This is a genomic window from Diplocloster hominis, from assembly GCF_032380655.1.
GTDB lineage: Bacteria > Bacillota > Clostridia > Lachnospirales > Lachnospiraceae > Diplocloster > Diplocloster hominis.
In genome coordinates, this window is sequence record NZ_JAWDIY010000005.1 from 1 (window position 1) to 57,671 (window position 57,671).

The following is a 57,671-nucleotide window of genomic DNA, read 5'->3' on the forward strand; positions in this document are numbered from 1 at the left end:
AATAGGTTCCTTAAAAAAGGAGCCCCTTTTGAAAGTTTTTTTCTCCATGCAGTATCTGAAATAGAGGAAATCTGAAGTCCATGTGCTGCTGCTGCGAGCATACGGAAAGAAATCCCGGATACCGCATAAAGAAAGAATACCTTTAAAATGTCCGGGGTGGAAGTAATGCCTCTTTTTCGATATAACAAACCTGTTTCTTTAGCAATCTCTTCCAAATTTTCCGGAAGGTAAGGAGTAATTTCTTTTGTCCAGGTGTTCGAAACTTCTTGCAATTTTCTTTGTAATTTTATAAAATTAATTCGTAAATTCATCCTAATCCTCATTTTGTATGTATTTGTTTCGCAAAACTATTTTACAACAAAATGAGGAGGCAGGGTGAATTTATTTTTTATTTTATTTTTCCTAGACTTTTTGCTTAAGTTCGCGCCTATGGGGCCTGTCCCCGGATGTTGGCCGGAATAATCCCACATCCGTGGTAGCAGTAGAAAAAGCAGTATAAAAACAGTAGGAAAAAGCAGTATAAAAAAGTATAGACATTTGAAAAATCTTATGATATAGTGTATACATAGTTAGCATATACTAACTTTTTCCATTCCATACTCTTCCAAGACATACTACGCAGTTCAAAGTTCAAATCATCCGGCTGCAAATCCATTTTACTGCAGCCGTACATTTCCAGCATTAGTTAGTCATTACTAACTACAATTTATCAGGAGGTGCTTTTCATGAGTGTTGTTATTATCGGTGGAAATGAACGGATGGCCTGTCAATATAAGGATATTTGTAAGCAATATCACTGTAAGGCCAAAGTATTTACCAAATTAAAATCCGGTCTCCGGGAACAGATCGGCAACCCGGATCTGGTGATTCTATTCACTTCCACAGTCTCTCACAAAATGGTTCGCTGCGCTCTCGCGGAGGCAGATAAATGCAATTCCGCGGTGGAACGCTCCCATACCAGCAGCGCTACCGCTCTCAAGGGGATTCTGAGCAATTACTGTGATCCCTCCTAAAATAAGATCAGCTTTAGTTATAAAGCTGCGTATTCAGCTGGCGCTTCCCCCTCCTATTCATTCTGCGCATCTATCCTCTCAGCCAGGTCATTCAAATACACCCATCTCTCCATTTTTTCTTCCAGCAGTGCTTCAGCCTGCTCCTTTTCTTCCATTACAGAGGATAGTTTCACGGAATTCGTGGCATTTGCCATCATTTCCCGCTCCAGCTCCCCGATCCGTTTCTCTAACCCCTCTATGGTTTCATCGATCGTTTCGTATTCTTTCTGCTCTTTGTAGGAGAACTTGAGTTTACCCGGAGCATTCTGTTTCCATTCTTTTTTCTTCGCTTTCTTCTTATCTTCCTGCCCCTTCGTCCCGTTCTTCTGTGGCTCAATGGCGGCATTCTTCGCCTGTCTGGCCCCGAGATAGTCCGTATAGCCCCCTTCATACTGTGTCAGCTGTCCTTCCCCTTCAAAAGCAAAGATCCGGTCCACCACATTATCCAGGAAATACCGGTCATGTGATACAGTGATCACAATTCCGGAAAAGGAGTCCAGGAAATCTTCCAGTATAGTAAGGGTTGGGATGTCCAGGTCATTTCCCGGTTCGTCCAGACAGAGTATATTACAACCCTGGCAGATGACCTTTAGGAGATAGAGGCGTTTCTTCTCCCCGCCGGACAGCTTTCTGACCGGTGCATACTGCATATCCGGAGTAAATAAAAAGCGCTCCAGCATCTGGGATGCGGAAATCCTGCCTTCCTTCGTTGGAATATACTCCGCCACCTCTTTGATGTAGTCGATGACCCGCTGTTCCGTATCCATATCCGGAACCTCCTGGGCAAAGTAACCGATCCGTATGGTTTCCCCCAACTGCACTTCTCCTGAATCCGGCTCGATCATACCCGCCATGATTTTTAACAGGGTGGATTTGCCGCATCCATTGGGACCGATAATGCCAAGGCGCTGGTTTTTCAATACGATATAGTCAAAGTCATCCACAATGATCCTGCCGTCATAGCTTTTGCTGACATGATGCAGTTCCATCGTCTTTTTTCCCATCCGTGTGCCGACGGAATCCATCTCTACGGTTGGGTCCTGCATAGGGGCAGAGCCGTTTTTCAGATCCTCTAATCGCTGTAGCCTGGCTCTTTGTTTCGTGCTTCTGGCACGGCAGCCTCTCTTTGCCCACTCCAGCTCCATTCTGAGTACGCTCTGCCGCTTTCGCTCCGAAGCCATCTCCATATCCTCTCTGATCGCTTTGAGCTCCAGGAACTTGGAATAATTGGCATCGTAGCTGTAGACTTTTCCATGGTCAATCTCCAGTATCTTATTGGTCACCTGATCCAAAAAGTATCTGTCGTGGGTAACCATAATCACAACCCCTTTATAGCGGTTCAGATACTCTTCCAGCCAGCTTATCATCTCACTGTCCAGATGGTTGGTAGGCTCATCAAGCAGCAATACATCAAAAGAGGATGCCAGGACTTTTGCAAGAGCGACTTTCTTTTTCTGTCCGCCGGACAATGGTTCTATACGTCCGCCATGGTCTGTAATTCCCAGACGGTTTAATATACTTTTCGCTTCGCTGTCTGAATTCCAATCGCTCCTGTTGTTCCCCTGCGTCACATAGGACAGCACTGTGGACCCGGTTGGAAAGGCCGGGTTTTGTACCAGATAAGCCACCCTTAATCCGTTTTGTGTGATGATCTGGCCCTCATCTGGCTTCTCCAAACCTGCCAGCATGTTCAAAAGTGTCGTTTTTCCTGTCCCATTGATTCCTATAATTCCGATCTTCTCTCCCTCATGGATTCCACAGGAAACATCATCAAAGATCGTTTTTTCTCCATATATTTTACTGACGTGCTCTATATTCAATATATTCATCGGTAAACTCCCTTGCTTTCTATTCAATACCAATTATCATAAGGGATTTTCACGGGATCGTCAACCTGACATCCCGCAAAGAGTTCTTTATCTCATAGGAGACTTTCTTATGCAGTAAAAAAAATAAACCCTGACATATTAATCAAGGTTTATCCAGTGGAGCTGAGGGGAATCGAACCCCTGTCCGAAAGCCCATTCACTTAAGCTTCTCCCATTACAGTCATCTCTTTAGATTTCCCTCGTCCAGGCGCCTGATGACTGGCTCAGGGACTCGGTAGCTTCATAAGTTCTTCCATTTCCGCAAAGCTTAGGAAACGAAGTGCCCCGTGAACGTTGATGCCGGGGTCTTAAGCCACGGGAACTTAAGTCCGACAGCTGCAACTAGGCAGCGATTGCTAAATTATTGTCTTCAGCGTTTATATTTAGTTTCCGGATTTTAACGCAGCTCCGGACTGCGAATGGCTTCTTAAGCTTCAAAACCCCCGTCGAAACCAGTACAACCCCTGGTTCAAAGCTGAAGTTCCAAAGAGTATGCTTATTATATAGCACACTCTCTCACTTGTCAACGGATTATTTTTCCACGGATTTTTTTTTATTATCTACGGATTATGTTTCCACTGCCGGACGCCGCCGGATTTCGGAAACGTTGGAAAGATCCGGTACTCTTCCGATATTCCTACATATATTATATTGTATCATTAATGAAAGGATACCAAAAATATGCCTGAACATTCATTTGTACAATATCGTCCGGCATGGCCCGGCTGTATTTTATGCCCTCCCGGCAACAGCCGTCCCCCTGTTGGACCGCCCCCCAGGCCACCTGTTGGGCCGCCTCCCTGGGGACCCCCTCCCAGGCCCCCGGTTGGACCGCCTCCCAGACCTCCCTGGGGACCCCCTCCCAGACCCCCGGTCGGACCGCCTCCCAGACCTCCGGTCGGACCACCTCCCAGACCTCCGGTCGGACCGCCTCCCAGACCTCCGGTCGGACCACCCCACTGGGGACCGCCCCCCAGGCCGCCTGTCGGACCACCCCCAAGGCCTCCGGTCGGACCGCCTCCCTGGGGACCCCCTCCCAGGCCCCCGGTTGGACCGCCTCCGCGGCCTCCTCATGGTCCAGGGCCCGTTAGGCCTCCGTTCGGTTCCATATCAGATATCGTGGATGAACCTTTCCCCTTCAGCATATCCGGCAACTAAACATCTATAAACGGGTTTGTTGAATATATCAAAACGGAGCATTGCCCCGCCGCTGATCACTCAGCTGCGCAGCAATGCTCCTTCTATTTTTCTACATCCATCGCCCGGGGCGGCACCTGACAGGTCGATCAGATGACTCTGCATGCGTCCCTGATCCTCCAGTACATCGGAAGCCAGATTAATCCAGCTTTTGCAGTGATTCAGGATGATCGCGTCGCTGGTGGCCACCAGTTCTTCCTTTTCCAATATAACATCGGCGTTCGGAACCAGTTTCACCTCGGTCGCAAAACTCCGTTCTTCCAGCAGTTCCAGAATCCGCGCCCGCAGCCGGCCTGAGTTTGACACCGGTGCATCCAGATAAAATACGGCCCTGCCCGCATTCCGTTTTTCCAACTGCCTGCCCACAAGCCTGATGGCCTCATCTGTTTTATCGATCAACCGGTAAGTTCCCCGTAAGCCTGCCAGGTCCCTCACCGTTCCATCCATACAACGGATAAGTGTGGAATCTGAAAGTGCGGTTTCCAACGTAATGATCAGATTGAATCCGTCTATACGAACCGTACGGCCATCCAGCATTTCGTCTCTATCCACCAGTTTCTTTGCGCGCCGCTCAACAGATACCGACGGCGACGTGGCCCGCACCAATGCCAGCCTCTGCCGCTCGGACAGCAGGTGGTGGTTTCCCACGAATACGGACGCGGGCTTAATCGGATAGCCTCTCTCTAACAGCCAGAATACCTCCTCCTGTGCTCTTTTCAGCAGGCTGATGCTGGCGTCCTGATAGAATTCTCTCTCGTCTTCCGGTACATACCCACGTCTTGTCTCTTTTTCCATAATCGCCTTACAGTTTCTTCCTTTTACTGATTCTTCCCTTTACTGATTCTTTCCCTTACTTATTCTTCCTCTTACTGGTTGATTTCCTTACAGATTCTTCACCTTGAAATCCCGCTCAGCCTCCCGGCGCTGATCTTTTTTCGCAATGTCCTGCCGCTTGTCATAGAGTTTTTTACCCCGTGCCAGACCGATCTCCACCTTCACCAGGCTGCCTTTAAAGTACACCTGGAGGGGGACCATGGTATAGCCTTTCTCCGTGATCTTTCCCAGTATTTTATTAATCTCATAGCGGTGCAGCAGCAGCTTTCTCGTCCGAAGCGGATCTTTGTTGAAAATATTACCTTTTTCGTAAGGGCTGATATGCATTCCGTAAATGAGTACCTCCCCTTTATCCACGCGGATAAAGGCCTCCTTGATACTGCATTTACCCATTCTCAATGATTTGACTTCCGTTCCCGCCAGGGATATCCCGGCTTCATATTTATCTTCTATAAAATAATCATGGTATGCCTTTTTGTTATTGGCGATCAGCTTCACGCTCTCCTTGCCCATCTTCATTCTCCCCTTCCACAAGCTCAAAGTCGATCGTGCGCAGAATCCGGTCTGCGCCGGTTACTTCTATTTTCACCTTCTGACCCAGCTTGTATCGTTTATTGGTCCGCTCACCGACCAGCTCATAGGTTTCTTCCGTATAATAGTAATAATCGTCTTTCAGGGCTGTAATGTGGACCATCCCTTCTACCGTGTTCGGCAGTTCCACATAAAGTCCCCACGCTGTGACACCGGAGATTACCCCCTCGTATACTTCCCCGATACGCTGTTCCATATATTCCACTTTCTTGAGTTTATCGGTCTCCCGTTCAGCCTCATCTGCCCGACGCTCCGTTTCACAGGAATGTGTGGCGACCTGGTTTAAAATACTTTCATAGTGGTGAATCCTGCTTTCCGTCAATTTCCCTCTTAAGTTCTCCTTGATAATCCGATGGATCTGAAGATCCGGATAACGTCTGATCGGAGATGTAAAATGGCAGTAGCACTGGGCAGCCAAACCGAAATGTCCGGTATTCTCCGTAGTATAACGGGCCTGGCGCATGGAACGAAGCGTCAGCCTGCTGATCAGATTTTTCTCCGGGGAGTCCTCGATTCTCCCCAGAAGCTTCTGCAGCTCCTTAGGGTGAATCCCGTCGGGGGACACTTTGATGTCGTAACCAAAATTATTGATAAACATGCCCAGTTTCTGGATTCTGTCCGGGTCCGGCTTATCATGGGTACGGAATACAAACGGGAGTTCCTGCCAGAAGTAATCCGATGCGATCGTCTCGTTGGCGATCAGCATAAAGTCTTCAATAATCCTGGTAGCCACATTTCGGTCATAGGGCTTTATATCAACCGGATGCCCTTCAGCATCCAGGATAATCTTGGTCTCCAGAAAATCAAAATCGATCGATCCCCTCTGTCTGCGCTTCTCCCTCAGTATCCGGGCCAGGTCTGCCATCCGCTCAAACATGGGCACAAGCTCCTCGTATTCACGGATCTCCTCCTGGTCGTGCTCTTCCAGTATTTTCTTCACACTGGTGTAACTCATCCGCCTGTCCACCCGGATTACAGTCTCAGCGATGGAGTGATCCACCACCTTCCCCTTCGCGTCAATGGTCATGATACAGCTGAGCGCCAGCCGTTCGGTGCCTGCGTTCAAAGAACAGATTCCATTGGATAATTGGTGAGGAAGCATAGGGATAACCCGGTCCACCAGATATACACTGGTCCCACGTTTTAGGGCCTCCCGGTCCAGCGGACTGTGTTCAGTCACATAATGGGTCACGTCAGCTATGTGCACGCCCAGTTTGTAATTGTCACCTTCCTGTGTTAATGTGATCGCATCATCCAGATCTTTGGCATCTTCCCCATCGATGGTCACCGTCTGCCACTCCCGCAGATCCAGCCTTCCTTCCCAGTCTTTTGGGCCGGTCTCCGATGGTATCTCCTCCACCTGCTGCATCACATCCCGCGGGAAGTCAACCGGAAGATCGTAAGCCCGCACGATCGCCATGATATCCGTACCCGGATCATCAATATGTCCGATGATCTCTGTCACTTTTCCCTCGGGGCCCTTGTTCTTCGTCCCGTATTCCGTGATCTCCACCACGACCTTATGCCCGGTCACCGCCCCTTTGGAGCGCTCCAGCGGCACATAGATGTCCTTTGTGAATTTCTGATCATCCGGAGTCACATATCCGCACTTCTTTTCCCGTCGGAACGTTCCTACCTGGCGCAGCGAACCATGCCCCAGTATCTTCACGACCGCGCCTTCCCTGCGCTTCCCGCCCCGTTCCGGTGTCAGGACGATCCGTACCTGGTCTTTATGCACGGCCCCGTTGGCGGCAGATTCCGGAATGAAGATATCCTCCTCCATTCCTTCCACTGTGACAAATCCAAATCCTCTGGGATGCCCGGTGTAGATTCCCGTCAGGAATTTGCCGTCTGAGCGGCTGTACTTGCCCCGCTTGGACAGATCGACTTTGCCTTCCGCCACCAGGGTGTCCAGCACCGCTTTCAGATCATCCCTGTTCTCTCTTGGGATCTGCAGAACAATAGCGATTTCTTTTATTTTCATTGGTACATAATTTTCACTGCAAATAAAATCGTATACGGTCTTTTTTCTTTGTTCGAATAATTCTTTTTCCATACCGTTTCTCCTGTCAGCCTGCCTGCTGTTATCGTTTTATCATTCCGGTTGTATAAAGGACTCACTTTCCTATTGAAAAATAGCAGCCCTCGAAAAAACACCGCTGACTATTTTTCATGCCTTGCACGTAAATGACCAAAATACAGGTATTAAGTGCTCATAGCTATAAAAAAACACTCTTTCGCAAGAGTGTTTTTATCCATTAAAAGTTAATGTTTAAGACTGCTGCCATAACCATGAAACCAATGGCCATAAACTTTGTGGATTTCTCCAGAGCGCCTTCTACAGAACGTCCTTTGTTCTTGCCCCAATAGGTATCAGCGGCACCTGCGATCGTACCTAAACCTGCGGATTTACCCTCCTGTAATAATACAACCACTGTCAAAGCGATGCAGTCAATTACAAATATGATGGTTATAATAATCCTCAAAATGTCCAACCCGTACACCTCCTAATGATAAAACCATAATCTAGTGTAGCATAGACGTGCCGGATTTTCAACCATTATTTTACATCTTCGGAGCGTCCATTATTTTACATCTTCTGGCTGTCCATAAAAGGATTTATATACTCTCCGACCCTGCCCAGCTGCTCTTCGATGCGGAGTAACTGGTTGTATTTTGCGGTCCGGTCGGAACGGCAGGGAGCGCCCGTTTTGATCTGGCCCGCATTGGTAGCCACTGCGATATCCGCTATGATGGAGTCTTCCGTCTCACCGGAACGGTGTGAAATAACCGCTGTATATCCCGCCTTGTGCGCCATCTCCACCGCATTGAACGCTTCGGTCAGGGTACCGATCTGGTTGACCTTGACGAGAATGGAGTTGGCGACTCCCAGTTTGATCCCGCTGGCCAGCCGTTTTGTATTCGTAACGAAAAGATCATCGCCAACCAGCTGAAGCCCGCTGCCGAACTCATCGGTCATCATTTTCCATCCGTCCCAGTCCTCCTCATGAAGGCCGTCCTCGATGGACGCAATGGGGAATTCCTGAAGCAGTTCCTCATAATAACGAATCATTTCTTCGGTATTTCTGACAATCTTCTTGCCCTGCATCTGACTCTCACCCGGGAACACATACTTCTTGATCTCATCATCATACAGCTCGCTGGCCGCTGCGTCAATCGCGATCCTGAAATCCATCTCCGGCTCATATCCCGCTCTGGTCACCGCTTCTACGATCAGGCTTAAGGCTTCCCGCGCACTGGGCAGATTCGGCGCAAATCCACCTTCGTCTCCGATCGCCGTTGAGAGGCCCTGTTTTTTCAGTATGACTTTCAGATGATAATATACTTCCGCACACATCTGCAGCGCATGGCTGAAATTCACAGCGCCAACCGGCATAATCATGAATTCCTGTAAGTCCACCGTGTTATCCGCATGCTTTCCGCCATTTAAAATATTCATCATGGGAACCGGCAGCCGTTTGGCATTCATTCCACCCAGATACTGGTATAACGGCATTCTTAAGGCGTTGGCCGCTGCTCTGGCCACTGCCATGGAAGTACCCAGGATCGCGTTGGCTCCAATATTGGATTTGTTATCAGTTCCATCCTCTTCTAACAGCAGGCTGTCGATATAGGTCTGTTCCAGAGCGTTTTCTCCCACCAGGGCAGATGCTAATTTTACGTCCACATTGTTAACTGCTTTTTGAACGCCCAGCCCCATATATCTTTTTTCGCCGTCCCGAAGTTCTACCGCCTCGAATTTGCCCGTGGAAGCGCCGGATGGTACGGATGCCCTTCCCGTGATCCCGCCGTCTACGGTCACTTCCACTTCCACCGTCGGATTCCCCCGGGAGTCCAGAATTTCTCTTCCATGTACGTCTGTAATCGCGATATATCGATCCATCATTTTCCTCCTTTAATTACATATCTTCATTATATTTCCCATTATTACCAAAACTTGCATAAATACACATACTTTTTTTATGAGATTGAAATGAGCGTTTCTTAAGTTGTAATGAAAACATCTGAGATACAAACGTGAAGATATAGATTCGAATTGATACGGCCGGTTCCCGACTATACATACGGCGTTACTATTCACTGCTAACTTTGGTAAATGGGGATTTTGTGGACTAAGGTCCGGGAAGGGAGGGAGGCGGTCCGGCCTTTGGAACCGGGCGGCGAATCCCGTGGGGCCTAATCACTTCGGCCGGACCTAAGAATGGCTAACTCCGAAGGCGGGAGAACCTCTTATTGGCAGGGCCCGGAACAAACTCGCCACAGGACGGCTCGGACAGTGTTCCAGGCCCTGCGAGGTTCTCCCACCCTCTGCGTAAGCCATTCTAAGGCCCGGCCTCAAGTGATTTGGCCCCACGGGATTCGCCGCCCGGTTCCAAAGGCCGGACCGCCTCCCTCCCTTCCCTGCTTTACAATAGGCATGTTCCGTAAGGCTGACAGATTTCGCAGTATTGTTGGTGATTTATTTTTCCGTTATGAAGCTATCACATCTGCACATACATAGGTGATCCATTCTACTGTTCTTACATTCCTATCCTAACTAACAGTACTGTTAGCTAAAGAATGTGTCAGCACATTACACCGTTTACGAACCTTCCACACGATAAAAGCCTTTTGTAAAGCAGGGCTGAAGGGAAGCGGCGTGTCTTGGGGAGCCGGGCAGCAAATCTCGCGGGACCAAATCACTTGAGGCCGGGCCTTAGAACGGCTTACGCAGAAGTCGGGAGAACCTCGCAGGGCCCGGAACACTGTCCGAGCCGTCCTGTGGCGAGTTTGTTCCGGGCCCTGCCAATAAGAGGTTCTCCCGTCTTCGGAGTTAGCCATTCTTAGGTCCGGCCGAAGTGATTTGGCCCCGCGAGATTTGCTGCCAGGCTCCCCAAGACACGCCGCTTCCCTTCAGTCCGGACCTCAGTATCAAAATCCCCATTTACCAAAGATGGCCGTGAATAGTAAACGGAAGAAATGGACATGGGACGTTTTTTCCTTCCTTTGGAAATATATCCCATCTAAAAAATGAACCGGCGGATATTGACGGTGCATTTTATTTACGGTAAAGTGAAAGGGTCGGAAAATAAGGAGAGATACATATGAAAATCAATGTGAACGGGATAGAACTGGCTTATGAAAAGTCAGGAACCGGCAGTCCGGTCATTTTTCTCCATGGCAACGGGGAGGACCACACGATTTTCCGGGAAACGGTAGAAAAACTGGCCTCCGATTATACAGTGTACGCGTTAGACAGCCGCTGTCACGGTGAGAGCTCCGCGTCCGAGCATCTGAGCTATTCCCTGATGGCAAAGGATGTGGTGTGCTTTATCCGGAAGCTTGGAATAAAAAAACCGGTGATCTGCGGTTTCAGCGATGGAGCCATTACGGGGATTCTCATTGCCATGCGTTATCCGTCATTGCTGGCGGGGTTGGTTTCCTGCGGAGCGAATATAACACCGGATGGTTTAAAGGAAAGGTATCGGATCTGGTTTCGTCTGGTGTATGCAGTCACCGGGGATAAGCTGATCGGGATGATGCTGAGGGAACCGAATATTTCCGGACCGCAGCTTCAGCAGATCCGGATACCGGTGCTGGTAACCGCAGGGGAAAAAGATATCATCCGGCTGCAGCACACGAAGAGAATCGCGGCACATATGAGATATGGAACGCTGAAGATCATGAAAGGGGAAAATCATGGAAGCTATGTGGTTCATTCGGTAAAATTATACCGGTTGATACTTCCATTTCTGAAAAGCCTGAAAGATTGCTCATAGCGATAAAAAATAGTAGCGCTCGAAAAAGCCTCGCTGACTATTTTTCATGCATCGCACGTAAGCGGCTAAAAAGCAGCCGCAAGTGCTCATAGCAAAAAAAATAGTAGCGAAATTTGTCAGGAAAACTGTACAAATTATGGTAAACCAGTTATAATGAAAAAGATAGGAAAATCCACAAGGGAGGAGCGGCCGGTGAAAAAGAATAGAATAATCGGATTGGGATTGGTTATAGTCATGTGTGCGCTGGTGGGAATGCCGGTGAATGCGACGAATTCGTCTCAGGTGAAGCAGCAAAAGCAGCAGACCCAGAGTAAACTGGATGAAACGAATAAAAGTATCAATGATCTGGAAAAAAAGAAAAAAAAGTTACAGTCGGAAATCAATGCGCTGGACTCGCAGCTGGTACAGGTACTGGCAGAGCTGGGCATCCTGGAAAATGATCTGGCGGAAAAAGAAGCACAGATCCAGCAGGCTCAGATCGATTATGAAAACGCGGTAGAAGAACAAAACCGTCAGTATGAGGCGATGAAGCAGCGTATTAAATATATGTACGAGCAGGGAGATACGATGATGCTGGAGGTGCTGCTCCAGGCGGACAGTATTTCCAATATGCTGAACAGAGCGGATTATGTAAATCAGATGTACGATTACGACCGCCAGAAGTTAGAAGAGTACAAAGCGATCACCGAGGAAGTAAAGCGCCTGGGAGAACAGCTGCAGGAGGAAAAAGAAGAGCTGGAACAGATGCAGCAGGATTATCAGAACCAACAGGCCGAACTGCAGGGAATGCTGGATCAGAAGAAGGCTACGGCCGGCAATTATGAGGCGCAGCTCTCAGACGCCAAGGCGAAGGCAAAAGAGTATCAGAGCCTGATTCAACAGCAGAATGATCAGTTAAAGAAGATAGAAGAGGAACGCAAGCGTCAGGAGGCAGCGGCTGCAGCCGCTGCCGCTCAGCAGAACAATAACACAGGCCAGGGAACCGGCTCAGGCGGCTCAAATGGTTCCGGAGGCGGCTCTGGTTCCGGGGGCGGTTCCAAGCCTTCCGCGTCCGGCAGCGGAATGGGAAGCCAGATCGCGAATTTTGCCTTACAATTCGTCGGCCGTCCCTATGTTCTCGGTGGGACAAGCCTGACAAACGGAGCGGACTGTTCTGGGTTTATATGGGCGGTATATAATAACTTCGGTATTTCAGTACCCCGTACCTCAGGAGCGCAGGGATCTGGAGGAAGCGCAGTTTCCTTCGATGATATCCAGGCGGGAGATGTGCTGTATTACGGAGGGCATGTGGGAATCTACATAGGCGGAGGCCAGATCGTTCACGCCAGTACGCCCAGCAGCGGAATCAAGATCAGCAGTGCGACCTATAAGACGATTATCTCTGTCAGGAGATATGTCTGAGAATAAATCCTTGAATGGGAAGTGGCAGTATGCAGTTGGATGAAACAACGATACGATCCGGGCAGGATCAGTTACCTTTGAGTGTATGGCTGGCCAGGCCGGAGGGAAAAGCAAAAGGGATCGTGCAGATCGCCCATGGAATGAGCGAGCACAAAGAGCGCTATGAGGATTTTATCCGGTTCCTGTGCGGGCATGGATTTGTGGTGCTGATCAATGACCATAGGGGACATGGACAGAGTGTAAGAACGAAGGATGATTTGGGGTATTTTTATGAAAACGGCGGGGAAGCGCTGGTGGAGGATCTTCATCAGCTGACCGGCTGGGTCAGGGAGAGGTATCCCAAGCTTCCGTTTTTCCTGTTCGGACACAGCATGGGTTCCCTGGCGGTCAGGGCCTACGCGAAAAAATATGACCGGGAGCTGGACGGACTGATGGTCTGCGGCTGTCCGAGTTATAATCCGGCAGCGAAGATGGGCAGGGCCATGGTGCGTGCGATGGCGAAGTTAAAAGGAGATCGATACCGAAGCCAGAAGATGAACCATATGATGTTCGGTGCGTTCAACACACCTTTTCAGCCGGCGGATTCTGAATTTGCCTGGCTTAGCCTCAATGAGGAAAACGTAACGGCCTATGATGCGGATGAACTCTGCGGATTTATTTTTACATTGAACGGATTTGAAAGCCTTTTAGACATCATGCTTATGGTGTATGATCCGAAGGGCTGGAAGATGGAGCGGCCGGGGCTTCCGGTATGGTTTTTATCAGGGGAACAGGACCCCTGCCTGACCAGTAAGGAGCGGTTCCTGGAAGCGGTCGGACTGATGAAGAAGGTTGGCTATCAGGATGTCACTTATAAGCTGTATGATGGCCTGCGCCATGAGATACTGAATGAGAAATGCAAAGAGACCATCTATCAGGATATACTTGAAAAGTTGGAGGAATGGGCTGAAAACATCCGGCGGTAGAGACATATCATATAGTAGAAAATCAGAATTATATTCCGGAAGGGCGGCGGCAAGCCGTCCTTTCGTGCATTTTGAATACCGGTAAAGAAGATCGGGGAGCAATGCCGGCAGTCCGGGATATACGGATTGATCCGTAAAATGTCAGTAAAATACTGGATAAGATTACAAAAATGAATTACAATGTGCTTATAAAGAAAGGGGGCTTACCTGTGAAAAATTATGAAACTCTGTTGGAAGCAGCTATGGGGAGTAAAAAAAGTGCACTGGTACTGAAAAACGGAAAGATCATCAATGTATTTACCGGTGAAATCCTGTCCGGGGATATAGCGGTCGAGGATGGATATATCGCAGGTATCGGATCGTACGAGGGGGAAAAAGAGATAGATCTGGAGGGAAGATATGTGGCGCCCGGATTTATCGATGCGCATCTGCATCTGGAATCCACTATGGTGACGCCGCCGGAACTGATCGGGAACGCGGTGGCATGGGGGACGACAACCTATGTGGTAGATCCCCATGAAGCGGCCAATGTAAAAGGGAAGGACGGGATTGACTATATACTGAATACGACAGCCCATGTGCCGGCTAATGTGTATGTAATGATGCCCTCCTGCGTACCGGCTACGGCATTTGAGGACAACGGATGTATTTTCCGGGCGGAAGATATGAAGGAGTATCTGGATAATCCCAGGATTCTGGGGCTGGGTGAGGTGATGGACTATGTTTCGGTGGTGAACGGCGCTTCGGATATGGTGGAAAAGCTGAATCTGTTCCGCGGTAAAACCATAGACGGCCATGCGCCGGGGCTTTCCGAAAAGGATCTGAATACCTATGCGCTGGCGGGAATCCAGACGGATCATGAATGCGTGGATTACGAATACGCCATGCGGGAGCGCCGGCTTGGAATGCATGTGCATATCCGGGAAGGCAGTGCGGCCAGGAATCTGGAAGCCCTGGTAAAAGGGATCGTGGAGAATAAGGTTTCCACCGAAGGATTTTCATTCTGTACAGATGACAAACACATCGAGGATATCCGAAGGGAAGGCCACATCAGCTTTTGCATCAAAAAAGCGGTGTCCCTGGGTATTCCGCCTGTTCAGGCGATCCGGATGGCCACCATTCAGGCAGCCAGATGTTATAAACTGGATCATCTGGGCGCGGTGGCTCCCGGCTATCAGGCCGATCTCGTAATTCTTCAGGATCTGGATGAACTGGCAATTACGGATGTATACTATAAAGGGGTGCCGGTCAGAGAATTTAACATGGATAAACAGGTATTGGACGAAAGCCATCCGCTTAAGAATACCGTTCATATCAAAGAGCTCCGGCCGGAAGATCTCAGATACCGGCCTGGTGAGTGCCCTCATACCGCGGTTCAGCTGCTGCCGGGACAGATCGTGACGAAGAAATTCTGCGGTGCCCTGCCCTGCGAGGATGGCTGCTTCAAGCAAAACGCGGAGTATAATAAACTGGCCGTGCTGGAACGCCACCATGCCACCGGGAAAATCGGAATAGGCGCAGTGATAGGATTCGGAATCCGCGACGGTGCCATCGCCTCCTCCGTCTCCCATGATTCCCATAATATATCTGTCATCGGGGATAACGATGAGGATATGCTGCTGGCCGTCCGGGAATTGGAGCGGGTGCAGGGCGGGTATACCATTGTATCCCGGGGAAAAGTGGTGGATACACTTCCGCTGCCGATTATGGGATTAATGAGCGACGCCGGTTTTGAACAGGTAAATAACCTGTTACAGCGGATGACAAAGACTGCGCATGAAATGGGGGTACCCCAGGGAGTCGAACCGTTTGTCACGCTGTCCTTTATCGCGCTGCCGGTTATCCCTGAGATTCGTGTAACTCCCAGAGGGTTATTCGATGTAACTACGTTTTCCTTTGTTAAATAAGAGTAAGAAAGAAAAGAGGAAGAAACAGCATGAACATACGGGAAATCAAACTGACCACCAATCCGGGGGCAACCCTGACCGCTTATCTGCCGGAGGTTCACTCGGAATTGTCGAATATCGAGCGGCGGCCCGGAATCCTGGTTATTCCGGGGGGAGCTTATATGTTCCTGTCGGCCCGTGAGGCGGAACCGGTGGCGCTGGCCTATGCAGCCCAGGGCTATCACGCGTTCGTCCTTTGCTATTCGGTGGGAAAGGAACATCACTGGCCTCAGCCTTTGGAGGACGCGCAGGAGGCGATGCAGGTTATTGTATCTCATGCGGAAGAATGGAAAGTGGATGAGAAACGAATCGCAGCGGTTGGGTTTTCTGCGGGAGGCCATCTGGCCGCGGCGCTGGGGACGATGGGGACGATCCGGCCCTCTGCCCTGATCCTTTGTTATCCCTGCACATTGGACAGTCTGGGGAAGATACTGGTATTTCCGGTACCGGGGCTGCTGGACAAAGTGGATGAAAAAACACCGCCTGTCTTTTTGTTTTCCACTTATGAGGACGACGTTGTGCCGATCAGTAATTCCGTCCGATTTCTGGATGCGCTGAACCGCAACCGGATTCCCTTCGAATGTCATATTTTCCAGAAGGGATGTCATGGGCTGTCATTGGCGAAGCCGCTGACATCCGCCGGCTTCAAACAGAACGTGGAGGAAGATGCCGCCAAATGGTTTGAGTTAAGTATCTGCTGGCTTCATAATCTGTGGGGAGACTTCCCTTCGGAGCATTCCAAGGCCAGAAGGCGGGCGGGCGATAGAAAAGAATACAGTGTGAATGTAACCGTGGAGAGCATGATCGGCAATCCGCAGGTAAAAGAGTTATTGTTTCAGGTGGCTCCTGCGCTGGCCGATCCGGATATGCTGGACCAGGCGGCGCCGATGACGATCACGCAGATTAACCGGGAGATCGCAGAGGAGTACCGGATGACCCAGCAACAGATGGAGCAGTTAAACGCCGCGCTAAAAGCGATCCCCTATACGGAGATGTAACTATATGTGCTGAAAAACGCACAAATGGAGGTAACATGAACAGATTATTGGTTGTAGTAGATATGCAAAAGGACTTTATCGACGGGGCATTGGGGACACCAAAGGCCCAGGCCATCGTTCCCGGTGTGCTGGAGAAAATCCGGCAATACCACAAGGCAGGCGATGATATAGTATTTACCATGGACACCCATACACAGGACTACCTGGATACACAGGAGGGAAGAAAACTTCCGGTTCCCCACTGTATCAAAGGAACAGAGGGATTCGAGCTGGCCGATGAACTGGCGCCCTATGCATCCGTTGTATTTGAAAAGCCCGCGTTCGGCAGTTTAACCCTGGCGGAATATGCAGCGGGTGGGGAATATGAGCAGATCGAGCTGATTGGCCTGTGTACGGACATATGTGTTATCTCCAACGCGCTGCTTTTAAAGGCGTATCTGCCGGAGAGCCGGATTTTGGTAGATTCCGGGTGCTGCGCCGGAGTAACCCCCGAATCTCATGAGAATGCCCTGGAAGCGATGAGGATGTGCCAGATCGAGATTCTATAAGGAAGGATAAGACAAAGACTAAACAAAGCAAAGAAAAAACAAAGACAAAATACGGCCCCGGAATCAAACAGGACAGTGATCGAATGTGTCCGGTTCCGGGGCCGCTGTTATTATCTGTTTTCGAGAATCTTATCGATGGAAACCAGTTTGACGCAGAGGACAAACAGTTCTGTAGCCAGAGCCAGCTCTTGCGTAGTCGGGAAAGAAGGAGCGATACGGATGTTGCTGTCTTTCGGGTCCTTTCCATAAGGATAGGTCGCTCCGGCAGGCGTCATAACAACACCGGCGTCTTTGGCCTTCTGAACAATAGCTTTCGCGCAGCCTTCCAGGGAGTCGAAGGAGATAAAATATCCACCCTTCGGACGGATCCATTCACCAATACCCAGTCCGCTCAACTCTTTTTCAAAGGTGTCCACAACCGCCTCGAATTTTGGACGCATACTGGCGGCATGTTTTTTCATATGCTCGGTAATCCCGTTCAGATCCTTGAAATAGCGTACATGGCGCAGTTCATTTAACTTGTCGTGACCGATGGTCTGCACGGTCATGTGCTGCCGGATCTCCTTTAAGTTCGCATCGGAAGCGGCGATGGCAGCGACTCCGGAACCGGGGAAACTGATCTTGGAAGTGGAGGTGAATTTATATACGATATCCGGATTACCGGCCTTCTCACATTCGGTAACCAGTTCGATCAGGATGTCCTGATCATCTTCGTACAGGTGATGTACACTGTAGGCATTGTCCCAGAAGATCCTGAAATCCTTTGCCGCAGGTTTTAAGCGGGCAAAACGGCGCACCGTCTCATCCGAATAAGTGATTCCCTGGGGATTGGAGTATTTCGGTACACACCAGATTCCCTTGATCGAATCATCCTGGCGGACCAGTTCCTCGATCAGGTCCATATCCGGGCCGGTAGGAAGCATGGGAATATTGATCATTTCAATGCCGAAATATTCCGTGATTTTAAAGTGACGGTCATACCCGGGAACCGGACAGAGGAACTTTACCTTATCCAGCTTCGCCCAGGGAGTGCTTCCAAGCACACCATGTGTCATGGCGTGGCTGACCATATCAAACATCACATTCAGGCTGGAGTTGCCGAATATGATAATCTTATCAGCGGGAACTTCGATCATGGATGCGAGAAGCTCTTTGGCTTCCTGGATACCATCGATTACTCCATAGTTTCTGCAGTCGATCCCGGCTTCGCATTTTAAATTTGTTGAGCTGTTCAGGACATCCATCATTCCCATGGAGAGGTCTAACTGCTCAGCAGAAGGTTTTCCGCGGGACATATCCAGTTTCAGACCCTTCCCCTGGAAAGCTTTATATGTTGCTTCTAATTCGGCTTTTAGGGCCAATAACTCATCGTTGCTCATTTCCTGATAACTTTTCATAATAGCGCACCCTTCCTTTTTTTACTCTTAATTTCACATTATACCGCAGAATTTAATCCAGCACAACGGTGAATTCTATAAATGTAAAAAAGAAAATTATATAAATATAGAAAAGAAAACATATTATTTACGAGAATTTAATTTCCAAACGGAGGGAAACCCTATATAATAATATGTAGGAACCTATTCAGGAGGACAACTTATGCCTGCGATGTATACACATCACGCGTTTGCAAAGGAGGTTCGTGAGCGGCTTAAGCCGCCTTATCAGAAGATAGCAGATACTTTTGAAAATGAATATATGATTGGAGCGCAGGGACCGGATTTTTTGTTTTTTTATTATCCTTTTACGAAAAATAAGGTAAAAGACGAAGGGGAGAGAATTCATCATGAGGCTGCCCGCCTGCTGTTTGAACCGGCGCGGGAAATATTACGGGAGAAAGGGCTGGACAGTGCATACGGCGCTTATGTAATGGGGCTGCTCTGTCATTTTATGCTGGACAGCAGCTGCCACGGCACGGTTGAGGAGCAGATCGGCCATACCGGCCTGTCCCATGCGGGGCTGGAAGGTGAACTGGATTGGATGCTGATGACGCGGGACGGTTTGGACCCGGCAGCCTATCAGCCGGCAGGATTTATGAATCCGGATCTGTCATGCGCGGCAGTAGTGGCATCGTTTTATCCCGGGGTTACGCAGGAAAAAGTACATAAATCATTGAAAGCACTGAAGTGGTATAAAAATTTTCTGGTTGCAGAACATAAGGGAAAACGGTTCGTCCTGGTAACCGGCATGAAATGCACCGGCGTGTATCACAAATTCGGAGGCCTGATGATGGGAACCGCAGCCGATCCAAGAGCGGAACAGGCGGTCAGCCTGTTGTACCGCCTGTATCAGGATGCCATCGGCAATACGGCCCGTCTGGTCAAAGACTATATGGACGGTGTCAAGACAAAGGAACCGCTGGCCAAAAGATTTGAGAGGAATTTTGAATAGGCGAAGACGTGCCGGGAAGAGGCTGGGTGGAGTAATAGAAACGGTGAGGGACCGCATCTGAGTGAAGATGAGCAGGAGGAGGAGAGTTAGTGGATAAGCAAAAGTTGACGAGAATGGAAAAACAGTGGATCTTGTATGATGTGGGAAATTCCGCATTTATCATGTTGGTTACGACGATCATTCCGATCTATTATAAAAATATCGCACTGGCGGAGGGAGTATCACTGGCTCATTCCACCGCATATTTCGGGTACGCAACTTCCATATCAACCCTGATTGTAGCGTTATTGGGGCCGATTCTGGGAAGTATATCAGACACCAGGGGATATAAAAAACCATTGTTTACCTTATTCCTTGTAATCGGAGTGATGGGATGTGCGGCTCTGGCGCTGCCGGTGCCCTGGCTGGCGTTTTTGGGGATATTCGTGATCGCCAAGGTGGGTTATAATTCCAGCTTGATTTTCTACGATTCCATGCTAACTGATATCACCACAAAAGAGCGTATGGACGAAGTATCCTCCCAGGGCTATGCCTGGGGATATATCGGCAGCTGTATCCCGTTCACCATCAGCCTGCTGTTCGTGCTGTTTGCAGAGCCCATCGGGATCTCCGCTTCCACCGCCACGATGATCGCTTTTTTATTAAATGCCGTGTGGTGGTTTGGGATCACCATTCCGCTGTTAAAAAATTACAGACAGAAATATTTTGTGGAAGTACAGAGCCATCCGTTAAAAGAAAGCTTTGCCCGGATCATCAAAATGCTGAAAAACATCCGGAAGGAAAAGGGCATCTTCTTATTCCTGCTGGCTTTCCTGTTTTACATTGACGGCGTCTACACCATTATTGAGATGGCCACCTCCTATGGAAAAGATGTGGGGATCGGTGACAACAGTTTACTGTTAGCCCTGCTTCTGACTCAGGTCGTAGCCTTCCCCTGCTCCATTTTATTCGGGAAACTATCCAAGAAATATAAGACTACATCCCTGATAAAAGTAGGTATCCTGGGCTATACAGGGATCGCCCTCTTTGCCCTTCAGTTAGATAAAGCCTGGGAATTCTGGTTCCTGGCGGTCTGTGTGGCAGTATTCCAGGGGGCGATCCAGGCGCTGTCCCGGTCTTACTTTGCCAAAATCATACCGGAAGAACAGGCGGGGGAATACTTTGGCCTCTACGACATTTTCGGAAAGGGCGCTGCCTTTATCGGCACCATGATGATGGGAATCTCCACCCAAATCTCAGGCAGTTCAAAAACAGGTGTATTCCTTCTGGTGCTGATGTTCGCGGCCGGCTTTTTCTTATTCCGCAAAGCCGACCAGGTTAACGCCCAAGCCCTGTCAGAAAGGAAATCCGTATGACCGATATCATAATAGGCGTGATCCTCTTAGCAGCTGTGATCCTGGCCTCATACAAAATCTATAAAAATCATAAGAATGGAGGATGCTGCGGCAACTGCAGCGGATGCAGCGGCTGCGCAAAACATGATGATACACATTACAAAAGCCGAAAAAAATAAAAAAGATTACCTGCCCCTGCTCCTACTGGCAGACCCGGATGAAAACATGATCGATAAATACCTGGACGCAGGGGACCTGTATCTGATGAAGGAACAGGACGAGACCATCTGTGTGGCCGTAGTCGTCCGTCTGTCCGACACGGAATGCGAGCTGAAGAATCTGGCGGTAGCCGAACCGCACCAGCATCAGGGGAACGCGACCGCCATGATGCTCTATCTCTTTTACATGTACCAGCTTCTCTACGAAACCATGTATGTGGGCACCAGTGAAAAGGGGGTATCCTTCTATCAGAAGCTGGGGTTTGAGTATGATCGTACGCTGCCCGGTTTTTTCACACAGCATTACCCGGAACCTGTCTATGAGGATGGGGTGCTTTGTGAGGATATGATTTATTTGAAAAAAGACCTGACTGCGGCTGGACATTGCTGTGGCGGGGAGGGGACTGGCATCTTTCGGCAGTAAAGCTAAAATTTCAAAGTAACGACGCAGAGAAAGGGGCCTGTCCCCGGATGTTGACTGGAAGCAGTCTCACATCCGGGGACAGGCGCTTTTTTCGCATCCGGGAACAGGCGCTTTTTTTCGAATAGGCCGGCATCCTGGGACAGGCCCCTTTCTCCACGCAGTTACTTGAAGGTTTCGCTTTACTGCCGAAAGGTGCCAGTCCCCTCCCATCTAGCCTGTTTAAAAATAAATCTCCGAATTTTTAAAGAAATGCTTTAGAAATTCTTTGGATTTTTATATGCGTGCATTTTAGATTCTTCTTTTATGATAGGTACATCACAAAGAGAGAGCCTGATTGGAGTTATGAGGAGGAAATACAAATGGGAATGGAAATGTTCACACAATACTTTGTGCAGTATGGAGCGATAGCGATATTTGTGATTGTTCTGCTGGAATATATGAATATGCCGGGGTTTCCGGCCGGGATTATTATGCCGCTGGCAGGTGTGTGGGCCAAGGGAGGGGGAATCAGTTTCGCGATGACGATTCTTCTGACGGTGGCGGCAGGATTGATCGGCAGCTGGATTCTGTATGGATTGGGAAGAATGGGAGGAGAGTTCTTCTTAGGTAAATTCCTGAAGAAGTTCCCGAAACATGAAGAAGCGATCCATAAGAATTTTGATATGTTGAGACGAAAGGGCAGTATTGGAGTATTTATCAGTAAGCTGCTTCCGATGGTCCGGACTTTGATCTCTATTCCGGCCGGAGTGCTGAAAATGGATTTTGTGAAATATACGGTGGCTTCCCTGCTGGGAGTATTTGTATGGAACTTCTTTTTTGTAGGCGCCGGTTACCTTATGGGTGACGCGGTATTTAAGATTTTATCATAGGGGGATTCGTTATGAGAATAGCAATGCTGACAAATAATTATAAACCTTTTATCGGGGGAGTCCCCATTTCGATCGAACGGCTGGCCCAGGGATTAAGAGAACTGGGGCATGTGGTGTATATATTTGCTCCCTCTTATGAAAATCAGGAGGAGGAGCCCTATGTGATCCGCTATAAGTCCTGCAAAAAACAAATGGACGGCGGAATGTATATCCCCAATATCTTTGACCGGGAGATCGAAGACCAGTTCCGGCTGCTGCAGTTTGATGTGATCCATGTGCATCATCCCATGCTGATCGGATATACAGCCCTTTATCTCGGGAAAAAATACAAGATACCCGTGACGTTTACTTATCACACCAGATATGAACAGTACCTGCATTACCTGAAGCCCTATGGGAAACTGATGCAGCGCTACCGGCAGGAGCGGTTCGAAAGCCTGAGAAAAGTGGAAGAGAAAGTGTTTTATTACAGTACCCAGGTAGTGATGCCGGGTTATACCAAATGGTTCGCCAACCAGTGTGATCTGGTGTTCGCCCCGACCCCTATGATGCGGGATTATCTGCTGGAACAGGGGACGGACACAAAGGTCCAGGTTCTGCCGACGGGACTGAACCGGTCCTATTTTGACAGTGATGAGAGCATCAGCCAGGGGCTGCGTAATCAGCTGGGCGGCAAAAAGCGTTACGTGTTCTGCACCATCGCGAGGCTGGCGAAAGAAAAGAATCTGGATTTCCTGATAGATACCATGTATGATCTGAAAGCCCGGTTTGGGAACCAGTTCCGCCTGCTGGTTATGGGAGACGGGCCGGAACGGGAACATCTGCAGAACCGGATCGGCGAGCTGGGACTGGAGGATCAGGTGCTTTTACTGGGAAATATTCCGAATGATCAGATCAAGTATTACTGTAAGGCCTGCGATTTGTTCTTGTTTGCTTCCAAATCCGAGACTCAGGGGATCGTGCTGCTGGAAGCGATGGCGGCCCAGGTTCCTGTGATCGCGGTAAAAGCATCCGGGGTGGTGGATGTGGTAAAGAACGCAAGGAACGGCTATATGGTTTCGGAAAACAGGGAAGAGATGGCAGATAAGATCTGCCGGGCTTTGGAAAATCCGGTACTTTATGACCAGCTGTCCCGGGGGGCACAGGAAACCGCATGGGAATATTTAAATACCAATATTGCCCGCCGGGCGGAGGCAGGATACCAGAATGCGATCGCCTGCAATATGAGAAGGGGGTATCGTCATGCAATGGCAAACGATTAAACATAAAATTTTAAATCATCTGTTTGGTGCTTATCTGAAACTGATCGAGGGCACCTGCCGGGTCCGGTTTGTCAATGAGAGCTGTGTAAGCTTTGGGCATATCATTGGATTCTGGCACGGAGACAGCTTTTTGATGAATCTGGTTTTGAAAAATTTTGCGAAGCGGGAGGCGGATATAGAAGTAATCGTAACGGCTGATGAACGGGGAGACTATATTGAACATCAGATCAGGAAATTTGGGGCCGGGACTTTGAGAATGCCGGATGGATTCCGGATGAAGCCTTTTTTGAAGGACCTGATGAGGGAGAGTGAAAAGCCGAACACCATTATGGCGGTTTCCCTGGACGGACCTTTAGGGCCCCGCTACGAACCCAAGAAGCTGGCGTTTATGCTGGCGGAGAATGGACAGAAGAATTTTATCGGAATCCGGATCGTGCCTTCCCGTGCGATACGCCTGACAAAGCGCTGGGACCAGTACGCGGTACCGCTGCCGTTTACCAGCATTACAGTTACAATGGATGATTTTGGAATGATAACAAAACAGGATCTGAAAGAATTCAAAGAGTATAAGGAATATGTCAGGGAGCGGTTAGTTCCGGGAGAAAATGCGGCAGAAGAAAGAAACGCACCAGCGGATACAAAGCAAGACCTCTTAAATGTCTGTACAGCCGGTTCTTTGCAGAACGCCAAAAGCGTGTTATAATGGCGAATGAAACAAAATTCGCTATGGAACAGCTGGAGGTTAAGGAAAAAATGGACGCATATCACGTATTGGTAGTGGAAGATGATCAGGAAATCCGCGATGGAATCGAAATCTATCTGAAAAGCCAGGGCTATGAGGTATATAAGGCCGCCGATGGAGTGGAGGGCCTGGAAGTGATTGAAAATCATGAGATCCACCTGGCGATCGTAGACATCATGATGCCGAGAATGGACGGTGTGACGATGGTCATGAAACTGCGTCAGACCCATGATTTCCCGGTGATCATGCTGTCTGCAAAGTCAGAAGAAGTGGATAAGATCATGGGGCTTAACATGGGAGCGGATGATTACGTGACAAAACCGTTTACACCGCTGGAACTGCTGGCCCGTGTGAATTCCCACCTGCGCCGCTATTCGAAATACCTGGAAGCCCTGGGCGGCAAGAAGCAGGAACCAAGTGAGCATGTATATACAATCGGAGGATTGGAACTGAACGAGGATACGGTGGAAGTGACCGTGGATGGAGTGGCGATTAAGACGACTCCGATTGAATTTAAAATATTGCAACTGTTAATGAAGAATCCCGGACGGGTGTTTTCGGCGGAAGAAATCTATGAACGCGTGTGGAATGAACGGGCAATCAATACCGATACCATAATGGTCCATGTGCGGAATATCCGTGAAAAAATCGAAATCAACCCTAAGGAACCCAAATATTTAAAGGTGGTGTGGGGTGTTGGATACAAAATTGAAAAACAATCATAAATTAGGAATTATACTGATCGTCCTGACGATCCTGATCCCGGCGATCGCGATGGTAGCCCTGTATCCGGTGGTAAAATCACAGGCAAACCGGTATCAGGAAACGCATCGGGATGATTTTGAAGAGACGTACTCGGCGGAAGATTATGTGGGATATGACTATATCGACCGGCTCTATAACAGCAGTTACGTACTGTACCTGGATCTGCAGAAAAAACAGGGAAACGTGGATTCAGCGGTGGATCTGTTTGTGCCGAATCTGACGGATTATTATGGAAGCTCTACGGAGGAATACGCCTCCGTCCGGTCCCGGATTAACGAGATGCTGGAGGAATACCGCAGCAGTCTGGTAGGACTGATGGATACGGTGGATTACTATGCGGTCGACAAACTGTCAAAGAATACGGAGACAAACACAGTAAATGATCTGTCCAATCTGTTGACCGGCTCCACGGCGGATATAGAGAAAATAAAAGAACTGTACGACGGCTATATTATTCTGGATTTTGATGAAAACGGCGATATTTCCGTACTCGGGACTTATGAAATCAACCGGGAAAGCACTTATCGGGAGATCCAGGAAAAACGCCATGAAAATGCATATTCTAATTTTTATGGGGACAGCGGATCGGGAATCGAGCTGGCGTCTCCGAAAAACATGCAGGTCGTATACGCGGTTAAGTTACCGATGGTATACAGTGCGGATAACAATAATCAGTGGTGGCAGCAGTACTCTATTTACAACAATATCGGTTACGGCTGGCTGATGCTGATCGTGATGACGGTCATCGGGGCAATTGCCATCCTGCTGCCGCGGATAAAGAAGCTGGGAGTGGGAAATGAAAAGATATTCCGTGTGCCCATGGAATTTGGAATCATCGGTATTTGCATTGTATTAAACCTTTACACTGGTCTGATCAGTATGATGATCGACGTCAATATGGGATATGCACAGGCCGCTCTTTCCGATGCCGGATTCGCGTACAGCTTAAGTGAAGGGATACCCTATGCCTATAATATCCTTGGATGGGCAGCGGCCTTCGCTCTCTGGTACTGGTCCGTTACCATAATACAGCCGCTGTTTACACTGGGATTGCGGCGCTATATTAAGGAACGCAGCTTTATTTACAGGATCTTCCCGTTTATCAAAAGGCAGACGAAACGATTCTTCGCCTATGTGACAGACGTGGATCTGACGGATCATATGAACAAGACCATCTGGAAGATCGTATTAATCAACTTTGTAGTAGTGACGATCATCTGCTGCATGTGGTTCTTCGGAATCTTCGGAGTCATCGTCTATTCGGTTATCCTGTTTGTCACCCTGCGAAAATACTTCAGCAGGTTAAGGGAACAGTACAAGACGCTGCTAGAGGCCACGAACCAGTTGGCGGAAGGCAATCTGGACATAGAGATCAACGAGGACTTAGGCTTGTTCAATCCCTTCAAGGGAGAACTGCAGAAGATCCAGTCGGGCTTCAAAAAAGCAGTGGACGAAGAGGTCAAGAGCCAGAACATGAAGACAGAGCTCATCACCAATGTCTCCCACGACTTAAAGACCCCGTTAACGGCCATCATCACTTACGTGGACCTGCTGAAAGATGAAAATATAACACCGGAAGAGCGCCAGTCCTACATCAACACCCTGGATAAGAAATCCCAGCGCCTGAAGGTACTGATCGAAGACCTCTTCGAGGTCAGCAAAGCGACCACGAAAAACGTAACGCTGAACATCATAGAGGTGGACATTGTCAACCTATTAAAACAGGTAAAATTCGAACTGGAAGAAAAGATCCAATCCTCCACCCTGGACTTCCGCTGGAATCTGCCGGAAGAAAAGGTAATCCTGGGCCTGGATTCCCAGAAGACCTACCGCGTGTTCGAAAACCTGATCAACAACATTTTAAAATACTCTATGCCAAACAGCCGTGTATACATCGACGTGAAAAAAGCCGGTGAACACGTGCAGATCACCATGAAAAATGTCTCTGCCACCGAACTGAATTTCGATCCGGAAGAAATCACCGAACGTTTCGTGCGGGGAGACCTGTCCCGAAATACTGAGGGCAGCGGACTCGGACTTGCGATCGCAAAAAGCTTCGTGGAGCTCCAGAACGGCAGCTTTGCGATCGATATCGACGGAGATCTGTTTAAGGTCACGCTGACCTGGTAGACGGGAGGATGCGTTCCAGGGGGTGGGAGTAAGGGCCGGGATGAGAGGGAAAGGGGGGCCCGATCGGAACCGGGCGGCAAATCTCGTGGGGCCAAATCACTTCGGCCGGACCTAAGAACGGCTAACTCCGAAGACAGGAGAACCTCTTATTAGCAGGGCCTGGAACAAACTCGCCAAAGGGCGGCTCGAACAGTGTTCCAGGCCCTGCGAGGTTCTCCTGTCTTCTGCGTAAGCTGTTCTAAGGTCCGGCCTCAAGTGATTTGGCCCCACGAGATTTGCCGCCCGGTTCCGATCGGGCCCCCCTTTCCCTCTCATCCCTGCTTTACTACAGGCATTTTGGCTGGGATGCCAGATTCTATGTGCTGACTGAGAAGAGTGGAAAGAACAATCCCAAAGCCGCAGACAGAGGGCAGACAGCAATTATTCTTTCCAATATCCAAGTTCTTTTAATAACTCCTCAGCTTTTGGCTTATACTTTGCTTGTGCTGAAACATAAAGAACCGTGTCGCTGATACGGATTTTTGCCACATAAAGTTCTTCATTTTCTACTGAATATAACTCGTGAACCATTCCGCCAGAGTCTTTCATATCTCCGTCCGATATAGGAAGTGTCATACCATTAAATAAGACACTGGCACTTTCCGCCGTATCCATAACAACAAAATCCATTCTGATATTGCCATCGTTACACGAGTATGCTTCTTTAAGCATAGAACCTACTTTCCAACTCTGGCTTAACTCTGTCGTTGTATCATTAGCTGTATAACCAGCCGTACTGGTAATTTCTACAAAACGGTCTGTTCCTATGGGGTGAATGCCCGGAAACAGTTTTATTGCCAAGAATGTACCGCCTAAAACTACCGCAACAACTATGGTTCTTAAAGCTACCTCCAGGGCTGGGTTTCGGGTATTCCTGTTCATCTCTTTGGGCTTTACATATTCCTCCGGCGGAAGAATTTCTTCCTCTTCCGGCTCGCCTCTTCTTCGTATTTTATGAATGAGCGCCCAAGTGCCTGAAAGGAAAAACCCGATTATTGTTAAGCTTACTCCAAAAACGAGGAAAATTATCAAATTATAAATACTTGGCTTCAATAGATCCGTCGATTTTTCCGGAGCTTCCGGGTCATACTTTATTTTGATTATATCGCCGAGTCCCATTGCCTTGCTTCTATTGTAAAGCTTACCGGAGTATTTATTTCCATCCACTTCGTACTGATAGGTAATATCATAATCGACATGATGATTATGACGGGTACCTGAATACCCGCTTGATATATCAATAACATAAGCGGTTGTAGTAACCCAGTCTTTTTGATTATGCTCATCTATATAATTGTAAACGCCCTCACCAACCATACGGATGCCGAGAATTAACACAATAATTCCCATTATTCGAAAGAGCATCGTAAAAATTGTTCCTTTTCTCATAATTACACCATTTTCTAACCTTTCACCGCTTCTATTCTGTCTTTTAAAAATACTCAACCCTTGAAATTTTGAATTTCTAATTCTATTTTGTAGAGTACGCCTTATCCGCCATAGGCGTACCTGTCATTTCCTTTTTACCCGCTGCGGAACATAGCTTTCCGCCAACCCGTATTTTTGAACAAACCGGGTCAGCCATTGTTTTTCTTCCTCCGTCAGCTTATTACAGCACAGTTTCGTCTGCTAACAGAACACCATTAAAAGATGTTGGTTAACATTTTCATCGCTCCCCCTCTTTATCAGCTCACAGTTTTTTTCATTTTACCACATTACTGAGAACATGGAAAACGGCTTTTAGTAAAGCAGGGCTGAGAGGGCTGGGGCGTTTCTGGGGGAGGGGGGCGGCAAATCCCGCGGGGCCAAATCACTTGAGACCGGGCCTTAGAACGGCTTACGCAGAAGGTGGGAGAACCTCGCAGGGCCTGGAACGGTTCTTTCTGAGAGTTGGGTATAGCCTGGTAGACGGAATGCCCGCATACTTATACATTAAGCCGGTTGCGGGCATTCCGTCTACCAGGCTATACCCAACTCTCAGAAAGAACCCCTGGAACACTGTCCGAGCCGTCCTTTGGCGAGTTTGTTCCAGGCCCTGCCAATAAGAGGTTCTCCCGCCTTCGTAGTTAGCCGTTCTTAGGTCCGGCCGAAGTGATTTGGCCCCGCGGGATTTGCCGCCCCCCTCCCCCAGAAACGCCCCAGCCCTCTCAGCTCGGCCCTATACTAAATCCCCCTCTTATAATATTCACCAAACCCCCCACCCCAGCATAAACTAGACTATATGAGTATAGATATGGGAGGAAAACAGATTGGCGAAAGTCGTAATTGATGCCGGACATGGCGGCAGCAACCCGGGGGCGACCTATCAGGGCAGGCAGGAAAAAACGGATGCGCTGAATCTTGCCCTGGCCGTTGGAAAAATCCTGGAAGATCACGGTGTAAATGTGGTATATACAAGGACAGAGGACATTACCCAAAGTCCGGGACAGAAGGCGCGGATTGCAAACCAGGAGGGAGCGGATTTTTTTGTTTCCATACATCGTAATTCCAGCCCGAACCCGAATCAATATGAGGGGATTGAGACACTGGTCTATGACGATACGGGGATAAAGGCGCAGATGGCCCGGAATATTAACCGGGAGCTGAGCCAGCTGGGATTTCGGAACATAGGGGTCAGTGAGCGGCCGAATCTGATCGTGCTGAACAGCACACAGATGCCAGCGCTGCTGGTGGAAGCCGGATTTATTAATAATGATAAAGACAATGCGATTTTTGATGCCCAGTTTGACCGGCTGGCGCAGGCTATTGCTGATGGAATCTTACAGACACTTCCGCCTGAGGAGATCACGGTTCCCAGATATTACCGGGTGCAGGTTGGTATTTTCCAGAACCGGAACAATGCGGAGAATCTGCTGGACCGGCTGCAGATGGAAGGTTATCCTGCTTTTATGATTCAGGAGGGAGGAAACTATATTGTCCAGGTGGGCGCGTTTTCTCAGCTGGATAATGCGGTTAAGATGGAAAACAGACTTCGCAACGCGGGGTACAGCACGTTAATTACCCTGTAATGACGATTGTCGAAATTAGTCGATGGTGTCGAAAAGCAACTGTCGACTAATTTTTTTGACAAATTTCGTGAAATGTATTTACAAAACAACAAAAATTGTATATGATAGTTACATCTAAAGTGTCTTGCTAAAGTCTTTCAATGATTCCCAATACAAATTTAATATGAAGACCAGGGTTCTGCTATAACAAGGTGATTCTGTGCAGTCAGAAGAGCTTTCATTTTGCTGCCGACCGGTATACCGGCCGGGTTCCATCCGTGCTGTCTGTTGGGCAAAGTGGGATAAAATTAGTAGAGGGGGGATTTTTGTGCTTATTACAAAGAAAATAGGCTTTCTTGGTGTTCAAAAACATGATCTGTGTATTTATCTCGGACGTGTGATCCATCATTTGGGGCATCGGGTGTTAACGGTGGATAACTCTGCGGAGCAGCAGCTGAAATATTGTATTCCCATGCCGGAACTGCCCGGTCAGAGTTTTGTACTGCAGGGTGTGGAATATGGTTTTCAGATGCCCTTGGATCACATAGATATTTCGGGATATGATTATGTGTTTGAGGATCTGGGAAAGTGGAGCCCCAGGCAGCAGTCCGAATATGACGAGATCTATCTGGTGACGGATCCGCAGGTAATGAATATGGAACAGTGCAGATACCTTTTGCAGAAATTGCAGAATCCGGTAAATCTTGTTTTAAGAGATATGTGTGCGCATAAAATACAGGATAAACGTGTAATACATTTCTTTGAACAGGAGAAAACAAAAATAAGGAATCTATATATGATTGAACAGGACATCTTAGATTATGAATATCGGATTCAAATGCAGTATGAGCCATGCCGGGAATTCCATGAGATATCGGCCGGTATGGAGAAGACGATTATGCGCATGGCGCAGAATATCACAGCGCGAAGCTGGATGGATATTATGTATGCCTATCGCGCCGCAAGGAGGGGAGAGCTTTTTGATCATTGTTTTCTGGAGTCCGGTTCCGGATATACCTGCGGGTGATAATATGTTGTGTATCGGGATGCTGGCAGCCATCCACTTTGGGAAAAAGGTATGCCTGATTCAGAAAGACCAGGCAGAACCGGCGGGACGAACAAAAGAGATTCCTTTAAAGTCCATGTGGAGGGACAGAATTTTCTATCCTGGTATTGGCGCTGAATTTGTAAAAAAGGCGCCAGACAGAGAGAAGATTGGCAGAATCGTCCGCCCTGATACCTGTTTACAGGGGCTGAAACAGATTGAAAAAAGGGTAGGTCTGGTATTTTTGGATGCCGGATCCGGACAGGATAACAGGCTTAAGTGGATCTTCCAGGCGGCAGATGTTATCATTGTAAATCTTTGGCAAAACAACAATGCCCTGGACCGGTTTTTTAAATGTAGACAGATTTATTCGCACAAATATCTGTATGTATGGGATCGCTTTGATAAGGATTCCCATTGTAACGCCAGCTATATACATAATATGTACAGGGTCGGCCGGGATCAGTTTGGCGTAGTTCCCTGTAACCCGGAATTCGAACAGGCTTTGTCTGAGCGCAATGTTCTGGGATTTTTGCTCAATAACCATGGTGGCGGTCAAAACTGCAGAAATGAGCTCTTTATGGAGGAAGTTTTAAAAACTACCCAGATGGTATTGAGAAAGGCAGGTATTATTGAGTAATCAGATACGCACGGATCAGAATGATATGAATATGGAGATGCTGAAGGAGGGGGTTTGCCATAGAATTCATGAGTTTCTGGTAAAAGATAGTAAGGATGGGAATCCTGAAGATTTGAAGAATAAGATGGCGGAAGACTTTAGGATCATGCTTCGTTTGGCGTTAAGGGAATGCGGGGGTGGAAATACACAGGCAAAAAATCTGATCAGGGAATTTATAAGGAAGATTCTTTTAGATGATTATCAAATCAGAACGGACGCGATAGATAAGCTTATTTTGTTTCATGACCCAGAGCATTTGACGGTATTAGACCGATTTGAAATTCTGCTTTATCAGTACCGTCTGGAATTCGCTGCGGATGGGCTGGAGAAATTGCTCTGCCGCTGCACTCCAAAGAGGCATGAACAACAGGGAAAATCAATCTGGGATATTTCCACTCAGGATATAAATGATGTCTTTTTTAGAGAACGTATGTCGCTTGATTATCTGGACAAGCTGCAAATCCTGACACAGCGTATCTTTGAAGAATGCTTGGGATGCGGACACGTGGATTTGCTTTGTGACATGCAAATATCCGGACTGATGGCCGGCAAGGTGCCGGGAGAAGAAAGAATCAGTGTCTGGGTGGATATAGGAGACCGGACTTTCCAGTTGACTTTCCTTCAATTAAATGAGGAGGAGCTGAAAAGTATATGCAGAAGGATACAAAAGAGTATGGAAGACGAAGGTGAGAGACATAGGAAAAAACTGCCGGATAACAGAAGAATAACAGTAAGCGGTCCGCCGACGGCTGAAGAATGGATGTTTTTCTTCCACAGACCAGATAACTTCTTGTCAGAAAAATAGCGGTGTGGTATCCTATACTTTATTGAGCAGCGAAGCTGCGAACCCGCCCGCAGGGCATGGATTATGGGGTGCTGTAAAGTATACTTTATTGAGCAGCGAAGCTGTAAGGGGTTCATAATTTTGTATGATGAAGTGAGGTAGAGGAGAATGACATCGGAAGATAGGCAAACCACATTGCGTTTAAGTGAAGAGGAGGAAAACTTCTGCCGTTTGTACCGGGAGGATCTGGACTCAATACAACCGGAAAGACCCGGAGAAAAGCAGGAACTCTTTGCCAAACTGGTTCAGGGAGACGCGCTGGCAAAGGGAAGGCTTACGGAGCTATATCTGAACACTGTCTTTGAGACAGCGATGGAATATGCCGGCCAGGGTGTGCTGTTGAATGACCTGGTGCAGGAGGGGAATATCGCGCTGATGCTGTCCCTGGAATCGCTGGCTGCCGGGACTGCCGGCTGGGAAGAGCAGGTGTGCGCGGCAATACGCGGTTCCATGCAGGAAGCGCTGGAAGAGCAGGAATTTCTCAAGAGCGCCAATGATACCGTAGTTACCAAAGTGAATCTGATCAGTCAGGGGGTCAGCAATCTGACAGAGGAACTGGAACGCAAAGTTACGGTAGAAGAATTAGCAGCTTATCTGAATATGCCGGAAGATGAAGTGGCGGATATCCTGAGGCTGGCCGGAGAGGGGATCGAAGTCGAGGGACATTATGGGCATGACCATCACCATGATCATTAGATTTCTGACACAATGCAGGCAGAATATGAAATGAAAAAGCGGCGTTACACGGATAAAGTGAAACGCCGCTTTTAAGCATTAGGAAAAACTCCTGTTTACTCTGATTATGCTTCCACAGAATCGGTATCCTCAGATTCGGGAAGATAGATGTGTACCTTATCGATCCGGTTTTTGTCCACGGCATCGACACACAGGCGGATTCCATTCTCTGTGCTGACCGATTCTCCCGTCTTAGGGAGATGATCCAGCTGTTCGATGATAAAACCTCCGATGGAGTCATAATCCTCAGAATCCAGGCCCAGATGCAGTACGTCTTCCAGGTCATCCAGCTTCATGTGACCGTCTACCACATACTCCGTATCACTGATCATCTGCAGCGCGTCCTCTTCATCCATATCGTATTCGTCCCGGATTTCCCCTACGATTTCTTCCAGCAGATCTTCCAGCGTGATCAGGCCAGCCGTGGCTCCGTATTCGTCCAGGACGATGGTTACATTTTTGGATGAATTCCGCATCTCCAGCAGCAGCTCGGAAGTTTTCTTATATTCGTAGGTATAATAGGGTTCCCTCAATAATTCCCGGATATGGAAATGTTCTTTGTCACAGAGCAGAAGATCCTTCACATTCAAAATTCCGATCACATCATCCGTATTTTCCTCGTAGACCGGTAATCGGGTGTATAAGTCCTCCCGGAAGGTATCGATAATTTCTTCATACGTACTGTTGACATCGACAGCTGTTACATCAATCCGGGGAATCATGACATCTTTCGCGAATGAGTCACCGAAGTCAAACACATTGTGGATCATCTGGTGTTCTTCAGTCTCAATCACTCCGTCCTCATGGCTGACATCCACAATGGTGCGCAGCTCCGTCTCTGTCATGGTATTATTCCTGGAATTTGGATCGATCCGTAATAGCAGTAAAAATCCCAGAGCCAGTCTGTTCACAATAAAAATAACCGGTGTCAGCAGCTTCATCAGCAGATAAATAACTCCGGAATAAGAAAGAGACAGATTCTCGGCAAAGATCGTTGCCAGAGTTTTTGGGGAGATCTCGCCAAATACCAGGATCAGCAGGGTCAGAATACCCGTCGCCAGTCCGGCGCCGGCGTTTCCCCACAGCCTTGTGGCTAACAATGTAGCCATGGAAGATGCGGAAAGATTGACAATATTGTTTCCGATTAAAACGGCACTCAGCATCTTACCGGAATCTTCCGTTATTTTTAACACCCGGACCGCCCGTTTATCGCCCTCCTCGGCCAGGGAACGGATGCGGATTTTGTTGACAGTGGTAAGCGCTGTCTCGGCCGATGAAAAGAATGCGGACAGCATAAGCAGTAACAGCAGGATTACGAGCTGTATCGCGTCACTTGAATCCAATGATTCTCAACTCCTCTTAAAGATTACAATGAATAACATCTATTCCAAAATATACATTATTTTCGGACAGATTGCAAGTTATAGTCATAGTTCCGGGTATCAGGAAATATATTATGTAATGTAGGGAGGGGTAGAAGGCTGAACAAATCGACGTTCACCATACCTGAATTTATAGCGTAGTTCATGCGCTGCAGGAGGAAAACATGGAAAAAAGTGCAAAAAAAGAAGTCAAGGTCATGACCATAATTAAAATCTTATTTGTTTCCTATATTATAACAGGAATTCTATTATTGATTCTGGCGCTGCTGCTTTACAAATTAGATCTGGGAGAAAATCAGGTGAATATCGGTGTGATCGCGATCTATCTGATCTCCTGCTTCGCCGGAGGATTCATCGCCGGAAAGAGAACCGGAAGCAGAAAATTCCTCTGGGGAATGGTGGTCGGCGGAGCATATTTTGCGATTCTGACGATCATAACCCTTGCGCTGAATCATACGCTGCAGGGGGAGATCGGGAATTTCTTTACCACATTGGTTCTGTGTATGGCCGGCGGAACACTGGGCGGAATGCTGAGCTGACCATATCACGAACGGTGCTCTGCTTTACATAGGCGTATGCCAAAAGGATGTTCCCCTTTGGCTGTCTCCACAACAAACGGTGCGATGCTGCCCCCTGGCGGGTGCATCGCACCGTTTGTTGCAGAATCGGCTGAAAACGGCATGAGCAGGAAGGAGTAGGAATGAGGAGGAATGAGCAAAAAAATACTTTAAAAATAGAAAGCAGTATGTTATAATCGTCAAAGAGCAACTGAGTATGGAGTATGAAGGCGCAGTTGGGAATTAGAGAAGGAGGATGCTGGAAATGAAACATGTAAAGACTTTGAATACAAAGAGCTTGCAGGAATCCATGAAAAAAGGCGGATGCGGAGAGTGTCAGACTTCTTGCCAGTCGGCATGCAAGACTTCCTGTACAGTAGGAAATCAGACCTGTGAAAACAACAAATAAATAGCAATGTGTGAGATCAGGAAGCAGCGGCTTTTGTCGCTGCTTGTTCATGTATATCCATACCGTACTGCGTAAGCGGTACACCCGCATGATGGCGGAATCCTTTGAAAGGAGATTGACGTGATACATCAATATAAAAATAATGGCTTTCACATCGTTATGGATGTGAACAGCGGAGCCATACATATCGTGGATGAAGTGGTATACGACATGCTGCCGCTTTACCAGGAGCACTCTCTTAAAGAGATCAAAGCGCTCCTCCTTGACCGATACACGGAAGATGAGATCGTGGAAGCGGCCGGTGAGATAGAAGAATTAAAAGCAGCCGGAGTATTGTTTACCGAAGACATCTATGAAAATTATCTGATGGATTTTAAGAAGAGGCCCACGGTCGTCAAGGCGCTCTGCCTGCATATCGCCCATGACTGCAACCTGGCCTGCAGGTATTGTTTTGCCGAAGAGGGAGAATACCACGGACGCAGGGAGCTGATGAGCTACGAAACCGGCAGACAGGCACTGGATTTTTTGATAGCCAATTCCGGGAACCGCAGGAATCTGGAAGTGGATTTCTTCGGCGGGGAGCCGCTGATGAACTGGCAGGTGGTAAAAGACCTGGTGGCTTACGGCAGGGAACAGGAAAAGCTGCATGATAAAAAATTCCGTTTTACCCTGACCACCAACGGAGTGCTTCTGGACGATGAAGTTATGGAGTTCGCCAATAAGGAAATGAGTAACGTGGTTCTATCCATTGACGGGCGCAAAGAGATTCATGACCGGATGCGTCCGTCCAGAAATGGAAAGGGCAGCTATGACCTGATCGTTCCCAAATTCCAGAAATTGGCGGAAAGCAGAAAACAGACGAATTATTACGTCAGGGGAACCTTTACCAGGAATAATCTGGATTTTTCTGAAGACGTGCTGCATCTGGCAGACCTGGGCTTTCAGCAGATCTCCGTGGAGCCGGTGGTGGCAGCCCCCGATGAACCGTATGCCATCCGCATGGAGGATGTGCCGGCGATCTGTGAAGAGTACGACAAGCTGGCAGCAGAGATGGTAAGGCGCAAAAAAGAAGGAAGGGATTTTAATTTCTTCCATTTTATGATAGATTTAACCGGCGGTCCATGTGTGGCCAAGCGGTTGTCCGGCTGTGGTTCCGGTACGGAATATCTGGCCGTGACGCCCTGGGGGGATCTGTATCCCTGTCATCAGTTTGTGGGTATGGAAGAGTTCCTGATGGGCAATGTTTATGATGGAGTGAAAAATACGGAATTAAGAGATGAATTCAAGTGCTGCAACGTGTACGCAAAGGAAAAATGCAGAAAATGTTTTGCCAGATTTTATTGCAGCGGCGGCTGCGCAGCGAATTCTTATCAGTTCCACGGCACGATCAATGATGCCTATGATATCGGATGTGAATTGCAGAGGAAACGTGTGGAATGTGCAATCATGATAAAAGCAGCAGAATAAAGAGAAGGAAGGAAGTACAAAAGGCATGAAAAAAAGCAGAGGGATTATTGTCCTGATTCTGGCCGCTCTTATTACAGCGGGTATGGTATTTACCGCGGCGGTGGGAATCGGAGACAGTGAAAGCGGTGCGGTAAAGCACATTAAGTTAGGCCTGGATCTGGCCGGTGGTGTCAGCATTACTTATGAGTCGGTGGAGGAGAACCCGACCGCTGAGCAGATGAGCGATACCATCTACAAGTTACAGAAGCGTGTGGAAACCTACAGTACGGAAGCCCAGGTATATCAGGAAGGCGACCGCAGGATCAATATTGAGATTCCGGGCGTGTCCGATGCCAACGCGATCCTGGAAGAACTGGGAAAACCCGGTTCCCTTCTGTTCCAGACCCAGGACGGGGAAGTGATCCTGGACGGTTCCCATGTAACCAGCGCCAAAGCGGGAAATACCACGGACAAGCTGACCGGCAACAACAATTATGTCGTACAGCTGACGTTTGATGAAGAAGGAAAAGAAAAGTTCGCGGAGGCTACACAGGCGAATATCGGTAACCGGATCGCGATTGTCTATGACGGAAATACCGTCAGCGCGCCGACCGTAAAATCAGCGATTACAAACGGTGAATGTGTCATTGAGAATATGGAATCCTATGAAGCGGCTGAAAGCCTGGCTTCCACGATCCGGATCGGTTCCCTTCAGCTTGAGTTAAAAGAAATCCGTTCCAACGTAGTCGGTGCCCAGTTAGGGGAAGAAGCCATCAGTACCAGCTTAAAAGCGGGTGCGATCGGTATCGCGCTGGTTGTTATATTTATGGTGATCTTCTATCTGTTACCTGGTCTGGCGGCAGGCCTGGCGCTGGTGATCTATACACTGCTTGTACTGCTGACTCTCAATGCGTTTGAGATCACGCTGACCCTGCCTGGTATCGCAGGCATCATTCTGTCCATCGGTATGGCAGTCGATGCAAATGTTATTATATTTGCCCGTATCCGGGAAGAGATCGCCGCCGGCCGTAATGTGAAGTCGGCAATGAAAGAGGGCTTCCGCAAGGCCATGTCCGCCATTGTGGATGGTAATATTACCACGCTGATCGCCGCTGCGGTCCTGTATTTGTTCGGTTCGGGTAGTGTGCGTGGATTTGCCCAGACATTGGCTCTTGGTATTGTATTGTCCATGTTCACGGCCTTGGTGATCACCCGGTTGATCCTGAATGCTTTCTATGCGGTAGGCTTAAAAGATAAAAAGTTCTTCGGCCAGCAAAAGGAAAGGAAAGCCATCAATTTTATTGGAAAACGGAATCTTTTCTTTGCCATTTCCATCGCGCTGATCTTAATCGGGTTTGTATTCATGGGCGTTCATTCGGCCAAAGGAACCACATTCAACTACAGCCTGGATTTCATGGGCGGTACATCGACCAACGTGACCTTTAACGAAGATATGAGTATCCAGGAAGTCGACGCCAATGTAAAACCGGTCGTGCAGGAGATCACGAAGGATGCCAATATTCAGACCCAGAAGGTGGCCGGAACGAATCAGGTCATCATCAAGACCAGAGAGCTGAATCTGACGGAAAGGGAAGCGCTGAATAACGCTCTGAAAGAAAAGTTTGGTATCGATGAGTCCCTGATTACTGCCGAGAGTATCAGCTCCACGGTAAGTAAAGAGATGAGATGGGATGCCTTTAAGTCCGTGCTCATAGCTACCCTGTGTATGCTGATCTATATATGGATCCGGTTTAATGACTTAAGATTCGGAGCCAGCGCGGTGATCGCCCTGATTCATGACGTGCTGGTGGTGATCGGCTGCTATGCGGTCGTGCGGATTCCGGTAGGAGGCACCTTCATCGCCTGTATGCTGACCATTGTCGGTTATTCGATCAACGCCACCATCGTCATCTTCGACCGTATCCGTGAAAACCTGAAACTTATGAAGAATAAGGAATCGCTGCAGGATGTTGTAAATAAGAGCGTTACCCAGACATTGTCCAGAAGTATCAATACCACGGTTACGACATTTATCACGATTGCGGTGCTCTTCATTCTGGGTGTGTCCTCGATCCGGGAATTTGCCTTCCCGTTGATGGTAGGTATCATCTGCGGCGGATACACGTCCGTATGTATCACAGGAGCCCTGTGGTATGTTATGAAGACAAAACTGGTGAAAAAAGAGAAATAGAGTTAAAAATAAGTGAGGGGCTGTTGCGAGAAGACCGTTCCCGGCTGGTTTGTGTTCCTGGTTATACCTGGAATCATGCGGCCGGCCATCTTCTTTGGGCAACAGCCCTTCCCTGTTTTTGCGTACCTGAACATATAGTGCGGCGGATACACCGCTGGAGGACATTATGGAAAAATGGTTTATTACTATGAAAAAAGCAGACTTTCAGGAGATTTCGGAAAAGTTTCATATCACTCCGGTCACAGCCAGACTGATCCGGAACCGGGATGTGGTCGGTGATGGAGCGATACAGGAATATCTGCACGGAGATTTGAAAGATCTGCACGACCCATTTCTGATGAAAGGAATGAAGGAAGCCGTTTCCATCATTCAGCAGAAGATAAAGGAGCAAAAAGCGATCCGTATCATCGGGGATTATGATATCGACGGGGTATGCTCCACGTACATCCTGCTGACCGCGTTTCAGAAGCTGGGGGCCTGCGCGGATACCGATATCCCGGACCGGATGAAGGACGGCTACGGGATCAATGAACAGCTGATACAGCGGGCTTACGAGAACGGCATTGATACGATCGTTACCTGTGACAATGGGATCGCCGCCATCGATCAGATCGCCTATGCAAAATCACTGGGTATGACAGTGGTGGTCACAGATCATCATGATATCCCGTACATAGAACAGGACGATGGCAGCAGAGAGATTCTAACGTCTCAGGCGGATGTCATCATTAACCCGAAGCAGCAGGACTGCTCCTATCCCTTTAAGAACCTGTGCGGCGCCGCGGTGGCTTATAAATTGTCCCAGGCGCTCTATGAGAGTGCGGGCTATCGCAGGGAGGACGCCTATCCGCTATTGGAATTTGCCGCGTTTGCCACAGTGGGGGACGTGATGGATCTGGTGGGAGAGAACCGGATTCTGGTAAAAATCGGTCTGCGTATGCTCCAAAATACCCAGAACAGGGGAATGCGGGCGCTGATCCAGGTCAATGATCTGGCTGACAAAAAGCTGACCGCTTATCACATCGGATTCGTACTGGGACCTTGTATCAATGCCAGCGGACGGCTGGATACGGCCAAGCGGGCCCTGAAGCTTCTGCAGGCAAGGGATACCGGGGAGGCCGAAACTTTGGCCGGTGACTTGAAGGCGCTGAACGACAGCCGGAAATACATGACACTTCAGGGTGTTGAGAAGGCCATGGAATTAATCGACAGCACAGATCTTAAGACGGACAAGGTACTGGTGGTGTACCTGCCGGATTGCCATGAGAGTCTGGCCGGGATCATAGCCGGCAGAATCAGGGAAAAATATCACAGACCGGTATTTGTGCTCACCGATTCGGAGGAGGGAGTGAAAGGCTCCGGCCGTTCCATTGAAGCCTATTCCATGTTTGAGGAGATGACCAGATGCCGTGATCTGTTCACGAAGTTCGGCGGTCATCCCATGGCTGCCGGCTGCTCCCTTCCGCCGGAGAATCTGGAGAGACTGAGAAGGCAGCTGAACCGGCAGACAACCCTGACAGAAGAGGATTTTGTGGAAAAGGTCTCCATCGATGTGGCCATGCCTCTGCAGTATATTACCGAGCAGCAGATCCGGGAACTGGAGCTTTTAGAACCGTTTGGAAAAGGGAATCAGAAACCGCTGTTCGCGGAAAAGGATGTAAAGGTCAAAGGTGCCAGAATCTTAGGAAAAAATAAAAATGTGCTGAAAATGCAGCTGGAGAACACGGCGGGCCAAACCATAGACGCCATGCTGTTCCAGGAGGTGCCGGCCTTTCTGCAGTATATCTCGGAAAAATTCGGAGAGGCAAGCATGCAGCGGATGTTAAATGGCGTGGACAGTGGAGTGAACATCAGCGTCACCTACTATCCGACGGTCAATGAATATAACGGCAAACGGACCCTGCAGATCATTATAGAAAACTACAGATAGCGGAGAAAGGAAAGGCGGTAAAACGGATGGTAAATATCATGCTCGTTGAAGATGACGATACGCTGCAGTTCGGTATACAGATGGCGTTAAAGAAAAACGGATATGGGACAATTATCTGTTCGAATCTGGAACAGGCCCGCAGCCTCTATTCTTCCCAGGTGGATCTGATTTTACTGGACCTGAATCTTCCCGATGGCTCCGGTTATGATTTTTGCGGCTGGGTAAAGAGGAGGAGCGATACCCCCATCCTGTTTCTGACGGTCAGGGATGATGAGACAGACATGGTAAAAGGACTGGATATGGGAGCGGATGACTACATCGTGAAACCATTTTCCATCACCGTGCTGTTATCCAGAATCCGGGCTGTACTGCGCCGCATCACCCAGCCGGAGCCGACGGAATTACTCACCTGCGGCGCGCTGATCTTAAATAAAGAGGCCAAAACCGTACACTTAGACGGGACGGAACTGGAACTTACAGCGGGGGAATACCGTCTGCTGCTCTGCCTGATGGAAAATAAAAACCAGACCTTAACCCGGCAGCAGCTGCTGGAAAAAGTCTGGGATGTGGACGGCAGCTTTGTGGGGGACAACGCGCTGACTGTGACTATGAAAAGGCTGAGAGAGAAACTGAAGGGATATGGGTTCATACGGACACTCAGAGGAATCGGATATCGTATGGAGGAAGAACGATGAACCGAAAAAGAAGGATGTACTGCTATGCGTCGGTTCTGCTGTTGTTTCTTGGGCTCGGCGCTTTTTGCGGCCTTTTTGCGGGCTGGTGGACTGCAGGGGAAGCTTCCCGGCAGGTCTACGGGGTTACCGCGGGTGTTATGGCTGCGCCGGAAGATGCCGGCTCTGCGGCTGCGGAAGCTTTAAAGCGCCCCAATGCTAAACTGATCTCCAGGGGGCAGAAGGAGCTGGAACGATTTGGTTATACGCCTGAGATTTTCGTGCGTCAATTTACCAGGAAAGCAGTACCGGCCGGAATGCTGCTGTTCGCGGTCCTGGCTGTTATCTGGCTGGTCACCCGGATGTTACAGGCCCGCAGCCTAAAACAGCGGGTAGAGGAGTTAACGAAAGTACTAAGAACTGTGAACAGAGGCGGACAGGCGCCGCTTCCTTTTGCCATGGAAGATGATTTTTCCAGGCTGGAAGATGAACTCGGGAAGACGGTCAACGAACTGAAACGATCCAGAGAGGAAGCGGTGGCAGTACAGAAAAGCCTGGCTGAAAATCTGGCCGATATATCCCATCAGCTGAAAACCCCGGTATCCTCCATGAAGCTGATGGCGGAAATGCTGAAAGACGAGGTCCCAGGGGAAGGGCAGATCTATATTGGGAAGCTGGAGGAACAGATCGACCGGATGAATCGTCTGGTGACATCCCTTCTCACCCTGTCCCGGCTGGATGCCGGTACCCTCCCGCTGAAGAAGGAACGCGTGGATATCGCTTCCGCAGCCCAGGCAGCGGCGGATACCCTGAGCCCTGTTCTGTCGCACCAAAAGCAGATAGTGGAAATCCAGGAAGGGCCGGCTGCGTCTATTTGCGCAGACTTTTACTGGACGGTGGAAATCTTTATCAATCTGTTAAAAAACAGCAGTGAGCATACGCCCGCCGGAGGCCGGATTCTGGTATCCTGGGAGCCGAATCCCATCTACACCCAGGTGTCGGTGGAGGACAACGGACCGGGATTCGCGAAAGAGGACCTGCCGAATCTGTTCCGAAGGTTCTACCGCGGAAGCTCCCCGTCAAAAGATGGGATCGGGATCGGCCTTGCATTGGCGAGAAAACTGGCCCAGAGCCAGGATGCCAGCCTGACTGCCGAGAATAACCCGACGGGCGGCGCTTGTTTTATTCTCCGTTTTTATCATTGATTCTCTCTGTCACCAAATTGTTAGTTTGGGGTGATAGGATGAGGGGAAAGGAGATGATCAAAAAATGGAAATATTACAATGCAAGGAACTGACAAAAACATACGGAACCGGTGAAAACACGGTTCATGCGCTGGATCATGTGAATATCCGGGCGGAATCCGGGGAGTTCATAGCGATCGTCGGTGCTTCGGGCAGCGGAAAAAGTACCCTGCTCCATCTGATCGGAGGGGTGGATTCCCCGACCTCAGGACAGGTCATCATAGACGGAACCGACATCTCGGGTATGCCGGAAAGAAAGCTGTCTGTATTCCGCAGGCGGAAGGTGGGGCTGATCTACCAATTCTATAACCTGATTCCCACGATGAATGTGCTGGAAAATATCCTGCTGCCCATGCGTCTGGACGGGCGCCTGCCCGAAAAAGAGGAGCTAAAAGAACTGACAGATACCCTGGGGCTTGCGAACCGGCTGAAAGCATATCCCGGGGAGTTATCCGGAGGTCAGCAGCAGCGGGTAGCTATCGCCCGCAGCCTGATCTATCGGCCGGCTATTTTGCTGGCAGATGAACCTACAGGCAATCTGGACCGGAAAAACTCGGAAGAGACTATGGCCTTGTTCCGCCTGTGTAACCAAAAATACAACCAGACGATTCTGCTGATCACCCATGATGAAAATGCAGCGCTTCAGGCAGGACGTATCATTACCATTGAAGATGGGAAGCTTGTGAAAGACGAGGTGACGGATCGATGAATACCTCTCTGACCTACGCCTGGTCTCAGTTAAAGGCCGGCAAAAGATCGGCGCTATTCCTGCTCCTGTCCATTTTCCTGTCCAGTATGCTGATCGCTGCCGTGTGTACGGAAGCGGTGCTGGGTTGGCAGCAGGAGGGAAATTATGTCCGGCAGAAGGCCGGTGATTATCACGCTTCCATAAGGGACACCATTCCCAGGGACAGCCTCTCTCTTATCGGAGAAAACCCGGAAGTGGAGGCCATGCTCTTACAGACCGACTGGAAGTATCTGCAGACCAGGGACACCAGCCGGGCTTATATAACGATAAGCCAGCTGAATCAGGAGTGGTGGGATTCCATGCCCAATAAAAGCCTGCTAAAAGAAGGCCGTATTCCGCAAACACCCGGCGAGATTATGATAAACACCCAGTTCTTCACGGAAAATCCCCAGTATGAGCTGGGAGATACGCTGACACTTCCTGCCGGAATGCGTGTGCTGGATGGGAAAGCGATCGATTACGGTACCATGCGGCTTCCGGGAGAAAATTTTGCCCCGTCAGGAGAAATGCGGGTAACCATCACAGGAATCATGGACATGGAGGGTGTCAGCGACTATCCCTGCTACACCGCTTACGGTTATATAGATCAGAGCCAGCCGCTGCCCGACGGCGATTATAAAGTGAGAGTGCGGCTGACACATCCTGGCCAGGTCTACACAGTTATGCCGCAGATCGCCAGGAATCTGAACCTGACTCCGGATGCAGACGGAAGCTGGCCAGTATCCTACAACGATAGCCTCCTGGAATTATACGGAATCAAAGACCCTGACCAACAGGTCCCGCCGGAACCCAATCCCTATCTGGTATTCGGTATCCTGGGCATCCTGGGCGTGATGCTCCTTTTCATTATAATCATCTACAACGCTTTTTCCGTCACAGCCCGAAACCAGCTTCGGCAGCTGGGAATCTTAAAAAGCATCGGCGCGTCCCCGGGCCAGATCCGGGCCAGCGTATTATGGCAGGGCCTGTTCTGCACGGTCCCGACAGTACCTGCAGGAATCCTGGCCGGTTATTTCCTAGTTAAAAGGCTGGTCTGGCAGATGGCGAAAGCCAGAACTGCCAACTCAGGCCTGTCCGCCGGGTCGTCTCAGGGTGCCGCCGCCGTTTCCGTACCTTGGCAGCTGCTGCTACTGTGCGCTGCGGCCGCGATCCTGACAGTACTGCTATCCGCCTGGGGACCTGCCCGGAAGCTGGCAAAGCTGACACCGATCGAGGCAATAAAAGAGAAGCCAGCGTCTAAAAAGCTCACCACGAAAAAACCTGCGCTTCCAAAGCCCAGACTGGTGGCGCGGCTTTTCGGCTATACAGGAGAGCTTGCAGAAAACACATTGAATACCGGAAAAAAGGCGCACCGCACCACATCCCTGTGCATCGGCCTATGCATCACGCTGATGATCGGAGCGATCGGTATGCTAAATGCGGCTGCCCTGAGCAACAACATAGAATTATCCTACTCCTGGCAAAATCAAAAGATAATGTTAAGCACCGCACAGGACCCGCCGCAGGAAATGCTGGAAGAATTACAAAGTATTCCCGGACTGAAAAGCCAGAGCGTGTACCGCAGTACTCTGAGCGGACTCCCCTTAACCCGGGAACAGCTTCACCCCGACTTCATCAGTGCCGGAGGATTCAGCCAGGAAAGCCAGGGCCTTGGAGACTATTACGAGGAACAAACCCCATTTCTCCCGGTCATGTTAGTAGGACTTTCCCCGGAAGATTTTAATACTTATTGCGAGAAAAGCCAAATCCCGGCATCCGCCATCCAAATGATCCAGGATTCCCAAAATCCTTCCGTCATCCTGGTAAACCGACCCGACGGCAGCCGGCGCGCCACCTGGGACAAATACCAGATCGCGGACACCCCCTATCTGTCCCTGAAGCCCGGGGACCAGATCGAAATCACCGAAAAAACCGCTGCGGACCAAGAAGGTATGGATGGAACAAACACCGTCACAATCGCGGCAGTCACCGATACCTATGCCGGAATTGACGATGACACCTACCCATTCAACCTGGAAATCCTGACCACCATGGACACCTACCGCCATATGCTGAACAATTACACCATCCAGGGCACGGCCGATCAATACACCTGCTACATCGGCCAGACCTTTGACAAAACAGCGGACCTTCAGCAGGCGAAAGAGCAGGCGCAAAATATCGTAAACCGATGGTACGGGGAACAGGATTACCTGGTGCGCTCCATCCTGGATGAGCATACAGAATTTGACGAGGCTATCGACATTACCAAAACGCTGGCCATAATATTCAGCCTATTCATGGGAGTCATCGGTATCTCGGGCGCCTTCTCCTCTATCTCCGGAAGCATAGCCGCCCGGCGAAAGCAATTCGTAATCCTGAGATCCGCAGGCCTCTCCCCCGAAGAGCTCATGCGCATGTTCCGGATCGAAAGCCTGCTCCTGATCCTGACGCCCGCCCTGATCTCAGTTATACTCGGCTTTCTGACGATCCTTTTGTCCGCGCATCTTTTCTATTATCCAACCGCTGCGGAAATCATAGCTTCCATGCCATGGCCCTTCCTGCTCACCCTGATCCTCCTCATCCTGGGCAGTGTTTTCCTCACCTACACCCTGTGCGGACGCAAAGTCAGCCAAGAACCCATCGTCGAAACCCTGCGCAAAGAACTGGGATAAATACGCAGCGGCCCCGCCGCACCGCCGTCCCTGAAAACAGTCCCTCCCCAGATTCCATATTTACAACCCCCTGATTTCGTGATAAAATAGCGGCTGTAGGCGTAACAACGCTGAAGCAGCGGGATAAGTAAGACAGATGATCGCGGCTGGCAGGCCGAAAGGCGCCAGACGAGGAAAGTCCGGGCTTCGCAGGGCAGGATGCCGGATAACGTCCGGTGGAGGCGACTCCAAGGCCAGTGCAACAGAAATGTACCGCCAGCGTCTGCTGGTAAGGTTGGAAGGGTGGTGTAAGAGACCACCGCCCTGCCGGTAACGGCAGGGGCACATGTAAACCCCATCCGAAGCAAGACCGAATTAAAACGATAGGCTTGCCCGGCCTGTTTTAGGTAGGTCGCTGGAGCCTGTCGGCGACGACAGGCCTAGATAGATGATGATCCACGACATAACCCGGCTTATCGTTTTGCTTATCCTTTACCTGTAAAACAATATCGAACGAATGGAGAAGAATATGGGAAAGTTTTGGAAAAAGGGAGTTTCGGCTCTGGTAGTAATTCTGGTATTGACGGAACTGCTGCTTTTTTCTTACCATATACAGAAAACAGAAGAGGAAAGTGTACCGGAGAATGAGGGAAAAGCGGCTGCACAGCTGACGCTCTGGTATTCAGATGAGAATATGGGTTACTATTTTACCGAGGCGGCGAAAGCTTATGAACAGGACACCGGTATTAAAGTTACAGCCCAGCAGGTTTCCGGAGTGGATTATATCGAACAGATTAATAAGGCCAGTATTTCCGAAGCGGGCGGGCCGGATCTATATATGTCCGGAAGTGATATTCTGGAAAAGGCTCATTTGGCGGGACTGGCTTCTGAGAACCAGTTTGCTTCCGAATTGTATAACATCGGGCATTATCCGCAGATCGCTCTGGATGCGGTGACTTATAAGGGGACGCAGGTGGCGTATCCGCTTTCTTTTGAGACCAGCTGCCTGCTCTATAACAAGGCTTATGCGGCAGAGGCTCCAGCCACCGTCGATGATATTCTGACGTTCTCGGATACCTTTGAGGGCGGAGAGGGGATCGAGAATATCTTTGTATGGAATGTGTCTGATATTTTTTCGGATTACTTTTTTGCCGGAAATTACATTAATCTGGGCGGTCCCTGCGGGGATGATAAGACGCAGATAGATATTAACAACGAACAGGTACAGCAGGCGATGGCTTACTATCAGTCCCTGAAAGAGTTCTTCGCGCTGGACCCGGAGACGATCTCCGACGAGGACGTGATACAGGATTTTATGGATGGAAAGACCGTCTATGCCATCGTTCGGGCCGACGATCTGAATAAGGTGGAAGCCGCGGCTTCCGTGGGTCTGACCACTGTGGATTATGGTGTCTCACGGGTTCCGGATCTGACGGAAAGCCTGCAGACCAAGCCTTTGGCGGTGACCAGCGCGATCGTGGTCAACGGGTATACCCCGTATCCGAAGGAAGCGGCAGATTTTGCAAAATATCTGACCTATGATTATGCGGTCAACCTATATTCCATGGTGAACCGGATGTCTGCCAGAAGCGATCTGAATCTGGATAAGGCACATGTGGACACCATCAAGGAAATTTACCAGACTGCGGCAGGGGTGCCTAAAATTATGGAGCTGAGTAATTACTGGATCCAGATGGAGGTAACCTTCGCGAACATCTGGCAGGGAGCGGATGTAGCCGGCGAACTGCAGAAGGTTTCCGAACTGATCACGAAGCAATTAAAATAAAATTTGAATGAATTCCAGTCATAAGGGCAGACTAGACTTATAAACCGGATTTTCCGGTGGGAAGTTTAGGAAAATAGTATCGGAGGCCGTTATGATTGGAATTTTTATTGCACTGATTTCGGGTGCCCTTATGAGCATCCAGGGAGTATTTAACACGGAAGTGACAAAGAGCACGAGTATCTGGGTATCCAGCAGCTGGGTACAGTTTTCTGCACTGCTGGTATGTCTGGCGGCATGGCTGTTTACCGGGCGCGAAAGCTTTTCCGGGCTTTGGAAAATGGATAACAAATACGTGCTGCTGGGCGGTGTCCTGGGAGCCTTCATCACCTACACGGTGATCCGCAGTATGGCAGCTCTGGGACCGGCGCGCTCTGTCATGCTCATCGTAATCGCGCAGCTGGCCGTGGCTTATCTGATCGAGCTGTTCGGGATGTTCGGTGTGGAGAAACAGCCGCTGGAATGGCGGAAAGTTGCCGGAATGGTAGTGGCTATTGTGGGGATCGTCATATTCAAATGGAAGTGAAAGCTGAAGCGAAAGAGAAATGGGTCTTGTAATTAGGGATAATATCCGATAAAATATAAGAGTCCTGTGGTAAGGGTATCCTATGGTCGAAGAGGCGATAGGAATGAAAGATAGAAAGAAAATCTATAAAGCTGCACTGCTGGCTGCATTTTGTCTCCTGAGCGGTATTCTCTACAGCTGCCGTCCCAAAGAGGAGTCGGGCTGGGAATCCGGCGCAGGAGCATTAGAGGGGGATCGGACGGTACAGTCATATACGTCCTCCTCAGCAGAACCTCAGGAAACCCCAGATCCTTTACAGCCGGAAACAGAATCACCAAAACCGGTTCAAATGTTCGTCTACGTCTGCGGCGCGGTGGCCAGTCCGGGAGTCTATCCGGTGGACGCAGATACCAGGATATTCGAGGCGATTGAAGCCGCCGGAGGCGTTACGGAGGATGCGGCAGAGGGATATCTGAATCTGGCCCAGCCGGTAACAGACGGTCAGAAGATTCTGGTTCCCACACAAGAGGAAGCCAGGGAACTGGAGCAGTCAGGCATACCGGGGCTTCCCCAGGATGCCGCTAAAGAAGCTGAGGACGGCCTGGTAAATATAAATACGGCCGGAGAAGATCTCCTAATGACTCTGCCCGGGATCGGAGCATCCAAGGCGCAGAGTATTATTACATATCGGGAAGTTCATGGAAACTTTAAAACCGTAGAAGAGATAAAAAAGATTGAGGGAATCAAAGAAGGCGTGTTCAATAAAATAAAAGATCTGATTCGTGTAGAGTAAGACAGTATAGTGAAACAATAGTTAATGTATACCTGAGAGCAAAACGCTGGAGCAGGCGACACTGGAGGTAAATATGGCAAAGAAAGCATTGGTTGTGGATGATGAAAAATTAATCGTTAAGGGGATCCGTTTTAGTCTGGAGCAGGATGACATGGAAGTAGACTGTGCCTATGACGGGGAAGAGGCGCTCAAATTAGCCCGGGAGACAGAATACGATATCGTACTGCTGGACATTATGCTTCCGAAAATCGACGGACTGCAGGTATGCCAGCAGATCCGGGAGTTTTCCAATATGCCCATTATTATGCTGACGGCAAAAGGGGAGGATATGGACAAGATCATGGGCCTGGAATACGGGGCGGATGATTACATAACCAAGCCTTTTAACATTCTGGAAGTCAAAGCCCGAATCAAAGCGATCATGCGCCGGATGAATCAGAATACCGGTGCCGCCGCTCAGAAAAAAGTCGTGGAGATCAACGAACTGAAGCTGGACTGCGAGAGCAGGCGCGTCTATATATCAGACAGGGAGATCAATCTGACTGCTAAGGAATTCGATGTCCTGGAACTGCTGGTCTTTAACCCGAACAAAGTATACAGCCGGGAAAATCTGCTGAACATCGTATGGGGCTACGAGTACCCCGGGGATGTCCGGACGGTCGACGTGCATATCCGGAGACTCCGCGAGAAGATCGAGTCCAATCCCAGTGAGCCTAAGTATGTTCACACCAAGTGGGGGGTTGGGTATTACTTTCAGGCTTAGAGCGGTGAGCAAAGGGACGCAGAGAAACCGTGCGGCCCCCGGGTATCCGGTCTGGTGCCGGGGGCCGCACGGTTTCTCTGCTGCATTGGTACAAAGTTGAGGCGCAATGTATTATCCCCTTTTACCAGTGTAGGGGCTGAAGGAGAAAGAGGACGCGGTGCCGTCGGATGTTCCCGCACAGGGGCGGCTGGAGAACGGGAGGGACTCTGGCGCATACACATGAGGGAAAGGCTGGGAAAATTACATTAGTTGGACTTACGGAGGGTTTCAAAAAGCCCCATTTTCCATCACACTGTTTGAGCCGTTTTTTGGCGAGTTTGTGATGGAAAATGTAATAGGGGCTTTTTGAAACCCGTAGTTAGTCCAACTTATGTAATTTTACCGCCTATCCCTCATGTGTATGCGCCAGAGCCCCTCCCGTTCTCCAGCCGCCCCTGCGCGGGAACATCCGACGGCACCGCGTCCTCTTTCTCCTTCAGCCCCGGCCCCTTTAAGAAGAGCATCACCGCACCATCCCGAATTCCCGCAGGCAGAGTTCCAGGGCATCGTGGGTGTCGGTCCAGTACATGCCGGCCTGGTTGGCTTTGGTGGTATCCAGGCGTACGTCACGGTTGTGGTCCAGATAATGGACGGTGTCTGCTTCCAGGAGCTGGTCTAGTTTGGAGTCCAGGCCCAGGAGGTGCAGGATGTGTTTTACGGTATCGTAGCGGCTCTCGTTATTGGTGGCTCCCATGTGATAGGTACCGTAAGGGGCTTCGAAGAGCTTTTGGAAGTTGGCGATGGTTTCGTAGATGTAGCCCATACCGCGGAATTCGTGGGGGGAGGCTATGATCTTTTCCTGGTTGCGCAGTTTGGTGAGTGTGTCCCAGAGGATGCCGTTGGACATGTTTTTGTTGCGCTCGGGGAGGCCGAACATCCAGGTGAACCGGACGATCCAGAGTTCGTCCAGGATTTCTTTTAGCAGGGCCTCGGCTTCCAGCTTGTTGGCACCGTAGACGGTGTTGGGGACGGCGGTGTCTTCTTCACGGAAGGGGCCGCCGTTTGTGTTGCCGTTGAATACTTGCTCGGAGCTTAGGAAGATAAGCTGGGCGTGTACTTCGCGGGCGGCTTCGGCTGCGTGGAGAGCCCCGTCTACATTGACTTTGCGGGCGATGTCAGGATGCTGGTTGCAAAAGTCGGTGACAGCTATGGCCCCGGCGTGTATGATGAGGTTCGGTTGAAAGGCTGAGGCACAGTCCAGGACGGCCTGCCGGTCGGTAAAGTCCAGGTCGTCTTTGTCCGTGACCAGGAAATCGTAATCGTTTTTGTAATAGTCAGCCAGCCGGGAACAGAAGAAGCCTTTGCCACCGGTTAATAGGATTCGTTTTTTGCTCATGTGTACGTTCCTTTCTGGAAAGGATCCCGTATGTATGGATAGGGCAGGGGTGCGGGATCTTGGATATTTGTTTCTGCAGATTTGCTGCTTGCGATTTTGAGCAATTATTTCTGCAGAAAGGTGATATGCTGGTGGGACTTACAGCCGGATGCCGTGTTCGGCCAGGAAATTCAGAACACGTTCCAGGGGTTGTATGGAATTCTGGGCTCCCAGACCCATGGCAGTGAGGGCGCCGCAGGCGCTTCCGATTTTCAGGCAGGTCTCTATGGGATAATTGTTTATTAAACCGTAGGCCAGGCCGCCATGGAAGGAATCGCCGGCGGCAGTGGTGTCCACTGCTTTGATTGGAAAGGCGTCCACACTGATGGAGACGGTGCCGTTGGAATAGAAGGCTCCTTTTTCTCCCATGGTTATACACAGATTGCGGACACCCCGGTCGATGAACCAGTGTGCGGTCTGCTCTTTCCAGTCTTCGATGGACATGTCTTTGCGCAGGATTCCGGTGTATACTTCACTTTCGGTTTCATTGGGGGTGATAAAGTCGATGAGAGGGTAGATCTCGTCGGGCAGGGGAATGGCGGGAGCAGGATTTAAGATCGTTACCGCACCGCTGTCGTGCGCAGCCTTCAGACCGTATTGGACAGCATCCAGATTCAGCTCGGTCTGGGTCAGAAAGACTCCGGCGGAGCCGATGGCGTCCATGGCATCGTCGATCATTTTTGGGGTAATGTGGTGATTCGCACCGGGCGCATAGACAAGCATATTGTCACCGGCGGGGTCCAGATATATGGAAGCGCAGCCTGTGCGGTGGTGATCGGAATGATGGATGTAGCTGCAGTTGATGCCTTTATCCAGGAGACCCTGGAATACAGTCTTACCCTGCATGTCATTTCCTATTTGACCGATGAGACTGGTAGGCATTCCAAGTAACGAACACTGGACGGATTGGTTTGCACCCTTTCCGCCGTTGAACATGTCCACCGAACTGCCGCTCACTGTTTCGCCTTTGGCTGGAAGCTTATCCGCGGATGCTACGATATCACAATTAATGCTTCCCAAAATTACAACATTCTTTTTCATCTTATCTTTCCTTTCGCGTGAATTTTGTTGAATTCCATATAAATGAGTTGAAAGTTGGAATTCCAATTTCTGTAATGTCAAAAGTATTATATAATAAATGAGACATAAAAGCAAATGTTTTGGAAAATGCACAATAGCCATAACTATTATACAAAGTTGGATGTACAAATTAACAAACGAATTGCTTGACAAATGAAAAACTTGGTGGTAATATAACCATATCGATTGGAAATGCAATCTTGAATTCCAATATTAAAATAGAAAAAATTGGAAATCCAACGAAAATTGCTAATAATTGGAATTTGGATGCATGAAAATCAGGGTAACTAACTAAAAAAAGTCCCAGGGAGGAACGGAAATGAAAAGAAAACTAGTTTCAGTCTTACTTGTATGTGCAATGGCAGTAACCATGGTTGCCGGCTGCGGCAGCAAAACGGAGGAGCCGGCTGAGGCGCCTGCGGCAACACCGGCACCGGCGGCAAGCGAAGCGCCTGCTGCGACAGACAAACCAGAGGCTACCCAGGCACCGGCTGAATCGGAAGCACCTGCAGCGGCAAGCGGAGAATTTGTAAAGTATAATGACATTAAAGATGGATTGGGACCGATTCCCAAAACAGACAAAACCTTCCAGATCGGATTTACCGCAAAAGCACTGGAAAATGAGTTCTGGAGAATGGAAAAAGAAGGAGCCGAGGCAGCCGGCAAAGCTCTTAAAGAAGCCGGACTTGATATTACCATCACTGTAGCGGCGGCAAACGGCGAGTCTGACGTACAGGGTCAGGAAGCGGTTATGAAAGATATGATCAATAAGAAATACGATGGTATCATGGTTGCTCCCATCGCGGACACCAACCTGACGGCAGCCATCGAGGAAGCTGTTGAAGTCGGAATCCCGCTGATCTGTGTAAATGATAAAGATGCCAATGTGGATCTTCCGATCGTAGGCGCGGACCATAAGGATACGGCGGAACTGGCAGCAGAGTGGATCGCCACCAAGATCGGCGGAAAAGGCCAGATCGCAGTTGTTCAGGGACTTCCCACTGCGGAAGCAGCCCGCCTTCGTACGGATTGCTTCGTGGATTACATAAAAGCAAACTATCCCGACATTGAAGTTGTGGCTACACAGAATGCGGACTGGGATCGTACAAAAGCAAAAGATGTTTCCGCTACCATCCTGAAACAGTATCCGGATCTGAAGGCAATCTACGCAAACAATGACACCATGGCTATGGGCGTATTGGAATCTGTAAAAGAAGCGGATTTACTGGGCAAATGCCTGGTAGTCGGTACCGATGGAACCAGCGAGGCATTGGATTCCGTAAAAGCCGGGGAATTAAGTGCCACCATCAATGATTTCCCGTTCTATCAGTCTCAGGTAGCAGCTGAGATGCTGGTACGGAAATTATCCGGACAGGATGTTCCTGAGAAGATCTATTCTCCTCACGCTGTTGTTGATGCGGATAACTGTAACCTTTCAAACGAAGAAATCCTTGGATGGAAGGGCTTTACCGTTGAATAATCGGGCAGCAAAAAGCCAGGCGGTACATTAAGTATCCCATGACATATGCCCCCTGAGGCATAATGGGCTGTCGCACGGCAGGAAAAGGAAAGTGTGGCAGCCCATATTTTATTCAATAGGAGGATTCCTGTTGGATAAATAAGAGTTTCGCCTGCGGAATTCTTATTCCTATATAGAGAGAAGGGAAAGGCGGCGACCATGGATAAATATATAGAGTTCCAGCACATAACCAAAATTTTCCCGGGCCAGAAAGCTTTAGACGATGTCTCTTTTTCTGTAAAGCAGGGAGAGGTGCATGCGCTGCTTGGTGAAAACGGAGCGGGGAAATCCACGTTGCTGAACATTCTGCATGGAATGTTCCCGGCCACACAAGGTAAGGTTTTTATAGAAGGGGAAGAAGTAAAGTTTCGTAACGCGCTGGAAGCGATCAATTACGGAATCGCGAAGGTGCATCAGGAAATCAATATTATACCTGAACTAACAGTTGCCCAGAATATGATGCTGGGCGGGGAACCGACAAAGGGACCCTTGCTTAACAGAAAAAAGATGGAAAAAGAGACGCAGGAGCTCTTAGACCGGTTAGGCTGCGCATTTCATGCAGATGACAGGGTAGGAACCCTGTCCACCGGTAAAAAACAGATGATACAGATTGCAAAAGCGCTGTATATGAATGCCAAAGTCATATCATTTGACGAACCTACGTCCTCCTTAAGTAATTCAGAGGTCAAGACACTGTTTAAAATCATACGGGATTTGAAAGCACAGGGAATTACGATCCTTTATATCAGCCATAAAATGGATGAAATCTTTGAGATCTGTGACCGTGCCAGTATTCTGCGGGATGGAAAATATGTGACAACACTGGATATGAAAGAAACGACGGAGGAGGATCTGGTACAGAACATGGTGGGACGTGACGTATCCATGTTCGCCCAGAGGCTGAAACCGTCCTGTGTAGATAAGAACAAAACAGTATTAAAGGTAGAACATTTAAGCGGTCCCGCAGGGTTCGATGATATCAGCTTCGAACTTAAGAAAGGGGAGATCCTGGGATTTTTCGGACTGGTGGGCGCCATGCGTACAGAGGTTATGCGGGCGATCTTCGGGGCGGATAAGACGACCGGGGGAACCGTGATCTTTAACGGAAAAGCGCTGCCGCATAACCGGACTCCCAACACTGTGGTTAAGAGGGGAATCGGACTGGTGTCTGAGAACCGGAAAGAAGAAGGCTTTGTGAAGAACTTTAACAATGCCGATAACATCGCCTTGGCCAGCCTTACCAAATATGTCAAGGGAATATTTGTAAAGGAATCATTAAAACAGAAAAATTCTGTGACAGTAGGCGAAACAGTGGGGCTGACACCCAATGATCCGGAATTCCTGACCGTTAGTCTGTCCGGTGGAAATGCCCAGAAGGTCATTCTGGCGAAATGGCTGTCAACAGATGTGGATGTCCTGATTATGGATGAGCCTACAAAAGGAATTGATATCGGAGCCAAAGCGGAGATCTACAAACTGATGGAGGAGATCGTAGCAGCGGGAAAATCCATTATCATGGTATCATCCGAAATGACGGAAGTCATCGGTATGAGTGACCGGGTTCTGGTCATGAGAGAAGGAAAGCTGGTCGGCGAGTTAGACCGCTCTGAACTTGAGGAAGAGCGTATTATCACATATGCAGTGGGAGGTAGTCAAAGTTGAAAAACGCGGGATACCCCCATGCCGATATGTGCGGGAAAAATATTCACCCATACCTAAATGTGCTGAAAAAACGCACAAAAGGAGGAAACCATGAAAAAGATCATAAAGAATAATTACCGGGAATTGAGCGTCATTGCGGCAATCGCCATCATGTTCATCATCTTCGGTATTCTGAATCCAATCTATATCTCTTCCAGTAATATCGTGGATATCCTGGATCAGGCCACGATCTACGGCCTGATGGGTATCGGAATGACAATGGTTATTATCACAGGAGGTATCGATCTGTCCGTAGGCTCCGTCCTGGCGCTGTCCGGATGTATCGTGGCCAATATGGCGGTAAAAGGGGTAAACCCGGTACTGTGTCTCATCGTAGGCTTGTTCGCAGGCTTTGCGTTCGGCCTGCTCAATGGTCTGCTGGTGTCCAAAATGAAACTCCAGCCGTTTATTGCCACCATGGGTACCATGTCCGTCTACAGAGGCGCTGCCTATATTATAACGGAAGGCTATCCGGTACTGGGCGTACCCGATTCGTTCCGGAACATCCTGAATATTAAAATTGTGGGCGGTATCCGAATTTCCGTCCTGGTATTCATCGCATTTGCAGTCCTGATCTACATTTTGCTGCGTAAGACCCGTCTTGGTACATACATTTATGCGATCGGTGGAAATATGGAAGCGGCCAGGCTTTCCGGCGTGCGTGTGGAGCTGACACAGACCATGGCTTATGCGATCGGAATGCTGGGAACCGCATTAGCCGGCCTGATCCAGGTGGCTAAGCTGGGAACAGGAGATCCTACCACAGGCAACGGCTGGGAGTTGAACGCCATCGCTGCCGCCGCCATCGGCGGAACCAGTATGGCAGGCGGCCGGGGAAACGCGCTGGGCACGGTTCTTGGAGCCATTCTCTTCTCCGGTCTGAAGGTTGGTCTGATCGTACTTAATGTCAATACCTATTATCAGTACGTGGCAACCGGTTTGGTTATCATAATAGCCGCATATTTGGAGATATTCCAGGGCGCTATCGCTTCCAGAAAGAAGAAAAAAGTAGTATAATATATTATACTATATTTCATGATTGTACGGGAGGATAAGGATGTCCAAAGATAAGAGATTATGTGAACGGCGGAATAAAATATTGGAGGCTTTATCCTCACGGCACACGCTGCTGGTGAGTGATCTGGTAGCGGAACTAGAGGTGTCAAATGAGACGATCCGAAAGGATCTGATCGAGATGGAAAATCAGGGTATGGTGGAGCGTAAGCACGGCAGGGTGAATCTGCTGATCAACTACGTG

General features: G+C 49.1%; 49 protein-coding genes, 2 other RNA genes and 1 pseudogene (1 of these 52 running past the window's edge). 39 read left to right on the forward strand and 13 right to left on the reverse strand.

Features of this window, described 5'->3' with window-relative positions; translation table 11 throughout:
* On the reverse strand, nucleotides 1-311 hold a 311-nt coding region (locus ABC831_RS05975), incomplete at its 3' end, for a hypothetical protein (protein WP_343247329.1).
* A gap of 414 nt (nucleotides 312-725) precedes the next feature.
* Here ABC831_RS05975 and ABC831_RS05980 point away from each other — a divergent pair.
* Nucleotides 726-1,013 carry a DUF2325 domain-containing protein gene (locus ABC831_RS05980; protein ID WP_158347384.1) on the forward strand — a complete coding sequence of 96 codons (288 nt, stop codon included), beginning with the start codon at nucleotides 726-728 and terminating at the stop codon, nucleotides 1,011-1,013.
* A 53-nt stretch (nucleotides 1,014-1,066) separates the two neighbouring features.
* On the opposite strand, the gene ABC831_RS05985 is transcribed toward ABC831_RS05980, so the two are convergent.
* From ABC831_RS05985 to eno, 7 genes are all read right to left on the reverse strand, one after another.
* Nucleotides 1,067-2,881 (reverse strand): ABC-F family ATP-binding cassette domain-containing protein, encoded by a 1,815-nt coding sequence (locus tag ABC831_RS05985; RefSeq protein WP_343247330.1) that lies wholly within the window; start codon nucleotides 2,879-2,881, stop codon nucleotides 1,067-1,069.
* Between the two features lie 154 nt (nucleotides 2,882-3,035).
* Nucleotides 3,036-3,385: a transfer-messenger RNA gene (ssrA, locus tag ABC831_RS05990) on the reverse strand.
* Between the two features lie 753 nt (nucleotides 3,386-4,138).
* Nucleotides 4,139-4,912 carry a DUF434 domain-containing protein gene (locus tag ABC831_RS05995; protein ID WP_343247331.1) on the reverse strand — a complete coding sequence of 258 codons (774 nt, stop codon included), beginning with the start codon at nucleotides 4,910-4,912 and terminating at the stop codon, nucleotides 4,139-4,141.
* 87 nt (nucleotides 4,913-4,999) lie between these two features.
* Complete coding sequence (gene smpB / locus ABC831_RS06000) at nucleotides 5,000-5,464, reverse strand: SsrA-binding protein SmpB (RefSeq protein WP_158347390.1); 465 nt, start codon at nucleotides 5,462-5,464, stop codon at nucleotides 5,000-5,002.
* Nucleotides 5,430-7,598: a ribonuclease R gene (gene rnr, locus ABC831_RS06005; protein WP_343247332.1), complete on the reverse strand. Its 2,169-nt coding sequence runs from the start codon at nucleotides 7,596-7,598 to the stop codon at nucleotides 5,430-5,432. The genes smpB and rnr overlap by 35 nt, the downstream gene beginning before the upstream one ends.
* A gap of 202 nt (nucleotides 7,599-7,800) precedes the next feature.
* Entirely contained in the window at nucleotides 7,801-8,037 is a 237-nt protein-coding gene (secG, locus tag ABC831_RS06010; protein ID WP_158347392.1) for a preprotein translocase subunit SecG, read from the reverse strand.
* Between the two features lie 95 nt (nucleotides 8,038-8,132).
* Nucleotides 8,133-9,446 carry a phosphopyruvate hydratase gene (eno, locus tag ABC831_RS06015; RefSeq protein ID WP_343247333.1) on the reverse strand — a complete coding sequence of 438 codons (1,314 nt, stop codon included), beginning with the start codon at nucleotides 9,444-9,446 and terminating at the stop codon, nucleotides 8,133-8,135.
* A gap of 1,201 nt (nucleotides 9,447-10,647) precedes the next feature.
* Between eno and ABC831_RS06020 the strand changes: the two genes are divergently transcribed.
* The 6 genes from ABC831_RS06020 to ABC831_RS06045 all read left to right on the forward strand — a co-directional run bounded on the left by ABC831_RS06020 (nucleotide 10,648) and on the right by ABC831_RS06045 (nucleotide 17,180).
* Nucleotides 10,648-11,322 carry an alpha/beta fold hydrolase gene (locus ABC831_RS06020; protein ID WP_343247334.1) on the forward strand — a complete coding sequence of 225 codons (675 nt, stop codon included), beginning with the start codon at nucleotides 10,648-10,650 and terminating at the stop codon, nucleotides 11,320-11,322.
* Nucleotides 11,323-11,514: 192 nt separating this feature from the next.
* Nucleotides 11,515-12,723, forward strand: coding sequence for a C40 family peptidase (locus ABC831_RS06025; protein WP_343247335.1), 1,209 nt, complete (start codon nucleotides 11,515-11,517; stop codon nucleotides 12,721-12,723).
* Nucleotides 12,724-12,752: 29 nt separating this feature from the next.
* Nucleotides 12,753-13,688 carry an alpha/beta fold hydrolase gene (locus ABC831_RS06030; RefSeq protein WP_343247336.1) on the forward strand — a complete coding sequence of 312 codons (936 nt, stop codon included), beginning with the start codon at nucleotides 12,753-12,755 and terminating at the stop codon, nucleotides 13,686-13,688.
* A 209-nt stretch (nucleotides 13,689-13,897) separates the two neighbouring features.
* Nucleotides 13,898-15,595 (forward strand): adenine deaminase, encoded by a 1,698-nt coding sequence (gene ade, locus ABC831_RS06035; protein WP_343247337.1) that lies wholly within the window; start codon nucleotides 13,898-13,900, stop codon nucleotides 15,593-15,595.
* A gap of 29 nt (nucleotides 15,596-15,624) precedes the next feature.
* The gene (locus tag ABC831_RS06040; RefSeq protein WP_343247338.1) at nucleotides 15,625-16,632 is read left to right on the forward strand and encodes an alpha/beta hydrolase; all 1,008 of its coding nucleotides are present in this window, start codon (nucleotides 15,625-15,627) and stop codon (nucleotides 16,630-16,632) included.
* Between the two features lie 35 nt (nucleotides 16,633-16,667).
* Nucleotides 16,668-17,180 carry a cysteine hydrolase family protein gene (locus ABC831_RS06045; protein WP_343247339.1) on the forward strand — a complete coding sequence of 171 codons (513 nt, stop codon included), beginning with the start codon at nucleotides 16,668-16,670 and terminating at the stop codon, nucleotides 17,178-17,180.
* A 110-nt stretch (nucleotides 17,181-17,290) separates the two neighbouring features.
* On the opposite strand, the gene ABC831_RS06050 is transcribed toward ABC831_RS06045, so the two are convergent.
* A complete protein-coding gene (locus ABC831_RS06050) occupies nucleotides 17,291-18,577 on the reverse strand; it encodes an aspartate aminotransferase type Ic (RefSeq protein ID WP_343247340.1) in 1,287 nt (428 codons plus the stop codon).
* A gap of 202 nt (nucleotides 18,578-18,779) precedes the next feature.
* On the opposite strand from ABC831_RS06050, the gene ABC831_RS06055 reads away from it, so the two are divergent.
* The 9 genes and pseudogenes from ABC831_RS06055 (at nucleotide 18,780) to ABC831_RS06095 (ending at nucleotide 27,315) form a co-directional block, all read left to right on the forward strand.
* Nucleotides 18,780-19,571: a zinc dependent phospholipase C family protein gene (locus ABC831_RS06055; RefSeq protein ID WP_343247341.1), complete on the forward strand. Its 792-nt coding sequence runs from the start codon at nucleotides 18,780-18,782 to the stop codon at nucleotides 19,569-19,571.
* 89 nt (nucleotides 19,572-19,660) lie between these two features.
* Complete coding sequence (locus ABC831_RS06060) at nucleotides 19,661-20,926, forward strand: MFS transporter (RefSeq protein ID WP_343247342.1); 1,266 nt, start codon at nucleotides 19,661-19,663, stop codon at nucleotides 20,924-20,926.
* Nucleotides 20,923-20,988: pseudogene (locus ABC831_RS06065) on the forward strand (hypothetical protein); the annotation flags it as partial. The gene ABC831_RS06060 and the pseudogene ABC831_RS06065, both read left to right, overlap by 4 nt.
* Before the next feature lie 13 nt (nucleotides 20,989-21,001).
* Complete coding sequence (locus ABC831_RS06070) at nucleotides 21,002-21,547, forward strand: GNAT family N-acetyltransferase (protein ID WP_343247343.1); 546 nt, start codon at nucleotides 21,002-21,004, stop codon at nucleotides 21,545-21,547.
* A gap of 359 nt (nucleotides 21,548-21,906) precedes the next feature.
* The gene (locus ABC831_RS06075; protein ID WP_343247344.1) at nucleotides 21,907-22,416 is read left to right on the forward strand and encodes a DedA family protein; all 510 of its coding nucleotides are present in this window, start codon (nucleotides 21,907-21,909) and stop codon (nucleotides 22,414-22,416) included.
* A gap of 11 nt (nucleotides 22,417-22,427) precedes the next feature.
* Nucleotides 22,428-23,678, forward strand: a complete 1,251-nt coding sequence (locus ABC831_RS06080; RefSeq protein WP_343247345.1) for a glycosyltransferase — start codon at nucleotides 22,428-22,430, stop codon at nucleotides 23,676-23,678.
* Complete coding sequence (locus ABC831_RS06085; RefSeq protein ID WP_343247346.1) at nucleotides 23,659-24,381, forward strand: hypothetical protein; 723 nt, start codon at nucleotides 23,659-23,661, stop codon at nucleotides 24,379-24,381. Before ABC831_RS06080 ends, ABC831_RS06085 begins: the two co-directional genes overlap by 20 nt.
* A 50-nt stretch (nucleotides 24,382-24,431) precedes the next feature.
* Nucleotides 24,432-25,145 (forward strand): response regulator transcription factor, encoded by a 714-nt coding sequence (locus ABC831_RS06090; protein ID WP_238723319.1) that lies wholly within the window; start codon nucleotides 24,432-24,434, stop codon nucleotides 25,143-25,145.
* Nucleotides 25,117-27,315: a histidine kinase dimerization/phospho-acceptor domain-containing protein gene (locus tag ABC831_RS06095; protein ID WP_343247347.1), complete on the forward strand. Its 2,199-nt coding sequence runs from the start codon at nucleotides 25,117-25,119 to the stop codon at nucleotides 27,313-27,315. Before ABC831_RS06090 ends, ABC831_RS06095 begins: the two co-directional genes overlap by 29 nt.
* A gap of 420 nt (nucleotides 27,316-27,735) precedes the next feature.
* Here the strand turns inward: ABC831_RS06095 and ABC831_RS06100 are convergent, their stop codons facing one another.
* A complete protein-coding gene (locus ABC831_RS06100; protein WP_343247348.1) occupies nucleotides 27,736-28,743 on the reverse strand; it encodes a DUF3592 domain-containing protein in 1,008 nt (335 codons plus the stop codon).
* 860 nt (nucleotides 28,744-29,603) lie between these two features.
* Between ABC831_RS06100 and ABC831_RS06105 the strand changes: the two genes are divergently transcribed.
* The 5 genes from ABC831_RS06105 to ABC831_RS06125 all read left to right on the forward strand — a co-directional run bounded on the left by ABC831_RS06105 (nucleotide 29,604) and on the right by ABC831_RS06125 (nucleotide 33,605).
* Nucleotides 29,604-30,362, forward strand: a complete 759-nt coding sequence (locus ABC831_RS06105; RefSeq protein WP_343247349.1) for an N-acetylmuramoyl-L-alanine amidase — start codon at nucleotides 29,604-29,606, stop codon at nucleotides 30,360-30,362.
* A gap of 307 nt (nucleotides 30,363-30,669) precedes the next feature.
* Nucleotides 30,670-31,368, forward strand: a complete 699-nt coding sequence (locus tag ABC831_RS06110) for a hypothetical protein (protein WP_343247350.1) — start codon at nucleotides 30,670-30,672, stop codon at nucleotides 31,366-31,368.
* Complete coding sequence (locus ABC831_RS06115; RefSeq protein ID WP_343247351.1) at nucleotides 31,322-32,026, forward strand: hypothetical protein; 705 nt, start codon at nucleotides 31,322-31,324, stop codon at nucleotides 32,024-32,026. Before ABC831_RS06110 ends, ABC831_RS06115 begins: the two co-directional genes overlap by 47 nt.
* A complete protein-coding gene (locus tag ABC831_RS06120; protein WP_343247352.1) occupies nucleotides 32,019-32,870 on the forward strand; it encodes a hypothetical protein in 852 nt (283 codons plus the stop codon). The genes ABC831_RS06115 and ABC831_RS06120 overlap by 8 nt, the downstream gene beginning before the upstream one ends.
* 147 nt (nucleotides 32,871-33,017) lie before the next feature.
* Nucleotides 33,018-33,605 carry a sigma-70 domain-containing protein gene (locus tag ABC831_RS06125; RefSeq protein WP_343247353.1) on the forward strand — a complete coding sequence of 196 codons (588 nt, stop codon included), beginning with the start codon at nucleotides 33,018-33,020 and terminating at the stop codon, nucleotides 33,603-33,605.
* A 104-nt stretch (nucleotides 33,606-33,709) separates the two neighbouring features.
* Here ABC831_RS06125 and ABC831_RS06130 read toward each other — a convergent pair whose 3' ends face one another.
* Complete coding sequence (locus ABC831_RS06130) at nucleotides 33,710-34,987, reverse strand: HlyC/CorC family transporter (protein WP_343247354.1); 1,278 nt, start codon at nucleotides 34,985-34,987, stop codon at nucleotides 33,710-33,712.
* A 203-nt stretch (nucleotides 34,988-35,190) separates the two neighbouring features.
* Here ABC831_RS06130 and ABC831_RS06135 point away from each other — a divergent pair, with 203 nt between their 5' ends.
* The 14 genes from ABC831_RS06135 to ABC831_RS06200 all read left to right on the forward strand — a co-directional run bounded on the left by ABC831_RS06135 (nucleotide 35,191) and on the right by ABC831_RS06200 (nucleotide 50,699).
* A complete protein-coding gene (locus ABC831_RS06135) occupies nucleotides 35,191-35,565 on the forward strand; it encodes a TIGR04086 family membrane protein (RefSeq protein WP_343247355.1) in 375 nt (124 codons plus the stop codon).
* A gap of 283 nt (nucleotides 35,566-35,848) precedes the next feature.
* Nucleotides 35,849-35,992: a six-cysteine ranthipeptide SCIFF gene (gene scfA, locus ABC831_RS06140; protein ID WP_158347237.1), complete on the forward strand. Its 144-nt coding sequence runs from the start codon at nucleotides 35,849-35,851 to the stop codon at nucleotides 35,990-35,992.
* A 120-nt stretch (nucleotides 35,993-36,112) separates the two neighbouring features.
* Complete coding sequence (scfB, locus tag ABC831_RS06145; protein WP_343247356.1) at nucleotides 36,113-37,459, forward strand: thioether cross-link-forming SCIFF peptide maturase; 1,347 nt, start codon at nucleotides 36,113-36,115, stop codon at nucleotides 37,457-37,459.
* A gap of 25 nt (nucleotides 37,460-37,484) precedes the next feature.
* Nucleotides 37,485-39,629 (forward strand): protein translocase subunit SecD, encoded by a 2,145-nt coding sequence (secD, locus tag ABC831_RS06150; protein WP_343247357.1) that lies wholly within the window; start codon nucleotides 37,485-37,487, stop codon nucleotides 39,627-39,629.
* A 166-nt stretch (nucleotides 39,630-39,795) separates the two neighbouring features.
* A complete protein-coding gene (gene recJ / locus ABC831_RS06155) occupies nucleotides 39,796-41,559 on the forward strand; it encodes a single-stranded-DNA-specific exonuclease RecJ (RefSeq protein WP_343247358.1) in 1,764 nt (587 codons plus the stop codon).
* Nucleotides 41,560-41,585: 26 nt separating this feature from the next.
* Entirely contained in the window at nucleotides 41,586-42,254 is a 669-nt protein-coding gene (locus tag ABC831_RS06160) for a response regulator transcription factor (protein WP_343247359.1), read from the forward strand.
* The gene (locus tag ABC831_RS06165) at nucleotides 42,251-43,435 is read left to right on the forward strand and encodes a sensor histidine kinase (RefSeq protein WP_343247360.1); all 1,185 of its coding nucleotides are present in this window, start codon (nucleotides 42,251-42,253) and stop codon (nucleotides 43,433-43,435) included. Before ABC831_RS06160 ends, ABC831_RS06165 begins: the two co-directional genes overlap by 4 nt.
* A 64-nt stretch (nucleotides 43,436-43,499) precedes the next feature.
* Nucleotides 43,500-44,183 carry an ABC transporter ATP-binding protein gene (locus ABC831_RS06170; RefSeq protein ID WP_343247362.1) on the forward strand — a complete coding sequence of 228 codons (684 nt, stop codon included), beginning with the start codon at nucleotides 43,500-43,502 and terminating at the stop codon, nucleotides 44,181-44,183.
* A complete protein-coding gene (locus tag ABC831_RS06175; protein ID WP_343247363.1) occupies nucleotides 44,180-46,876 on the forward strand; it encodes an ABC transporter permease in 2,697 nt (898 codons plus the stop codon). The genes ABC831_RS06170 and ABC831_RS06175 overlap by 4 nt, the downstream gene beginning before the upstream one ends.
* 124 nt (nucleotides 46,877-47,000) lie before the next feature.
* Nucleotides 47,001-47,347, forward strand: an RNA gene (gene rnpB, locus ABC831_RS06180) — RNase P RNA component class A.
* Nucleotides 47,348-47,384: 37 nt separating this feature from the next.
* Complete coding sequence (locus ABC831_RS06185) at nucleotides 47,385-48,641, forward strand: sugar ABC transporter substrate-binding protein (RefSeq protein ID WP_343247364.1); 1,257 nt, start codon at nucleotides 47,385-47,387, stop codon at nucleotides 48,639-48,641.
* 91 nt (nucleotides 48,642-48,732) lie between these two features.
* The gene (locus tag ABC831_RS06190; protein ID WP_343247365.1) at nucleotides 48,733-49,164 is read left to right on the forward strand and encodes a DMT family transporter; all 432 of its coding nucleotides are present in this window, start codon (nucleotides 48,733-48,735) and stop codon (nucleotides 49,162-49,164) included.
* Nucleotides 49,165-49,267: 103 nt separating this feature from the next.
* Nucleotides 49,268-49,936 (forward strand): helix-hairpin-helix domain-containing protein, encoded by a 669-nt coding sequence (locus ABC831_RS06195; RefSeq protein ID WP_343247366.1) that lies wholly within the window; start codon nucleotides 49,268-49,270, stop codon nucleotides 49,934-49,936.
* Nucleotides 49,937-50,009: 73 nt separating this feature from the next.
* Entirely contained in the window at nucleotides 50,010-50,699 is a 690-nt protein-coding gene (locus tag ABC831_RS06200; protein WP_343247367.1) for a response regulator transcription factor, read from the forward strand.
* A 502-nt stretch (nucleotides 50,700-51,201) separates the two neighbouring features.
* On the opposite strand, the gene ABC831_RS06205 is transcribed toward ABC831_RS06200, so the two are convergent.
* A complete protein-coding gene (locus ABC831_RS06205; protein ID WP_343247368.1) occupies nucleotides 51,202-52,074 on the reverse strand; it encodes an SDR family oxidoreductase in 873 nt (290 codons plus the stop codon).
* Nucleotides 52,075-52,212: 138 nt separating this feature from the next.
* Nucleotides 52,213-53,154, reverse strand: a complete 942-nt coding sequence (locus ABC831_RS06210) for a ribokinase (RefSeq protein ID WP_343247369.1) — start codon at nucleotides 53,152-53,154, stop codon at nucleotides 52,213-52,215.
* A 358-nt stretch (nucleotides 53,155-53,512) separates the two neighbouring features.
* On the opposite strand from ABC831_RS06210, the gene ABC831_RS06215 reads away from it, so the two are divergent.
* The 4 genes from ABC831_RS06215 to ABC831_RS06230 all read left to right on the forward strand — a co-directional run.
* Nucleotides 53,513-54,673 carry a sugar ABC transporter substrate-binding protein gene (locus ABC831_RS06215; RefSeq protein ID WP_343247370.1) on the forward strand — a complete coding sequence of 387 codons (1,161 nt, stop codon included), beginning with the start codon at nucleotides 53,513-53,515 and terminating at the stop codon, nucleotides 54,671-54,673.
* A gap of 198 nt (nucleotides 54,674-54,871) precedes the next feature.
* The gene (locus ABC831_RS06220) at nucleotides 54,872-56,374 is read left to right on the forward strand and encodes a sugar ABC transporter ATP-binding protein (protein WP_343247371.1); all 1,503 of its coding nucleotides are present in this window, start codon (nucleotides 54,872-54,874) and stop codon (nucleotides 56,372-56,374) included.
* A 90-nt stretch (nucleotides 56,375-56,464) separates the two neighbouring features.
* The gene (locus tag ABC831_RS06225; RefSeq protein ID WP_343247372.1) at nucleotides 56,465-57,430 is read left to right on the forward strand and encodes an ABC transporter permease; all 966 of its coding nucleotides are present in this window, start codon (nucleotides 56,465-56,467) and stop codon (nucleotides 57,428-57,430) included.
* Nucleotides 57,431-57,470: 40 nt separating this feature from the next.
* Nucleotides 57,471-57,671: the 5' portion of a DeoR/GlpR family DNA-binding transcription regulator gene (locus ABC831_RS06230; RefSeq protein ID WP_343247373.1), read on the forward strand. The gene runs 573 nt beyond the window's last position; the window shows 201 of its 774 coding nt (coding positions 1-201); its start codon is at nucleotides 57,471-57,473; its stop codon lies off the right edge, out of view.

What these genes read in the sequence shown, in the direction of transcription:
- ABC831_RS05980 (WP_158347384.1), top strand. Translation starts at nt 726, where the DNA reads ATGAGTGTTGTTATTATCGGTGGAAATGAACGGATGGCCTGTCAATAT.
- ABC831_RS05985 (WP_343247330.1), bottom strand. Translation starts at nt 2,881, where the DNA reads ATGAATATATTGAATATAGAGCACGTCAGTAAAATATATGGAGAAAAA.
- ABC831_RS05995 (WP_343247331.1), bottom strand. Translation starts at nt 4,912, where the DNA reads ATGGAAAAAGAGACAAGACGTGGGTATGTACCGGAAGACGAGAGAGAA.
- smpB (WP_158347390.1), bottom strand. Translation starts at nt 5,464, where the DNA reads ATGGGCAAGGAGAGCGTGAAGCTGATCGCCAATAACAAAAAGGCATAC.
- rnr (WP_343247332.1), bottom strand. Translation starts at nt 7,598, where the DNA reads ATGGAAAAAGAATTATTCGAACAAAGAAAAAAGACCGTATACGATTTT.
- eno (WP_343247333.1), bottom strand. Translation starts at nt 9,446, where the DNA reads ATGGATCGATATATCGCGATTACAGACGTACATGGAAGAGAAATTCTG.
- ABC831_RS06020 (WP_343247334.1), top strand. Translation starts at nt 10,648, where the DNA reads ATGAAAATCAATGTGAACGGGATAGAACTGGCTTATGAAAAGTCAGGA.
- ABC831_RS06030 (WP_343247336.1), top strand. Translation starts at nt 12,753, where the DNA reads ATGCAGTTGGATGAAACAACGATACGATCCGGGCAGGATCAGTTACCT.
- ABC831_RS06040 (WP_343247338.1), top strand. Translation starts at nt 15,625, where the DNA reads ATGAACATACGGGAAATCAAACTGACCACCAATCCGGGGGCAACCCTG.
- ABC831_RS06045 (WP_343247339.1), top strand. Translation starts at nt 16,668, where the DNA reads ATGAACAGATTATTGGTTGTAGTAGATATGCAAAAGGACTTTATCGAC.
- ABC831_RS06050 (WP_343247340.1), bottom strand. Translation starts at nt 18,577, where the DNA reads ATGAAAAGTTATCAGGAAATGAGCAACGATGAGTTATTGGCCCTAAAA.
- ABC831_RS06055 (WP_343247341.1), top strand. Translation starts at nt 18,780, where the DNA reads ATGCCTGCGATGTATACACATCACGCGTTTGCAAAGGAGGTTCGTGAG.
- ABC831_RS06070 (WP_343247343.1), top strand. Translation starts at nt 21,002, where the DNA reads ATGGAGGATGCTGCGGCAACTGCAGCGGATGCAGCGGCTGCGCAAAAC.
- ABC831_RS06075 (WP_343247344.1), top strand. Translation starts at nt 21,907, where the DNA reads ATGGGAATGGAAATGTTCACACAATACTTTGTGCAGTATGGAGCGATA.
- ABC831_RS06080 (WP_343247345.1), top strand. Translation starts at nt 22,428, where the DNA reads ATGAGAATAGCAATGCTGACAAATAATTATAAACCTTTTATCGGGGGA.
- ABC831_RS06085 (WP_343247346.1), top strand. Translation starts at nt 23,659, where the DNA reads ATGCAATGGCAAACGATTAAACATAAAATTTTAAATCATCTGTTTGGT.
- ABC831_RS06090 (WP_238723319.1), top strand. Translation starts at nt 24,432, where the DNA reads ATGGACGCATATCACGTATTGGTAGTGGAAGATGATCAGGAAATCCGC.
- ABC831_RS06100 (WP_343247348.1), bottom strand. Translation starts at nt 28,743, where the DNA reads ATGAGAAAAGGAACAATTTTTACGATGCTCTTTCGAATAATGGGAATT.
- ABC831_RS06125 (WP_343247353.1), top strand. Translation starts at nt 33,018, where the DNA reads ATGACATCGGAAGATAGGCAAACCACATTGCGTTTAAGTGAAGAGGAG.
- ABC831_RS06135 (WP_343247355.1), top strand. Translation starts at nt 35,191, where the DNA reads ATGGAAAAAAGTGCAAAAAAAGAAGTCAAGGTCATGACCATAATTAAA.
- scfA (WP_158347237.1), top strand. Translation starts at nt 35,849, where the DNA reads ATGAAACATGTAAAGACTTTGAATACAAAGAGCTTGCAGGAATCCATG.
- secD (WP_343247357.1), top strand. Translation starts at nt 37,485, where the DNA reads ATGAAAAAAAGCAGAGGGATTATTGTCCTGATTCTGGCCGCTCTTATT.
- recJ (WP_343247358.1), top strand. Translation starts at nt 39,796, where the DNA reads ATGGAAAAATGGTTTATTACTATGAAAAAAGCAGACTTTCAGGAGATT.
- ABC831_RS06160 (WP_343247359.1), top strand. Translation starts at nt 41,586, where the DNA reads ATGGTAAATATCATGCTCGTTGAAGATGACGATACGCTGCAGTTCGGT.
- ABC831_RS06165 (WP_343247360.1), top strand. Translation starts at nt 42,251, where the DNA reads ATGAACCGAAAAAGAAGGATGTACTGCTATGCGTCGGTTCTGCTGTTG.
- ABC831_RS06170 (WP_343247362.1), top strand. Translation starts at nt 43,500, where the DNA reads ATGGAAATATTACAATGCAAGGAACTGACAAAAACATACGGAACCGGT.
- ABC831_RS06175 (WP_343247363.1), top strand. Translation starts at nt 44,180, where the DNA reads ATGAATACCTCTCTGACCTACGCCTGGTCTCAGTTAAAGGCCGGCAAA.
- ABC831_RS06185 (WP_343247364.1), top strand. Translation starts at nt 47,385, where the DNA reads ATGGGAAAGTTTTGGAAAAAGGGAGTTTCGGCTCTGGTAGTAATTCTG.
- ABC831_RS06190 (WP_343247365.1), top strand. Translation starts at nt 48,733, where the DNA reads ATGATTGGAATTTTTATTGCACTGATTTCGGGTGCCCTTATGAGCATC.
- ABC831_RS06195 (WP_343247366.1), top strand. Translation starts at nt 49,268, where the DNA reads ATGAAAGATAGAAAGAAAATCTATAAAGCTGCACTGCTGGCTGCATTT.
- ABC831_RS06200 (WP_343247367.1), top strand. Translation starts at nt 50,010, where the DNA reads ATGGCAAAGAAAGCATTGGTTGTGGATGATGAAAAATTAATCGTTAAG.
- ABC831_RS06205 (WP_343247368.1), bottom strand. Translation starts at nt 52,074, where the DNA reads ATGAGCAAAAAACGAATCCTATTAACCGGTGGCAAAGGCTTCTTCTGT.
- ABC831_RS06210 (WP_343247369.1), bottom strand. Translation starts at nt 53,154, where the DNA reads ATGAAAAAGAATGTTGTAATTTTGGGAAGCATTAATTGTGATATCGTA.
- ABC831_RS06215 (WP_343247370.1), top strand. Translation starts at nt 53,513, where the DNA reads ATGAAAAGAAAACTAGTTTCAGTCTTACTTGTATGTGCAATGGCAGTA.
- ABC831_RS06220 (WP_343247371.1), top strand. Translation starts at nt 54,872, where the DNA reads ATGGATAAATATATAGAGTTCCAGCACATAACCAAAATTTTCCCGGGC.
- ABC831_RS06225 (WP_343247372.1), top strand. Translation starts at nt 56,465, where the DNA reads ATGAAAAAGATCATAAAGAATAATTACCGGGAATTGAGCGTCATTGCG.